The organism is Amycolatopsis sp. NPDC051128, assembly GCF_040682715.1.
Classification (GTDB): domain Bacteria; phylum Actinomycetota; class Actinomycetes; order Mycobacteriales; family Pseudonocardiaceae; genus Amycolatopsis.
The window spans coordinates 1-57,671 of the sequence record NZ_JBFBBN010000038.1 but is presented as its reverse complement, the minus strand read 5'-3'; the positions used below and the strand labels follow the sequence as shown (position 1 = coordinate 57,671).

Annotated in this window: 49 protein-coding genes and 1 riboswitch (1 of these 50 running past the window's edge); of the genes, 18 read left to right on the top strand and 31 right to left on the bottom strand. The window is 71.8% G+C overall.

Translation table 11 applies throughout. The annotated features are described in order from the left end of the window. Positions 1-927: the 5' portion of a translation elongation factor 4 gene (gene lepA, locus AB0M82_RS31500; RefSeq protein ID WP_364729641.1), read on the bottom strand. 924 nt of this gene lie to the left of the window's left edge; 927 of the gene's 1,851 nt are visible here — the first part of the coding sequence; the start codon lies at positions 925-927; the stop codon falls past the left edge of the window. Positions 928-1,041: 114 nt separating this feature from the next. Here lepA and AB0M82_RS31495 point away from each other — a divergent pair, with 114 nt between their 5' ends. Beyond that, positions 1,042-1,662: a class I SAM-dependent methyltransferase gene (locus tag AB0M82_RS31495; protein WP_364729638.1), complete on the top strand. Its 621-nt coding sequence runs from the start codon at positions 1,042-1,044 to the stop codon at positions 1,660-1,662. Here AB0M82_RS31495 and AB0M82_RS31490 read toward each other — a convergent pair. Then, a complete protein-coding gene (locus AB0M82_RS31490) occupies positions 1,659-2,033 on the bottom strand; it encodes a VOC family protein (protein ID WP_364729635.1) in 375 nt (124 codons plus the stop codon). The genes AB0M82_RS31495 and AB0M82_RS31490 overlap by 4 nt on opposite strands. A gap of 22 nt (positions 2,034-2,055) precedes the next feature. Next, positions 2,056-2,919 (bottom strand): EamA family transporter, encoded by an 864-nt coding sequence (locus tag AB0M82_RS31485; RefSeq protein ID WP_364729632.1) that lies wholly within the window; start codon positions 2,917-2,919, stop codon positions 2,056-2,058. 362 nt (positions 2,920-3,281) lie between these two features. On the opposite strand from AB0M82_RS31485, the gene rpsT reads away from it, so the two are divergent. After that, positions 3,282-3,542 carry a 30S ribosomal protein S20 gene (rpsT, locus tag AB0M82_RS31480; RefSeq protein WP_013228460.1) on the top strand — a complete coding sequence of 87 codons (261 nt, stop codon included), beginning with the start codon at positions 3,282-3,284 and terminating at the stop codon, positions 3,540-3,542. A gap of 55 nt (positions 3,543-3,597) precedes the next feature. On the opposite strand, the gene holA is transcribed toward rpsT, so the two are convergent. Then, on the bottom strand, positions 3,598-4,578 hold the full coding sequence (gene holA, locus AB0M82_RS31475; protein WP_364729629.1) for a DNA polymerase III subunit delta: 981 nt from the start codon (positions 4,576-4,578) through the stop codon (positions 3,598-3,600). Between the two features lie 146 nt (positions 4,579-4,724). Then, positions 4,725-4,858, top strand: a riboswitch (SAM riboswitch). 12 nt (positions 4,859-4,870) lie between these two features. On the opposite strand from holA, the gene thrC reads away from it, so the two are divergent. After that, a complete protein-coding gene (gene thrC / locus AB0M82_RS31470; RefSeq protein ID WP_364729626.1) occupies positions 4,871-6,136 on the top strand; it encodes a threonine synthase in 1,266 nt (421 codons plus the stop codon). A gap of 40 nt (positions 6,137-6,176) precedes the next feature. Here thrC and AB0M82_RS31465 read toward each other — a convergent pair whose 3' ends face one another. The 7 genes from AB0M82_RS31465 to nadD form a co-directional block, all read right to left on the bottom strand. Continuing rightward, positions 6,177-8,549, bottom strand: a complete 2,373-nt coding sequence (locus AB0M82_RS31465) for a ComEC/Rec2 family competence protein (RefSeq protein WP_364729623.1) — start codon at positions 8,547-8,549, stop codon at positions 6,177-6,179. After that, the gene (locus AB0M82_RS31460; RefSeq protein ID WP_364729620.1) at positions 8,546-9,259 is read right to left on the bottom strand and encodes a ComEA family DNA-binding protein; all 714 of its coding nucleotides are present in this window, start codon (positions 9,257-9,259) and stop codon (positions 8,546-8,548) included. The genes AB0M82_RS31465 and AB0M82_RS31460 overlap by 4 nt, the downstream gene beginning before the upstream one ends. Before the next feature lie 215 nt (positions 9,260-9,474). Beyond that, positions 9,475-10,332 (bottom strand): DegV family protein, encoded by an 858-nt coding sequence (locus AB0M82_RS31455; RefSeq protein WP_364729618.1) that lies wholly within the window; start codon positions 10,330-10,332, stop codon positions 9,475-9,477. A gap of 4 nt (positions 10,333-10,336) precedes the next feature. Further along, positions 10,337-11,065, bottom strand: a complete 729-nt coding sequence (gene octT / locus AB0M82_RS31450; protein ID WP_364729615.1) for a diglucosylglycerate octanoyltransferase — start codon at positions 11,063-11,065, stop codon at positions 10,337-10,339. 3 nt (positions 11,066-11,068) lie between these two features. After that, on the bottom strand, positions 11,069-11,683 hold the full coding sequence (locus AB0M82_RS31445) for a histidine phosphatase family protein (protein WP_364729612.1): 615 nt from the start codon (positions 11,681-11,683) through the stop codon (positions 11,069-11,071). Next, positions 11,680-12,075, bottom strand: coding sequence for a ribosome silencing factor (rsfS, locus tag AB0M82_RS31440; RefSeq protein WP_364729609.1), 396 nt, complete (start codon positions 12,073-12,075; stop codon positions 11,680-11,682). The genes AB0M82_RS31445 and rsfS overlap by 4 nt, the downstream gene beginning before the upstream one ends. A 59-nt stretch (positions 12,076-12,134) precedes the next feature. Next, complete coding sequence (gene nadD, locus AB0M82_RS31435) at positions 12,135-12,728, bottom strand: nicotinate-nucleotide adenylyltransferase (protein WP_364729606.1); 594 nt, start codon at positions 12,726-12,728, stop codon at positions 12,135-12,137. A gap of 173 nt (positions 12,729-12,901) precedes the next feature. On the opposite strand from nadD, the gene AB0M82_RS31430 reads away from it, so the two are divergent. The 4 genes from AB0M82_RS31430 (at position 12,902) to AB0M82_RS31415 (ending at position 18,584) form a co-directional block, all read left to right on the top strand. Beyond that, positions 12,902-15,013, top strand: coding sequence for a RecQ family ATP-dependent DNA helicase (locus AB0M82_RS31430; RefSeq protein ID WP_364729603.1), 2,112 nt, complete (start codon positions 12,902-12,904; stop codon positions 15,011-15,013). 182 nt (positions 15,014-15,195) lie between these two features. Then, on the top strand, positions 15,196-16,479 hold the full coding sequence (locus tag AB0M82_RS31425) for an MFS transporter (RefSeq protein WP_364729600.1): 1,284 nt from the start codon (positions 15,196-15,198) through the stop codon (positions 16,477-16,479). A gap of 130 nt (positions 16,480-16,609) precedes the next feature. Continuing rightward, positions 16,610-18,340, top strand: coding sequence for an arginine--tRNA ligase (gene argS / locus AB0M82_RS31420; protein ID WP_364729597.1), 1,731 nt, complete (start codon positions 16,610-16,612; stop codon positions 18,338-18,340). Between the two features lie 34 nt (positions 18,341-18,374). Then, positions 18,375-18,584, top strand: coding sequence for an antibiotic biosynthesis monooxygenase family protein (locus tag AB0M82_RS31415; protein WP_364729594.1), 210 nt, complete (start codon positions 18,375-18,377; stop codon positions 18,582-18,584). Here the strand turns inward: AB0M82_RS31415 and AB0M82_RS31410 are convergent. Then, positions 18,554-19,153, bottom strand: coding sequence for a TetR/AcrR family transcriptional regulator (locus AB0M82_RS31410; protein ID WP_364729591.1), 600 nt, complete (start codon positions 19,151-19,153; stop codon positions 18,554-18,556). The two genes, AB0M82_RS31415 and AB0M82_RS31410, sit on opposite strands and share 31 nt — an antisense overlap. A gap of 61 nt (positions 19,154-19,214) precedes the next feature. On the opposite strand from AB0M82_RS31410, the gene AB0M82_RS31405 reads away from it, so the two are divergent. Next, positions 19,215-19,928 (top strand): SDR family oxidoreductase, encoded by a 714-nt coding sequence (locus AB0M82_RS31405; RefSeq protein WP_364729588.1) that lies wholly within the window; start codon positions 19,215-19,217, stop codon positions 19,926-19,928. Between the two features lie 225 nt (positions 19,929-20,153). On the opposite strand, the gene proB is transcribed toward AB0M82_RS31405, so the two are convergent. From proB to AB0M82_RS31380, 5 genes are all read right to left on the bottom strand, one after another. Further along, positions 20,154-21,263 carry a glutamate 5-kinase gene (gene proB, locus AB0M82_RS31400; protein WP_364729585.1) on the bottom strand — a complete coding sequence of 370 codons (1,110 nt, stop codon included), beginning with the start codon at positions 21,261-21,263 and terminating at the stop codon, positions 20,154-20,156. Beyond that, entirely contained in the window at positions 21,260-22,720 is a 1,461-nt protein-coding gene (obgE, locus tag AB0M82_RS31395) for a GTPase ObgE (RefSeq protein WP_364729582.1), read from the bottom strand. The genes proB and obgE overlap by 4 nt, the downstream gene beginning before the upstream one ends. A 109-nt stretch (positions 22,721-22,829) precedes the next feature. Next, positions 22,830-23,090 (bottom strand): 50S ribosomal protein L27, encoded by a 261-nt coding sequence (gene rpmA / locus AB0M82_RS31390; protein ID WP_013228479.1) that lies wholly within the window; start codon positions 23,088-23,090, stop codon positions 22,830-22,832. Between the two features lie 41 nt (positions 23,091-23,131). Then, on the bottom strand, positions 23,132-23,446 hold the full coding sequence (gene rplU / locus AB0M82_RS31385) for a 50S ribosomal protein L21 (RefSeq protein WP_003067132.1): 315 nt from the start codon (positions 23,444-23,446) through the stop codon (positions 23,132-23,134). A 176-nt stretch (positions 23,447-23,622) separates the two neighbouring features. Next, positions 23,623-26,538 carry a translation initiation factor IF-2 N-terminal domain-containing protein gene (locus AB0M82_RS31380; RefSeq protein ID WP_364729579.1) on the bottom strand — a complete coding sequence of 972 codons (2,916 nt, stop codon included), beginning with the start codon at positions 26,536-26,538 and terminating at the stop codon, positions 23,623-23,625. Positions 26,539-27,077: 539 nt separating this feature from the next. Here AB0M82_RS31380 and AB0M82_RS31375 point away from each other — a divergent pair. Next, entirely contained in the window at positions 27,078-28,508 is a 1,431-nt protein-coding gene (locus tag AB0M82_RS31375; protein WP_364729743.1) for a S8 family serine peptidase, read from the top strand. An 8-nt stretch (positions 28,509-28,516) separates the two neighbouring features. Here AB0M82_RS31375 and AB0M82_RS31370 read toward each other — a convergent pair whose 3' ends face one another. From AB0M82_RS31370 to AB0M82_RS31340, 7 genes are all read right to left on the bottom strand, one after another. Beyond that, positions 28,517-29,347 (bottom strand): ABC transporter permease, encoded by an 831-nt coding sequence (locus AB0M82_RS31370; RefSeq protein ID WP_364729576.1) that lies wholly within the window; start codon positions 29,345-29,347, stop codon positions 28,517-28,519. Then, the gene (locus AB0M82_RS31365; RefSeq protein ID WP_364729573.1) at positions 29,347-30,153 is read right to left on the bottom strand and encodes an ABC transporter permease; all 807 of its coding nucleotides are present in this window, start codon (positions 30,151-30,153) and stop codon (positions 29,347-29,349) included. The genes AB0M82_RS31370 and AB0M82_RS31365 overlap by 1 nt, the downstream gene beginning before the upstream one ends. Positions 30,154-30,214: 61 nt before the next feature. Beyond that, positions 30,215-31,171: an ABC transporter ATP-binding protein gene (locus AB0M82_RS31360; protein WP_364729570.1), complete on the bottom strand. Its 957-nt coding sequence runs from the start codon at positions 31,169-31,171 to the stop codon at positions 30,215-30,217. Between the two features lie 30 nt (positions 31,172-31,201). Continuing rightward, complete coding sequence (locus AB0M82_RS31355; protein ID WP_364729567.1) at positions 31,202-34,525, bottom strand: phosphodiester glycosidase family protein; 3,324 nt, start codon at positions 34,523-34,525, stop codon at positions 31,202-31,204. Positions 34,526-34,699: 174 nt separating this feature from the next. Then, positions 34,700-35,431: a maleylpyruvate isomerase family mycothiol-dependent enzyme gene (locus AB0M82_RS31350; RefSeq protein WP_364729564.1), complete on the bottom strand. Its 732-nt coding sequence runs from the start codon at positions 35,429-35,431 to the stop codon at positions 34,700-34,702. A 53-nt stretch (positions 35,432-35,484) separates the two neighbouring features. Then, positions 35,485-35,895, bottom strand: coding sequence for a nucleoside-diphosphate kinase (gene ndk / locus AB0M82_RS31345; protein WP_364729561.1), 411 nt, complete (start codon positions 35,893-35,895; stop codon positions 35,485-35,487). A 58-nt stretch (positions 35,896-35,953) separates the two neighbouring features. Beyond that, a complete protein-coding gene (locus AB0M82_RS31340) occupies positions 35,954-37,510 on the bottom strand; it encodes an alkaline phosphatase D family protein (protein ID WP_364729558.1) in 1,557 nt (518 codons plus the stop codon). Between the two features lie 124 nt (positions 37,511-37,634). Between AB0M82_RS31340 and AB0M82_RS31335 the strand changes: the two genes are divergently transcribed. Continuing rightward, a complete protein-coding gene (locus AB0M82_RS31335; RefSeq protein WP_364729555.1) occupies positions 37,635-39,989 on the top strand; it encodes a penicillin acylase family protein in 2,355 nt (784 codons plus the stop codon). Between the two features lies 1 nt (position 39,990). Here AB0M82_RS31335 and AB0M82_RS31330 read toward each other — a convergent pair whose 3' ends face one another. Continuing rightward, positions 39,991-40,383, bottom strand: a complete 393-nt coding sequence (locus AB0M82_RS31330) for a DUF4233 domain-containing protein (RefSeq protein WP_364729552.1) — start codon at positions 40,381-40,383, stop codon at positions 39,991-39,993. Next, entirely contained in the window at positions 40,380-42,035 is a 1,656-nt protein-coding gene (locus tag AB0M82_RS31325) for a folylpolyglutamate synthase/dihydrofolate synthase family protein (RefSeq protein WP_364729549.1), read from the bottom strand. The genes AB0M82_RS31330 and AB0M82_RS31325 overlap by 4 nt, the downstream gene beginning before the upstream one ends. Before the next feature lie 73 nt (positions 42,036-42,108). Between AB0M82_RS31325 and AB0M82_RS31320 the strand changes: the two genes are divergently transcribed. Next, complete coding sequence (locus tag AB0M82_RS31320) at positions 42,109-42,723, top strand: class I SAM-dependent methyltransferase (protein WP_364729546.1); 615 nt, start codon at positions 42,109-42,111, stop codon at positions 42,721-42,723. 101 nt (positions 42,724-42,824) lie between these two features. After that, positions 42,825-43,700 (top strand): SGNH/GDSL hydrolase family protein, encoded by an 876-nt coding sequence (locus AB0M82_RS31315; protein WP_364729543.1) that lies wholly within the window; start codon positions 42,825-42,827, stop codon positions 43,698-43,700. Between the two features lie 31 nt (positions 43,701-43,731). On the opposite strand, the gene AB0M82_RS31310 is transcribed toward AB0M82_RS31315, so the two are convergent. Further along, a complete protein-coding gene (locus AB0M82_RS31310; protein WP_364729540.1) occupies positions 43,732-44,535 on the bottom strand; it encodes an alpha/beta hydrolase in 804 nt (267 codons plus the stop codon). A gap of 13 nt (positions 44,536-44,548) precedes the next feature. Further along, positions 44,549-45,313: an alpha/beta hydrolase gene (locus AB0M82_RS31305; RefSeq protein ID WP_364729537.1), complete on the bottom strand. Its 765-nt coding sequence runs from the start codon at positions 45,311-45,313 to the stop codon at positions 44,549-44,551. 106 nt (positions 45,314-45,419) lie between these two features. Here AB0M82_RS31305 and AB0M82_RS31300 point away from each other — a divergent pair, with 106 nt between their 5' ends. The 3 genes from AB0M82_RS31300 to AB0M82_RS31290 all read left to right on the top strand — a co-directional run bounded on the left by AB0M82_RS31300 (position 45,420) and on the right by AB0M82_RS31290 (position 48,804). Further along, on the top strand, positions 45,420-46,307 hold the full coding sequence (locus tag AB0M82_RS31300; RefSeq protein WP_364729534.1) for a LysR family transcriptional regulator: 888 nt from the start codon (positions 45,420-45,422) through the stop codon (positions 46,305-46,307). A gap of 872 nt (positions 46,308-47,179) precedes the next feature. Further along, positions 47,180-48,232 carry a hypothetical protein gene (locus tag AB0M82_RS31295; RefSeq protein WP_364729531.1) on the top strand — a complete coding sequence of 351 codons (1,053 nt, stop codon included), beginning with the start codon at positions 47,180-47,182 and terminating at the stop codon, positions 48,230-48,232. Further along, positions 48,229-48,804, top strand: coding sequence for an isochorismatase family cysteine hydrolase (locus AB0M82_RS31290; RefSeq protein WP_364729528.1), 576 nt, complete (start codon positions 48,229-48,231; stop codon positions 48,802-48,804). Before AB0M82_RS31295 ends, AB0M82_RS31290 begins: the two co-directional genes overlap by 4 nt. Before the next feature lie 59 nt (positions 48,805-48,863). On the opposite strand, the gene AB0M82_RS31285 is transcribed toward AB0M82_RS31290, so the two are convergent. Next, on the bottom strand, positions 48,864-51,485 hold the full coding sequence (locus AB0M82_RS31285) for a valine--tRNA ligase (RefSeq protein ID WP_364729525.1): 2,622 nt from the start codon (positions 51,483-51,485) through the stop codon (positions 48,864-48,866). A 56-nt stretch (positions 51,486-51,541) separates the two neighbouring features. Here AB0M82_RS31285 and AB0M82_RS31280 point away from each other — a divergent pair, with 56 nt between their 5' ends. The 3 genes from AB0M82_RS31280 to AB0M82_RS31270 are packed head-to-tail and all read left to right on the top strand — an operon-like array spanning position 51,542 to position 55,263. After that, positions 51,542-51,841 carry a hypothetical protein gene (locus tag AB0M82_RS31280; protein WP_364729522.1) on the top strand — a complete coding sequence of 100 codons (300 nt, stop codon included), beginning with the start codon at positions 51,542-51,544 and terminating at the stop codon, positions 51,839-51,841. 57 nt (positions 51,842-51,898) lie between these two features. Beyond that, positions 51,899-52,900, top strand: coding sequence for a hypothetical protein (locus AB0M82_RS31275; protein WP_364729519.1), 1,002 nt, complete (start codon positions 51,899-51,901; stop codon positions 52,898-52,900). 50 nt (positions 52,901-52,950) lie between these two features. Further along, a complete protein-coding gene (locus tag AB0M82_RS31270) occupies positions 52,951-55,263 on the top strand; it encodes an FdhF/YdeP family oxidoreductase (protein WP_364729516.1) in 2,313 nt (770 codons plus the stop codon). Here AB0M82_RS31270 and AB0M82_RS31265 read toward each other — a convergent pair. After that, positions 55,253-55,867 (bottom strand): hypothetical protein, encoded by a 615-nt coding sequence (locus tag AB0M82_RS31265; protein ID WP_364729513.1) that lies wholly within the window; start codon positions 55,865-55,867, stop codon positions 55,253-55,255. The two genes, AB0M82_RS31270 and AB0M82_RS31265, sit on opposite strands and share 11 nt — an antisense overlap. 251 nt (positions 55,868-56,118) lie before the next feature. Continuing rightward, complete coding sequence (locus tag AB0M82_RS31260; RefSeq protein ID WP_364729510.1) at positions 56,119-57,519, bottom strand: LCP family protein; 1,401 nt, start codon at positions 57,517-57,519, stop codon at positions 56,119-56,121. Between the last annotated feature and the right edge of the window lie 152 nt (positions 57,520-57,671).

Here is a 57,671-nt window from a genome sequence, read left to right as displayed (position 1 = left end):
GTAGACCATCGGCTTCGGTTCGCGGTAGCCGGCCAGCGCTTCCTTGGCGCCGTTCCGCTCCGACGTCACGGTGTCGCCCACCTTCGACTGCCGGACGTCCTTCACGCCGGTGATCAGGTAGCCGACCTCGCCGACGCCGAGCCCCTTGCTCGGCTTGGGCTCCGGCGAAATGATCCCGACCTCGAGCAGCTCGTGGGTGGCCCCGGTCGACATCATCTTGATCTTTTCGCGCGGCGTGATCTTGCCGTCGACGACCCGGATGTAGGTGACGACGCCGCGGTAGGTGTCGTAGACCGAGTCGAAGATCATCGCGCGGGCCGGCGCGTCGGCGTCGCCCACCGGCGCCGGGACCTGCTTCACGACCTCGTCGAGCAGCGCGCCGACGCCGATGCCGGTCTTGGCCGAGACCCGCAGCACGTCGTCCGGCTCGCAGCCGATGATGTGGGCCAGCTCACCCGCGTACTTGTCGGGGTCGGCCGATGGCAGGTCGATCTTGTTGAGCACCGGGATGATCTGGAGGTTGTTCTCCAGCGCCAGGTACAGGTTGGCCAGCGTCTGGGCCTCGATCCCCTGCGCGGCGTCGACCAGCAGGACCGCGCCCTCGCACGCCTCCAACGCCCGGGAGACCTCGTAGGTGAAGTCGACGTGGCCGGGGGTGTCGATCATGTGCAGGACGTGGTCCTGCCCGCCGACGTTCCAGGGCAGCCGGACGTTCTGCGCCTTGATGGTGATCCCGCGCTCGCGTTCGATGTCCATCCGGTCGAGGTACTGAGCGCGCATTGCCCGCTCTTCCACGACGCCGGTGAGCTGCAGCATGCGGTCGGCCAGGGTGGACTTGCCGTGGTCGATGTGCGCGATGATGCAGAAGTTCCGGATGAGCTCCGGAGGCGTGAAGGTGGTGTCGGCGAACTTGTTGAGCGCTGTCACTCGATTGAGTCCTCGGAAGTCGGGGATGGCCACGTCTATGGTCCCATGGCGCTCCGGGTGCGGGTGGGGGTCATCCCCGATGCGAGCCTGCGTGATCCGTGGTGCCCTCGAAGTATGAACACTTCGCACCAGCCGGCACCCCCTCCCCAGCCGGATCCAGGCGGTTTCGGCCGCGTCCTCGACCGTGCTTTCGGTCACCCTTCCGGAGCGCTCGGCCGCCTCGGCGGCTGGGTGATGGCCCGGGGCAACGCCGCCACCGAACACCGCGTCGTCGACCTGGCGAAGATCGAGCCGGACGAAACCGTCCTCGTCGTCGGGCCCGGCCCCGGCGTCGGCCTGGACGCCGCCGCCCGGCTGGCCGGACGCGCGATCGGCGTCGACCCCTCCTCCGAGATGCTCACGCTGTGTCACGAGCGGTGCGGCGACCGGGCCGAGCTGCGCGAGGGCTCGGCCGCGCGTACCGGCGAGCCCGGCGAGTCCGTCGACGTCGTGCTGACCGTGAACAACGTCATGCTCTGGGACGACCGCGCCGCCGGGTTCGCCGAACTGTTCCGGGTGCTGCGCCCCGGCGGGCGCCTGCTGCTGTCGGCGCACGAAAAGTGGCTGCCCGTGAGCAGGCACGTGCTGGCCGACGAAGCCGCCGCCGCGGGCTTCGCCGACCTGCAGACGTGGACCTGGGAGCCGCCCGGCTTCGCCGCGCTCGCCGCTCAGCTGCGCGCCGTCAAGCCCGCCTAGCGGGTGTCCGTCCGGATCGGGTGGCCTTCGGGCACCTCGACCAGCACGATGCGCGTGCCGTCCGGATCGGCGATCCAGGCCTCGTCGAGGCCCCACGGCTCGCGCTGGGCGTCCCGCACCGGCTCCAGTCCCTTGGCCTTCAGGTCGGCCATGGCGCCGGCCAGGTCCCGGACCTGCAGCCAGAGCACCAGATCGGGCGACGAGCCCGCCTGCCCCTCGCCGGAGACTTCCAGGGAGCCGTGCCCGAGGAAGAACACGGTGCCGCCGGGGAACTCACGCTCCACGGCCAGGCCGAGGGTGTCGCGGTAGAACGCGGTGGTCGCGGCGACGTCGCGCGGGCGGATCAGCAGCCTGCTCTTCAGGACTTCCATCCGACATCCCTACCGGACGTGCTCAGGCGGCCGCAATCGCGGCGATGCCGGACAGCACGATCACCGCACCGGCGAGCCGGCGCACGGCGTCACGCTCGCCCAGCACCAGCCACGCGGCGAGGCCGCCGAGCACGATGCTCAGCTCCCGGGCGGGCGCGACCAGGCTCACCGGCGCCATCGTGAGCGCGAACAGCACGAGGATGTAGGCGATCGGCGACAGCAGGGCGACGAGGAGCACTTCACGCCGCTGTTCGCGCCAGATGCGGGCCACCTCGCCGCGGCCGGCCAGCGCGCCGGGCACCAGCAGCACGCTCTGCAGGACCGAGCCGATGCCGAAGTAGACGACCGGCGGCACGCCGACGCCGGTCACCGAGTGCGCGTCCCAGAGCGTGTACCCGGCGATGACGGCCCCGGTCAGCAGGCCGTAGAGGACGCCGGCGCGGCGGCCCCGCGCCGTGCCCTCTTCGCGGCCCGTGCTGATTACCAGCACCCCGGCGATCACCAGGAAAGCGCCGAGCAGGCCGAGCGGGCCGGGGCGCTCGCCGAGCACCAGGACGGCGGCCAGCACCGACAACAGCGGCCCGGTGCCCCGCGCGACGGGATAGACGACGGAGAGGTCGCCGACGCGGTACCCGCGCTGCAGCACGACGCCGTAACCGACGTGCAGCACCGACGTGCCCGCCGCGGCCAGCAGCCAGCTCCACTGTGGACGTTCGTCTTCCACGACGAGCAGGACCACCGTGACCGGCAGCAGCATGACCGCGGAGGCGGTGTAGTAGAGCCAGACGAACTGGGTGCCGCCGGCGGAGATCCGCTTGGCGGCCAGGTTCCACCCGGCGTGTACGACGGCGGCGACCAGGACGAGGGACAGGGCGGTGGCGTTCATGGGACCCCTTACGGGTTTCCGTGCATGCGGAAACCCGGTCCTCCAGGCTTTTGCCCCGTCAGATGAACGGCAGGTCGTCCGGGCCCGCCGATGGTGCCGCTCGGACCAGGCCCACCGGTCCTGGTTGTGGTGCTCGTCCTGCGGGCCGGGCGGACCGGTGACGGAACCCTAGGCACTGCCGCCGTCCACCGTACTCCCGGTGATCGGCACCGCGCGCTGCCCGGCGGAGGCGGCGGCGAGCTGGGCTGTTAAAGTTACCGGTCGTTGCCGTGCGGCATTCCGTCATGGAGGAAACCCGCTCTTTCGAGCGGGGCCACCCGAGCGCGGCGGCGGATCTCACCGAGTGAAACAGGAGTTGCCCTATGGCCAACATCAAGTCGCAGATCAAGCGCATCACGACGAACGAGAAGGCGCGTCAGCGCAACCAGGCGATCCGGTCCTCGGTGAAGACCGCGATCCGCAAGGTCCGCGAAGCCGCCGAGGCCGGCGACAAGGCCAAGGCCGTCGAGCTGCAGCGCGACGCCGCCCAGAAGCTGGACAAGGCCGTCTCGAAGGGCGTCATCCACGCCAACCAGGCCGCCAACAAGAAGTCGGCGCTCGCGAAGCGCGTCAACGCGCTCTGAGCAGGCTGTTTCTGGAGAAGCCCCGGCCTCGGCCGGGGCTTTCTTCATGCCGGGGTCAGTGGTCACCCTTGGCGGCCGCCACCTGGAGGACCGCGCGCTCCAGCGCGTAGCCCGGGTCCGCCGCGACGCCCTTGACCTCGGCGTTCAGCCTCGCGACCACGCGCATCGCGGTGGCGAGGCCGTCGGGGTTCCACCCCCGGGACTGGCCCTGCGCCTTGCGGATCTTCCACGGTGGCATGCCCAGCTCGCCGGCCAGCTGGTTAGGGTTGCCCCGGCCCGCGCCGGAGACCCGCGCGATCGTGCGGACCGCGTCGGCCAGCGCGTCCGCGACCAGGACGTGCGGGACGCCGAGCTGCATCGCCCAGCGCAGCGACTCCAGCGCCGCCGCGCGGTCCCCGCTGACCGCCTTCTCCGCCACCGCGAACCCGGTCACGTCGGCGCGGCCGCGGTGGTAACGCCGGACCGCCTCGGCGTCGACAGTGCCGCCCGTGTCCGCGACCAGCTGCGTCGCCGCCGACGAGAGTTCCCGCAGGTCGGAGCCCACGGCGTCGATCAGCGCTGCCACCCCGGCCGGGTCGATCTTGCCCTTCACCCGGCGCACCTCGTGCCGCACGAACTGCTCGCGCTCGGCCGGCTTGGTCAGCTTCGGGCACTCCGTGATCTCGGCCCCGGCCTTCTTCAGCACGGCGGGGAGCGTCTTGCCCGCCTTGCTGCGGCCGCCGCCGGTGTGCACGACGACGAGCACGATCCCGTCCGCCGGGTCCTTGAGGTAGGCCGCTACGGCGTCGGCCAGCTCCTGCGAGATGTCCTGAGCCGACTCGAGGACGATCACGCGGCCTTCGCTGAACAGCGACGGGCTGACGAGTTCCGCCAGCTCGGGCGCTGTGAGATCGGACACCCGGGCCCGGGTCAGCTCGGCCGTCGCGTCCCTCGCGCGGGCGGCGGCCAGCGTCTCCCGGACGGCCCGCTCGATCAGCAGTTCTTCCTCGCCCAGCACCAGCTGCAGCGGGGCCGGGGCGGTGGCTTGCGCGGTCACCGGTGAATCCTCTCACTTGCTCCGTCGTGCCTCCGCTCCGGTGATGTCGAGAGGGCACCGTGGCACGGCTCGAGCGCGATGTCGTACGGTGTAGCCGAGGTAGCCAGCCCGGGGTTGATCCGGCGTGCGCACCGACAACTGAATACCGCTCATCCAGAGGGGCAGAGGGAACGGCCCGACGAAGCCCCGGCAACCGGCGTACAGCCCGTCATCCCGCGATCGCGGGGTAGCTGACGACCACGGTGCCAATTCCGGCCCGCTTCGGCGGGGCAGATGAGGAAGGAACCTCGCGATGACCGCAACCCTCGGCACGACCTCCACCACGAAGACCCCGGATCTCGGTCCCGCCGTCGAACTGGTGTCGAAGGAAGAGGGCCACCGGCAGCCGCTCGCCCCCGAATTCGTCTCCGCCGAGGACTTCTCGCCGCTCGAGGTCGCCTACGACTTCGGCCGCGTCCGCCGCGAAGACATCGAGGCCGGCCCCAAGAACATCTGGCGCTACAAGAAGCTCCTCCCGGTCCCGTCCAACGTCGAAGAGATCCCGAACACCGAGCCCGGCGCGACCCGGCTGATCCGGGCCGACCGGCTCGCCAAGGAACTCGGCCTCAAGCGCGTCTGGGTCAAGGACGACACCGGCAACCCGACGCACTCCTTCAAGGACCGCGTCGTCGCCGTCGCGCTGGCCGCGGCCCGCGAGTTCGGGTTCGAGGTGCTCGCCTGTCCGTCGACCGGCAACCTGGCCAACGCGACGGCCGCCGCGGCCGCCCGCGCCGGCTGGCGGTCGGTCGTGCTGATCCCGAAGACCCTCGAGCGCGCCAAGATCCTGACCACCGCGGTGTACGACGGCGACCTCATCGCCATCGACGGCAACTACGACGACGTCAACCGCCTCGCCACCGAACTGGCCGGCGAGAACCCGAAGTGGGCGTTCGTGAACGTGAACGTCCGGCCGTACTACTCGGAAGGCTCGAAGACACTGGCCTTCGAGGTCGCCGAGCAGCTCGGCTGGCGCATCCCGCCGCAGATCGTCGTGCCGATCGCCTCCGGTTCGCAGCTGACCAAGGTGGACAAGGGTTTCCGCGAGCTGGGCCAGCTCGGCCTCGTGGACGCCAGCCCGTACAAGGTGTTCGGCGCGCAGGCCACCGGCTGCTCGCCGGTGTCGACCGCGTTCCGCGCCGGCCACGACGTGGTCCAGCCGGTGAAGCCGGACACGATCGCCCGCTCGCTGGCGATCGGCAACCCGGCCGACGGCCCGTACGTGCTCGACATCGTCAACCGCACCGGCGGCGCGATCGAGGACGTCACCGACGAAGAGGTCGTCGAGGGCATCCGGCTGCTGGCCCGCACCGAAGGCATCTTCACCGAGACGGCGGGCGGGGTCACCGTCGCCACGGCGAAGAAGCTCGTCGAGACCGGCAAGCTGGACCCGGACGCCGAGACCGTGCTGCTGATCACCGGCGACGGCCTCAAGACCCTCGACGCGATCGAGAACCACGTCGGCCCCAAGGCGACCCTGCCGCCGTCGGCCGCGGCCGTGAACAAGGCGCTCGGCTACTGACGTCCGCCTGAGCCGGGGCGGGCCACGGGCTCGCCCCGGCTCACCGGCGCGGTGGACCGCGGGGCTCACCTCGGCGGGCGATCGCCGGGCCGGCGACCACCGCGGTGTCGCCGTCCAGGTCGGTGCGGGTGACGAGCGCGCCGAGCGCGGCCAGGCCGTCCATTGTGGACTTGTTCGGGTGCCCGTAGGTGTTGCCCGCGCCCACGCTGACCAACGCCACGCGCGGCGCCACCGCCGCGAGGAACGCCGGCAGCGAGTACCGGCTGCCGTGGTGTGGGACCTTCAGCACCTCCGCTTTCAGTTCGCCGACGTCGGCCAGCAGGTCCGCCTGCGCGGCCAGCTCGACGTCACCGGTCAGCAGCACCCGCCCGGCCGGGGTTTCCGCGCGCAGCACCACCGAGCTGTTGTTGATCGTGGTGCCGTCCTGCTGCCCGGCCGAGCGCGCCGGCACGTACCGCGGGCCGAGCACGTCGAGCGACAGACCGGGCCAGTCCAGCCGCTCCCCCGGGTTCAGCTCCACCAGCGGCACCGCCCGCCGGGCGGCCTCCGCGGCGACCTGCCGCCACGCCCACTGCGGCGCCCGCCCGGGCCCGACGGCGATCCCGCCGACCGCCCGGCCGTCGAACACCGACGCGAGCCCGCCGACGTGGTCGGCGTGCAGGTGGCTCAGGACCAGCAGCGGGATCCGGTCCACGGCCAGCCGGTGCAGGCACTCGTCGACCGGCCCCGGCTCGGGCCCGGTGTCCACGACGACGGCCCGCCCCGGCTCGGCGGTCGCCAGCACGACCGCGTCGCCCTGGCCGACGTCGCATTCGACCATCGCCCAGTTCCGCGGCGGCCACGCCGGCGCCAGTACCCGGACCGGCACGAACACCAGCAGCGCCCCGGCGACGAGCACGACCATGAGCAACCGCACGCGCCGGTGCCGGGCGGCCGGCACCAGCACCCCGAGGACGGCCACGGCGAGCAACCCACCCGCCCAGCCGCCGGGCCAGGCGACGACCGCGCCCGGGGCCCGCGCCCCGTGCCGCGCCACCGTGATCAGCCACCGGGCCTCCGGGTCGGCCAGGTGCACGAGGACCTTCCCGGCGCCCGGCCACCACGGGCCGGTGACCGTCGCCAGCACGCCCAGCACCGTCGCCGGGGCCACCACCGGAGCGGCGAGGACGTTGGTCAGCACCGAAACCAGGCTCACCGAGCCCGCCATGCCCGCGAGCACCGGCGCCGTCACCACGAAGGCGGCCAGCGGGATCGCCAGCCCTTCGGCGAAGCCGGGCGGGACACCACGGCGAACCAGCGCGCCGGCCCAGCGGGGCACGAGCAGGACCAGCCCGGCGGTGGCGAACACCGACAGCGCGAACCCGAAGTCCGTGGCCATCGCCGGATCGGCCACCACCAGCACGCACACCGCGAAGGCCAGCGCCGGCAACGCCGAGCCCCGCCGGCCCAAGGCCAGCGCCAGCAGCGCGACCGCCGCCATGACCCCGGCCCGCAGCACACTCGGCTCCGGGCCGACCAGGACGAGGAACCCGGCCAGACACGCCCCGGCGGCCATCGCCGACAGCCGGGGCCCGAGCCGGAGCAACCGCAGCAGGAGCAGCACCGCGCCACAGGCCACGGCGAGGTTGCCGCCGCTGACCGCGGTGAGATGGGCCAGCCCCGCGGTGACGAACTCCTGCTCGACGCGCGGGGACAGCCCGCTCGTGTCGCCCAGGACCAGACCCGGCAGCAGGCCTCCGGGTTCTTCCGGCAGGACCTGGCACAGGTCGTGGAGACCGGCGCGCAGCCCGGCCGCCGCCCGCTGCCACCACGGCGCCGGGCCGGGCTCCCCCGGCGGACCGCGCACGGACAGCACCGCGACGCTCAGGTCCGAGCCGCGCGGCGGCATCAGCCGGCCCGTCGCCGCCACGTCCTGGCCGGGCAGCAGCGTCGCCCACCGCGCGACCGGGGCCAGCAGCAGGACCCGTCCGGACGAAGCGACCGGCTGTCCGTCGACCGACGCCGCGCGCACGTCCGCCGCCAGCACGACCGACCGGGCACCGGCCTGCTGATCGGCGTACCCCGCGCTCCGCACGGGTTTCGGGCGTTCGGCGACGACGACCCGCAACGTCGCGGGAAGTCCCTGGGCCGCGGCGGCACGCAGGTCGTCACGCTGCGCGTCGCGGATCCGCCAGGCGACCGGACCGGCGGCGACGAGACCCAGCACCAGCAGGGCCGCCGCCGCACCGAGCGCACGGGGACGGCCGCGGGCCCGCCAGAGCACCACCCCGGCGAGCACCGCCGAGGCGAGGCCGGCGGCGACGGCCGTCCACCAGCCGAGGAGCAGGCCGGCGAGCGCGGCCAGCCAGCACGCCAGCGCCGCCGGGACCAGCCGCATGTCCTGCCGGGTGTCCGTCGTGGGAAGGGTGCTCATCCGACCGTCACCTGCTCCCGGAGCCGCTCGAACTTGCTTTCCCCGATGCCGTCGACATCGCGCAGCTGCTCGACCTTCGTGAAGCCGCCGTGGTCGGTGCGCCATTGCGCGATCCGCTTGGCCATCACCTCGCCGACGCCGGGCAGCGTGTCGAGCTGGTCGACGGACGCCGCGTTGAGGTCGACCTTCCCGCCGCCCGCCGGGGCACCGGGAGCCGCGGCGGGCGCGGGGATCCCGACCGCGAGCTGCTCCCCGTCGGTCACCTTGCGGGCGAGGTTCAGCGCGCCGAGGTCCGCGCCGGGATCGGGTCCGCCGGCCGCGCGCAGCACGTCCGCGACCCGGGCACCCGGAGGCACGGTGACCAGTCCCGGCGACCGGACGCGGCCGATCACGCTGATGACGAGACCGGTCTGCGGTGCCGCTCGCGCCTCGCCCGCGGGTTTGGCGCTGGGCAGCGCGGGCGGTGGCTCGGGCGCCGGACGGCCGCCGAGGAGCGCGACCGAGCCGAGGACGATCACCACGACCGCCGCGATGACACCGGCGAACGCCCACCGGCGGCGGCTGGCCACGGCCGATCCGCCCGGCAGCCAGCGCCGGACCAGCCGGCCGCCGGGCCCGACCGTGCTCGCGTCGGGCGAGAGCTGGTCGGCCAGCCAGGCGAGCCGGTCGTTGACGGGGAGGCCCGGATCCCGGGCGGGCTGCTCGAACACACGATCGACGTTAGGGCCCGCGGGGAGGCGTCCGACAGGGGTGCCGCCGCGACCTGTGGACAACCGGGGTGTTGTGGACGGATCCCACCGCCCCGGCCCGGGAACGGCCGTTTCCGTCGTACCCGGGTGGCATGCTGGCGGGTTCGGCCCGCCATCCGGCCTGGCCGGTCCGCACCGCCCGCCGCACAACCCGGCGAAGCCGCCCGGTCACCGCGCTAGCGGGGGAACGGGACCGTCCGCTGGACGACCACGCCCAGCACCCCGGGCCCGGTGTGCGCCCCGATCACCGCGCCCAGCTCGGAAACGACGCACCCCGCCGAACGCGGCACCGCTTCCTCCAGCCGGTTCGCCAGCTCGACCGCCCGTTCCGGCGAGGCGAGGTGGTGGACGGCGAGCTCGACGTCGTCGTCGTCCGCGGCCTGGGCGGCGAGCTCGACCAGCCGCGCGATCGCCCGGTTCATGGTCCGGACCTTCTCCAGCGGGACGATCCGGCCGTCGGACATGTGCAGCACCGGCTTCACCGCCAGTGCCGTGCCGAGCAACGCCGCCGCCGGGCCGATCCGGCCACCGCGGCGCAGGTGGTCCAGGGTCTCCACGACGAACAATGTCGACGAGCAGCCGGCCGCGGTCACCGCCGCGGCCTCGACCGCGGCCGCGTCGGCCCCGGCGCCCGCGGCGGCCGCGGCATGCAGCGCGGCGAACCCGAGCCCCATCGCCGTGGTGCGCGAGTCGACGACGCGGACCCGGTCCGGCCCGACCTCCTGCGCCGCCAGCACCGCCGCTTCCCAGGTCCCCGACAGCTCGCGCGACAGGTGCACCGACACGATCGCGTCCGCGCCCTCGGCCAGCGCCGCCCGGTACGCCTTCACGAACTCGGCGGGGGTCGGCCGCGACGTGGTGACGATCTTGCGCTGGCTCATCGCCTCGGCGACCGCCGCGGGACCGGTCTCGATGCCGTCGAGGGAAACCACGCCGTCGACCAGGACGTGCAGCGGCACCACCCGGACCGCGTGCCGTTCGGCGAAGCCCTCCGGCAGGTGGGCGGTGGAATCCGTGACTACGGCGACCGACACGCCGTCAGCCTACGTGGCCGGGGGCCAGCGCCGGCGCGATCAACACGGACATCGCCGCACCCACTGCCGCGTGTCCCGGCCAGCCCCAGTGCATTCCGTCCGGGTTGCCCGCGCCGCTCAGAACGTGCTCCCCGACGACGGCTCGGAGGTCCAGCAACGGAACCCTCGCTCGTTCGCCCCAGGCCGCCATCGCGGCCTCCGCGGCCGGGCGCGCGGTGTGCACGCCGCCGTACGCCGCCGCCCGGTGCACCGAGGGCAGCATGCCGAAGATCGGCAGTTCGGGGCGCAGGACGCGCAGCGCGCCCACCGCCGTGTCGAGGTACTGCACGGTGAGCTTGGCCGGCAGCACCGTCGGACGGCCGCGGAGCGCGACCGACAACCGCGGCTGCGCGGCGAGATAAGCCTTGCGCACTACGCGCCGCACCGGGTCGGGCCGCAGGTACTTCAGCCCCGTGCGCAGGTAGGTCGGCAACGGCGACGGCAGCGTGTCCATGCTGCCGACCGCCAGCACGACCGCGTCGACGTGGTGGAGATCAGCCCACACGCGCGGGTCGCCGGTCAACGACCACCAGGCGTCGCGCGCGGTCCAGCCGATCCCGGCGACCAGGTCGGCGGTGCCGCCCAACGCAGCAGCGGCCATGTTCGGCCACAGCCGCGGCTCGTCAGCCGCACAGGGCCCTTCAGGGCCGTGAAAGCTCAGCGAATCGCCGAACACCAGCAAGCGCGGCCCCATCGGCTAGCCGTGCATCCCCGCGTTGTAGGCGTGCAGCCGCCACTTCTCGTCACGCCAGCCCAGCTCGACCCAGTGACAGTTCGCGATCCCGCCCAGCGACGGCCAGATCGCCACCGGCAGGTTCAGCAGCCGCGCGGTGAGCGCGATGATCAGCCCGCCGTGCGCGGCCAGCAGCACGGTCTCGCCCACCGAGGAGTTGGCCTGCTGAAGGTCCGTGACCACTTCGCTCGCCCGGTCGGCGACATCGACGCGGTTCTCGCCACCCGGCGGCGCCCAGGTCGCGTCGGTGCGCCAGCGCGCGCGTTCACCGGGGTAGGCCTCGTCGACTTGGGCGCCGGTAAGCCCCTGCCACTCGCCGAGGTGCGTCTCGCGCAGCCGCTTGTCGATCCGCAACGGAACGCCGATCGCGTCGGTGAGCACAGTGGCCGTGTCGGTGGCGCGGCGCAGGTCGGAGGCGATCACGAGGTCCGGGGAGAACCGGGCCAGCGCGGGCACCGCGAACCGGGCCTGGTTCCAGCCGACCGGGGTCAGCGCCGAGTCGAGGTGGCCCTGCATCCGCCCGGCGGCGTTGTAGTCCGTCTCGCCGTGGCGCCAGAGCACCAGCCGCCGCGGGCTCACGGGACGTCCGGGTCCTCGTCGGCGGGCGGCTCCGCGAGACCCGCCACCTCGATGCGGGGGCAGTCCTTCCACAGCCGCTCGAGGCCGTAGAACGTGCGCTCTTCGACGTGCTGGACGTGCACGACGACGTCGACGTAGTCGAGCAGCACCCAGCGCCCTTCGCGGGCGCCCTCGCGGCGGACCGGCTTGTGGCCGCTCTCCCGCAGCTTTTCTTCGACGTTGTCGACGATCGCGCCGACCAGGCGCTCGTTGGAGGCGGAGGCGATGACGAAGGCGTCGGTGATGACGAGCTGCTCGGACACGTCCAGCACGACGACGTCGCTGGCCTTCTTGTCCGCCGCCGCGTGTGCGGCCGCTACGGCCAGCTCTCGTGCCTCGGACGTGGCTGCCACGGTGCTCCTTTTCAGATCGGGTTCGCCCGAGAAGGGTACCCGCCGGGACCAGGGCGGCTTCAGTCGCTCTTCCGGTAGAGGTCCTTCTTGGCGATGTAGCGGACGACGCCGTCGGGAACGAGGTACCAGAGCGGCTCCCCGCGTTCGACGCGGTCGCGGCAGCCGGTGGACGAAATGGCCATCGCGGTGACCTCCACGAGGCTCACCTTGCCGCTGGGCAGGTGGTGGGAGTTGAGCCGGTAGCCGGGCCGGGTGACGCCGATGAAGTGCGCCAAGTCGAACAGCTCGTCGGCCTTGTGCCAGGTGAGGATCTGCTCGAGCGCGTCGGCGCCGGTGATGAAGAAGAGCTGGTCGTCCGGGTACTCCGCCTGCAGGTCGCGCAGGGTGTCGACGGTGTAGGTCTGGCCGCCGCGGTCGATGTCCACGCGACTGACCGAGAACAACGGGTTGGACGCGGTGGCGATGACCGTCATCAGGTAGCGGTCCTCGGCCTTCGTCACCTGGCGGCTGGTCTTCTGCCACGGCTGCCCGGTGGGGACGAAGATCACTTCGTCGAGCCCGAACCGGGACTGGACCTCGCTGGCCGCGACGAGGTGGCCGTGGTGCACGGGGTCGAACGTGCCGCCCATGACCCCGATCCGCCGTGGTGACATGACTCCGGAGCCTATACAGCGGAGCCGGGAGGCGTCCGATGCTGTTCGCCACCCCATCCGACCGAGACAGACTTGTGATTCAGGTCACATTACGTGCCGTATACGACACGAACGGTCCGTTCGCGCCGCCGCCGATTCCCGGTTCGTCGGTGCCATGGGGTAGACGTGGTGGCGTGGACACCACCGGCACCACCCCAGCACTCCGCGACCGCGCCGAGACCCTCCTCCGGGCGCTGGCCGGCGACTCGGCGAAGCTGCGCGAAGACCAATGGACGGCCATCGAGGCCCTCGTCGCGCAGCGGCGTCGCGCGCTGGTCGTGCAGCGCACCGGCTGGGGCAAGTCGGCGGTGTACTTCCTCGCCACGGCACTGCTGCGGGAACAAGGCAGCGGGCCGACCGTCATCGTCTCCCCGCTGCTGGCGCTGATGCGCAACCAGATCTCGGCGGCGGCACGGGCCGGGATCCACGCGGCGACCATGAACTCCGCGAACCCCCAGGAGTGGGATCAGGTCCAGGCGGCCGTCGCGGCCGGCGAGGTCGACGTGCTGCTGGTCAGCCCCGAGCGGCTGAACAACCCGGACTTCCGCGACAACGTGCTCCCGAAGCTGACCGCCAGCACCGGGCTGCTGGTGGTCGACGAAGCGCACTGCATCTCCGACTGGGGGCACGACTTCCGGCCGGACTACCGGCGCCTGCGCACGCTGCTCGGGGACCTGCCCGACGGCGTGCCGGTGCTGGCGACCACGGCGACCGCGAACAACCGCGTGGTCACCGACGTGGCCGAGCAGCTGGGTCTCGGCACCGGCGGGGACACGCTGGTGCTGCGCGGCAGTCTCGACCGGGAAAGCCTGCGGCTGTCGGTGTGCCGGCTGCCGACGTCGCAAGCGCGGCTGGCCTGGCTCGCGGAGCACCTGGCCGAGCTGCCCGGGTCCGGGATCATCTACACGCTGACCGTCGCGGCGGCGCACGACGTCGCGTCGCTGCTGAAGGACCGCGGCTACCCGGTGGCGGCCTACACCGGCAAGACCGACCCGGCCGACCGGCAGGCGGCCGAGGACGACCTGCTCGGCAACCGGGTCAAGGCCCTGGTCGCGACGTCCGCGCTGGGCATGGGGTTCGACAAGCCGGACCTCGGGTTCGTCGTGCACCTCGGCGCGCCGTCGTCGCCGATCGCGTACTACCAGCAGGTCGGCCGCGCCGGGCGTGGCGTGGAGCGCGCCGAGGTCGTGCTGCTGCCCGGCGAGGAGGACCGCGCGATCTGGGCGTACTTCGGGTCGCTGGCCTTCCCCGACGAGCTGCGCGTGACCCAGGTGCTGAACACGCTCGCGTACGCCGACCGTCCACTTTCGACGGCCGCGCTCGAGCCGTCGGTGGAGCTTTCCCGCTCCCGCCTGGAAATGGTGCTGAAGGTGCTGGACGTCGACGGCGCGGTCCGGCGCGTGAAAGGCGGCTGGGAGAGCACGGGGGAAGACTGGCAGTACGACCGCGGGCGGTACCAGCGGGTCGCGGAGGCGCGCGACCGCGAACAGGAGGCGATGCTCGGCTACCTCGCGACCGGTGACTGCCGGATGGAATACCTGCGGCGTCAGCTCGACGACCCCGAAGCGACGCCGTGCGGGCGGTGCGACAACTGCACGGGCAAGCACTGGGACACGACGGTGGCCGACGAGGTCGTCGACGCGACCCGGGAACGCCTGCAGCGGCCCGGCGTCGAGGTCGCGCCGCGGAAGCAGTGGCCGACGGGAATGTCCTCTTTGGACGTCCCGGTCTCCGGCCGGATCTCGGCCGACGACCAGGCCGAGCCCGGCCAGGTGCTCGGGCGGCTCACCGACGTCGGCTGGGGCAACCGGCTGCGGGAGCTCGTCGGCCCGGGCGCCCAGGACGCCGACGTGCCCGACTCGGTGTTCAAGGCCTGCGTCCAGGTGCTGGCCGGGTGGCAGTGGGCGGAGCGGCCGGTGGCGGTGATCGCGGTTCCGTCGTCGACACGGCCCCGGCTCGTCTACAGCCTGGCGACGCGGCTGGCCGAGGTCGGCAGGCTGGACTTCCTCGGCGCGCTCGACGCGGACGGCCCGCCACCACGCCAGGCCAACAGCGCCCAGCGGCTGGCGGACCTGTGGCGGCGGCTGAGCATGCCGGCCGACCTCGCGGCCACGTTGCCGGCCGGGCCGGTCCTGCTGGTGGACGACGTCATCGACACGGGCTGGACGATGACGCTCGCGACGCGTCTGCTGCGGCGGGCCGGGGCGTCGGCGGTGCTGCCGTTCGCGCTGGCCAGCACGGCCTGAGCGGCGGAGGAAGGGAGGGAGCACAAGGACTCAGAACGAGGTCTCGCGTACCCGGACAGTCGGCTCGCGTGCCTGGAGGGTCGGCTCGCCGTGTGAACCATCTCGACGGATGGTCGGGATCTTTCGCACCGCGAACGAATGTGGCAAAGTCCGGTCCACCTTCGGGTGACGTGGAGGCCGCCATGACCGAGTCCACCGTGCAGGTACAGCGCCACCGGCTGCCGGTGCGCAAGTTGTTCGCGGCGAGCGCGGGCAATGCGCTGGAGTGGTTCGACTGGACGATTTACGCGACGTTCAGCATCTACTTCGCCGGCGCGTTCTTCCCCTCCGGGAACGACACGCTCGCGCTGATCAACACGTTCGCCACCTACGCGCTCGCGTTCTTCTTCCGGCCGCTCGGCGGTGTCCTGCTCGGACGCTTCGCCGACACCCGGGGTCGCAAGCCGGCCATGATCCTCACCATCCTGCTCATGGCGGGCGGCTCGGTCGCGATCGGCTTGTTGCCGACGTTCTCGCAGGTCGGCTGGCTCGCGCCGATCCTGCTGCTGCTCGCCCGCGTCGCCCAGGGCCTGTCGCTCGGCGGCGAGGTGTCGAACGCGTCGGCCTACCTGGGCGAGATCGCGCCGCCGGAACGACGCGGGCGGTACTCGGCGTTCTTCTACATCTCGACCGGTACGGCCGTGCTCATCGCGACCGTCCTCGGCTTCGTGCTGGCCCGGACGCTGGACAAGGCCGAACTTTCGTCCTGGGGCTGGCGGCTGCCGTTCCTGCTGGGCGGGGTCTTCGGCCTGGTCGGGCTGTGGCTGCGCCGCAGCCTCGCCGAAACCGAACTGTTCGAGCAGACCAAGACCAAGGCCCGGAAGATCGAACGGCCGCTGCTGACGACGCTGACGCACCACCCCAAGGCCGTCGGCAGGCTGGTCGGCTTCACGATGCTCTCGACCCTTTGCTACTACACGTTCTTCAGCGCGCTCACGTCCTTCGCGGTGAAAACCCGGCATGCCGACGCCGACGCCGTCTTCCTCGCCCTTTCGGTCGGCACGGCGTTGTTCATCGCGCTGCAGTACCCGCTCGGCGCGCTGTCGGACCGGTTCGGGCGCAAGCCGCAGTTGCTCATCTGGTCCGGCGCGACCGCGGTCGTCGTCGTCCCGCTGTCCACTTTGATCGGGCCCGGGATCGGCGGCCTGCTCGTGGTGTTCTGCGTCGGGCTCGGGTTGTACACCGCGATGACGTCGATCGCGCCGGCCATCATGAGCGAACTGTTCCCCACCGAACTGCGCGGGCTGGGGATCGGGGCCTGGTACAACCTGACCGTCGCGATCTTCGGCGGCACCGCCCCGCTGCTCATCACCGTGTTCGGCGCGGTCTCGCCGACGCTCTACTTCTGGTACGTCGCCGCCGGCGCCGCCATCGCGTTCGTCGTGATCCTCACGCTGCCGGAAACCAAGGGCAGCGAGCTGCGGTAAACCCTTCGTCACCGGCCGGTCACGCTCGCTACGCTGCGTGTTCCGGGGCGCCGCCCCGGGCCGGGGGCTTCGCCACCCGGACCCCCACAAGCAGTTGTGGGTTCCGCCACCGAGCCGAAGGAGGGACACCGTGCAGACCGCCGACCTTACCGAGGAGCTGGCGCGCCGCGTGGCCGCCGCCGCCGGCCGGACACTGGGCGTGGAGCTGACGCCGGACCAAGCGCTGATCCAGGCGTCGCCGCGCGAAGGCGTCGACTATCAGGGCAACCTCGCGATGAGCCTGGGCAAGCGGCTCGGCCGCCCGCCGCGTGAGGTCGCCGAAGCGATCGCCGGGGCACTGGAGCTCGGCGGCATCGCCGATCCCCCCGAAGTCGCCGGGCCGGGCTTCCTCAACTTCGTGCTGCGCAAGGAATGGCTCGAAGCACACACCGGCGCTCTGCTCGGCGATCCGCGTCTCGGCGTGCCGGAAACCCCGGCGCCCCGGCGGATCGCGCTCGACTACAGCGGCCCGAACGTGGCCAAGGAGATGCACGTCGGGCACCTGCGCTCGTCGGTGATCGGCGACGCGCTCGTCCGCCTGCTGCGCTTCGCCGGACACGAAGTGCTGCCGCACAACCACCTCGGCGACTGGGGCACGCCGTTCGGCATGCTCATCGAGCATCTCGCCGACGTCTCCGCCGTCTCCGCCGGGCAACGCGCGATCGCCGACCTCGACGCCTTCTACCGCGAAGCGCGCCGGAAGTTCGACAGCGACGAAGCGTTCGCGACGCGGGCGCGCAACCGCGTGGTCCTGCTGCAAAGCGGCGACGAAGAGACGCTCGCCGTCTGGCAGGAACTGGTCGACGAGTCGACCCGGCACTTCGACGAGGTCTACGCGCTGCTCGGGATTTCCCTGACACACAAGGACATCTACGGCGAAAGCTTCTACAACCCGTACCTCGCCGCGGTGGTCGACGACCTCGAGAAGGCCGGGCTGACCGAGGTCAGCGACGGCGCGGTCTGCGTGTTCCCCAGCGGGTTCCGCAATCGCGAAGGCGACCGGCTGCCGCTGATCGTCCGCAAGCGCGACGGCGGCTACGGGTACGCCGCCACCGACCTGGCCACCGTCCGGTACTGGACGGCCGAACGCGGCGCCACCGACCTGCTCTACGTCGTCGGGGCCCCGCAGGCGCAGCACTTCGCGATGCTCTTCGCCATCAGCCGCGAAGCGGGCTGGCTGACCGGAACCGCCGAGCACATCGGCTTCGGCACGGTGCTGGGCGCCGACGGCAAGACCATGCGGACCCGGGCCGGCGAGACGATCAAGCTGGTCGACCTGCTCACCGAAGCCGTGACGCAGGCCGCGGCCGTCGTCGCCGAACGCAGTGAGCTCGACGCGTCGGACCAGCGGAAGGTCGCCGAGGCGGTGGGCATCGGCGCGGTCAAGTACGCCGACCTGTCCGGCGACCGCGAGCGCGACTACGTCTTCGCCTGGGACCGGATGCTCGCCAAGGAGGGCAACACTTCGGTGTACCTCCAGTACGCGCACGCGCGGACGCGGTCGATCCTCCGGAAGGCGGGCGTGACACCCGAAGGCGCGCAGGTGATTCTCGAAGCGCCGGCGGAACGAGCGTTGGCACTGAAGCTGCTCAGGTTCGGCGAAGCACTGAAGGCCGCGACGAGCGGCTACGCGCCGCACAAGCTCTGTACGTACCTGTACGAGACGGCGGTGGTGTTCTCCAGGTTCTTCGAGGAATGCCCGGTACTGAAGGCGCCTTCGCCGGCGCTGCGCGCGTCTCGGCTCAGGTTGACCACGCTGACGTCGCGAACGCTCGCGCTCGGGCTCTCCCTGCTCGGCATCGAAGCGCCCGAACAGCTTTAGCGGAGACCGGATCAGGAGCACGCATGATGAAGCCGTGCGGCTGGCGCGCGAAGCACCCGGTTGCCTCGAGTACGCGCTGAGTGCCGACCTGCTCGACCCGGGCCGGGTCACGGTGTACGAGCGCTGGGAGTCCGACGAGGACCTTGAGCGCTTTCGCGGGTCCGGGCCGTCGGGCGAGCAGGCGGCGCAGATCCTCGACGCCGCGGTGGCGCGCTACCGGATCTCGGCCGTCGAGGCGCCGTGATCCGCGAGCAGCGCCACCAGTTCGCCGGCCAGGCCGCCACCGACCGGCTCGCGCGTCGCGAGGAGCCGGTACCAGAGCGTGCCGAACACGACGTCGATCACCGTGCCGGAACTGACGCCCGCGGGTAGTTCCCCGCGCTCGCGGGCGCGGTCGACGATCGTGCCGAGAGCGTCGCGACGGCGGAAGAGGAAGTCTTCGCGGAACCGCTTGCCGAACTCCGGGTCGATCTGCGCCTGCGCCATCAGCGCCCGGAGCGTGTCCGCGACCGGGGATTTCTCCCCCAGTTCGAAAGTGCTGCCAAGGAAGCCCGCGAGGTCGGCGCGGAACGTCCCCTCGTCGGGGATCGGCACCTGCAGGTCCGCCTTCGTCGCGAGCGCGTCGAGCAGGACGTCGGCCTTCGACGGCCACCAGCGGTAGACCGTCTGCTTGCCGACGCCGGAGCGCGCCGCGATGCCTTCGACGGTCAGCGCGCCGTAGCCGGCTTCCGCGACCAGGTCGAGCGTGGCGGCGAGGATCGCCAGCCGGCTCTGCTCGCTGCGCTTGCGGCCGGGGCGGGACTGGTCGGTCATGGGATCCGATGGTAGCGTCCATTTCGAAACGAGACGTACCGGTTCGAAATGGGGAACAAGCATGAGCATCGCTCTCGTGGCCGGCGGCACTTCGGGCATCGGCCTGGCGACCGCGCGGCGGCTGCAGCAGCGGGGATACGACGTCCACGTCACCGGGCGGAGCAAGGAACGCCTCGACGACGTCGCGGCGACCGACCCGCGGCTGACCGGGCACCAGGCCGACGGCGGCGACGCCGCGGCGATGACCGCGCTGGCCGGGTCACTCGGCACGGTCGACGTGCTGGTGGTGAGCCTGTCCGGCGCCGAAGGCCTGGGGCCGATCGCCGAGCTGGACCTGGGGATGCTGCGCCGGGCCTTCGACGCGAAGTTCTGGGCGCACCTGACCACGGTCCAGGCGGTGCTGCCGCACCTGGCCGCGGACGGGTCGATCACGCTGCTCAGCGCGATCACCGCCCGGGCGGCGATGGCCGGCACGGCCGGGATCGGCGCGCTCAACGCGGCGATCGAGGCGCTGGTCAAACCGCTGGCGGTGGAGCTGGCCCCGCGACGGGTCAACGCCGTCTCGCCGGGCGTCGTCGACACGGCGTGGTGGAGCGGCTTCCCGGCCGAGGTCAGGGAGGGATTCTTCGCCCAGACGGCGGCTTCGATCCCGTCCCGGCGCGTGGCAACGGCCGACGACGTGGCCGAGGTGGTCGCGCTCGCGGCAACGAACGCCAACCTGACCGGCACGGTACTGGAAGCCGACGGCGGAGCGCGGCTGGTCTCGGTGGGCTAGCCGCGCGACGGAGAGGCATCGCGTGTGATTGGCGGGGCATCATGCGTGATCAGAGGGGCATCGCGTGTGAGCAGAGGGGCATCACGCGCGATTGCGGGGCCGACACGGCGATGCCCGGCCAGTCACGCGCGATGCCCCGGCAATCACACGCGAAGCCCCGCTAGTCACGCGCGATGCCTCGCCAGTCACGTGGGTGACCGGTCAGGTGCGTGGTGGTTGGGCTGGCTAGCGGCGGAGCGGGACCAGGTCGTCCGCGTGGACTACCTCTCGGCGCTGCTCTGCCGGTAGCTCGGGGGTCGAACGGCCGATCAGGTCCGGGAGCTCCGTCGCGTCGAAGGCCACCACTCCGCGGGCCACCGCGCGGTCCTTCGCGTCCACCAGGTCGACCACGTCGCCCGCCTGGAACTCGCCCTCCACGCCCGTGATTCCCGCCGCCAGCAACGACCTGCGGCGGCGCACCACCGCTGTCACCGCGCCGTCGTCGAGACGGAGCTTGCCTGTCGTGTCGGCCGCGTAACCCAGCCAGAACCTGCGGGCCGACAGGCGGGTGTCCGCCGGGGCGAACGCCGTTCCCGGGGAAGCGGAAGTCAGCGCCGCCGAGGCTTCCGAAGCCGCCGCCAACAGCACCGGGATGCCCGCGCCCGCTGCCGTGCGGGCCGCCGCCAGCTTGGACACCATGCCGCCCGTGCCCAGGCCGGAGCTGGACATGCCGACCGCGATACCGTCCACATCGGACTCCGACAGGACCTCGGTCAGCTTGCGACCCGCGCCGCGGCGCGGGTCGCCGTCGTACAGTCCGTCCACATCGGACAGAAGGATGAGTGCGTCGGCGCCGATCAGGTGGGCCACCAGCGCCGCCAGCCGGTCGTTGTCGCCGAAGCGGATTTCTTCCGTGGCCACCGTGTCGTTCTCGTTGACCACCGGGACCGCGCCGAGCGCCAGCAGCCGCGAAAACGTCCGCTGCGCGTTGCGGTAGTGCGCCCGGCGGACGACGTCGTCGGAGGTGAGCAGCACCTGCCCGACCGTCAGCGAATACCGCCCGAACGACTCGGCGTACGCGTGCGCCAGCGCCAGCTGGCCGACGCTCGCCGCCGCCTGCTGGGTCGCGAGGTCCTTCGGGCGCTTGCCGAGCGAAAGCGGGGCCAGGCCGGCCCCGATCGCCCCCGACGACACCAGCACGATCTGCGTGTCCCGGGCGAGCCGCGAAGCGATCGCGTCGACCAGCGCGTCCAGGCGGGCCACGTCGAGCCCGCTGCCCGCGCTGGTCAGCGCCGACGACCCGACCTTGACCACCAGCCGCCGCGCGGCGGCGATGGCCTCCCGGGTGCCGCTCACGCGTCGAGGTCCAGGTCGTCGCCTTCCGGGTCGTCCGGACCGCCACGCCGGATCCGGCGGGCTTCCTTGCGCTCGGCCGCGCCGATCCGGTCGCTGCGCTCGAGCCGGACGTCGGTGCCACGCCCGGACAGGTGCATCGCGACGCTCGGCGTCGACGGCTCCCATTCGAACTGGACGTCGCCGATCGTGACCGGGCTGCCGGGCCTCGCGCCGAGCTTCGCCAGCTTGTCTTCGACGCCGAGGCGTTCGAGCCGGTCGGCCAGGTAGCCGACGGCCTCGTCGTTGCCGAAGTCGGTCTGGCGGATCCACCGCTCCGGCCGGGTGCCGCGCACGATGAAGGCGCCCTCTTCCTCGGGGTCCACCTCGACGGTGAACCCGGAGTCGTCGACGGCTAGGGGCCGCAGCACGATCTTCTCCGGCTCCAGCACCGGCTGCGCCTCGCGGTTCTCCTCGACGATCGCCGCGAGGGCGAAGGTCAGCTCCCGCAGGCCCTTGCGGGACGCGGTCGAAACCTCGAACACCTTGAGGCCGCGGGCTTCCAGCTCCGGCCGGACGAACTCGGCGAGCTCGGCGGCCTCCGGGACGTCGATCTTGTTGAGGACGACCACCCGCGGCCGCTCTTCGAGCTTGCCGCCGAGGCCCGGCGTGTACTTCGCGAGTTCCGCCTCCAGCGCGTCCACATCGGACAGTGGATCGCGGCCGGGGTCCAACGTGGCGCAGTCGACGACGTGCACCAGCACCGCGCAGCGCTCGATGTGGCGCAGGAAGTCCAGGCCGAGGCCCTTGCCCTCGGACGCGCCGGGGATCAGGCCGGGCACGTCGGCCATCGTGAACACCGTGTCGCCGCCGGTGATGACGCCGAGGTTCGGCACCAGCGTGGTGAACGGGTAGTCGGCGATCTTCGGCTTGGCCGCGGACAGCACCGAGATCAGCGACGACTTGCCGGCGGACGGGAAGCCCACCAGGCCGACGTCGGCGACCGACCGCAGCTCCAGCACCAGGTTGCGGGTCTCGCCCGGCTCTCCCAGCAGCGCGAACCCGGGCGCCTTGCGGGCCTTCGACGACAGCGCGGCATTGCCGAGGCCGCCGCGGCCGCCTTGGGCGGCGACGAACGTGGTGCCCGGGCCGATCAGGTCGGCGACCAGCTCACCGTCCTCGGTGAACACGACGGTGCCGGACGGCACCTTCATCACCAGCGTCTCCCCCGCCGCGCCGGCGCGGTTGCCGCCCTGGCCCATCTTGCCGCTGCCCGCCTTGGCGTGCGGGCGGAAGTGGAAGTCGAGCAGGGTGTGCACGTTCGGGTCGACGACCAGCAGCACGTCGCCGCCGTTGCCGCCGTTGCCGCCGTCCGGGCCGCCGAGGGGCTTGAACTTTTCGCGGTGCACCGAGGCGCAGCCGTTCCCACCGTCACCGGCGGTCAGATGGATCACCGCGCGGTCCACGAACCGGGACGCCATGACTTGCCTCTTTCACTCGCGAAAAGGGGGTTACACAAACAAACGAGGGGTGGCACCGGATATTCCGGTCCCACCCCTCGTTCGAGGTCTAGCGTCGAGAACCGAAGACTCAGGCCTCGACTGGCACGACGATGTTGACGGTCTTGCGGCCGCGCTTCTCGCCGAACTGAACGGCGCCGGTGGCCAGCGCGAACAGCGTGTCGTCGCCGCCACGGCCGACGTTCACGCCGGGGTGGAACTTGGTGCCGCGCTGGCGGATGAGGATCTCGCCGGCGTTGACCTGCTGGCCGCCGAAGCGCTTGACGCCGAGGCGCTGCGCGTTCGAGTCGCGACCGTTGCGGGAGCTGGACGCACCCTTCTTGTGAGCCATGGCTCAGCCCTCTTTCTGAAAAAGCAGATCCGGAAAAGTTCTTACAGGGAGATGGCGGTGACCTCGACGCGGGTCAGCTTCTGCCGGTGACCCTGACGCTTGTGGTAGCCCGTCTTGTTCTTGAACTTGTGGATCCGGATCTTCGGTCCCTTGGTCTGCTCGACGACCTTGCCGGTGACCGAGACCTTCGCCAGTGCGTCGGCGTCCGTGGTGACATCGCCACCGTCGACGTACAAAACGGCGGGGAGGATGTGCTCGGTGCCCGGCTCGCCCTCGAGCTTCTCGACCTCGACGACGTCGCCGACGGCCACCTTGTACTGCTTGCCGCCGGTCTTGACGATCGCGTACGCCGACACGGAAGTCTCCTGCATTACTCGACAATGGGTGGGGGCCCCGCGCGATCGGCCCACCTCCGGGAAGGTGGTCCTGCACTCGCACAGGCGGCCCGCGCTGCTGGCAGGCCGTACTACAGGTTACGTGGGGTGCCCCGGTGCGTTACCACCGGGGTCCCCCAAGTAGTTCACTCAGTCGTTCACTGACTCTGGTCGGAGGCGTGCACCGGCGGACCCGCGGGCCGCGACGCCGCCCGGCGCGACCGGCGCCGGGTGGAGCGCACGGCCGGTTCGGGCACGCTGACCTCGGGATGGGCGACCGGCTCGACGGGCTCCGGAGACGCCTCGACCGGCACTTCCGCCGGCTCCGGCGCCGCGGAACGCTCGACCGCGGGCTCTTCCTGCGGCACCGGCCGCTCGTCCGCCTCGGTGGTCACCGGGACGTCCGCGACCTCGGTGGCCGGCTCGGCGGCTTCCGCCGCTTCGGGCACATCAGTCACGTCAGTCACTTCGGAGACGTACCCGTTGCCGTTCAGCGCGCCGTGGTCGTGCTCCTTGGCGGCCTTCGAGGCGTTCGCCATCGCCGCCACCGCCGAAGCGATCGACTCGCGCTTCTCCGGCGGCGGGACGGCGTGCACCTCGGCCTTGGCCGCTTCGACGTGCTGCGGCGCGGCGTCCTCGCTCTTGCCGCCGCGCCCGCGCGACCGGCGGGAGCTCTTCTCCCCGCCGCCACCACCGCCGCCGTTGCCGTTCCCGCCCGGGGACTGGGCCGTGCCGCCCGCGATGCGCTGCGGCTCGGTCGAGACGACCACGCCCCGGCCCTTGCAGTGCTCGCACGGCGTCGAGAACGCCTCGAGCAGGCCCGTGCCGATCTTCTTGCGGGTCATCTGCACCAGGCCGAGCGACGTGACCTCGGCGACCTGGTGCCGCGTCCGGTCGCGGCCGAGGCACTCGGTGAGGCGGCGCAGCACCAGCTCGCGGTTGGACTCGAGCACCATGTCGATGAAGTCGATCACGATGATGCCGCCGATGTCCCGCAGCCGGAGCTGGCGGACGATCTCCTCCGCCGACTCCAGGTTGTTGCGGGTCACCGTCTCCTCGAGGTTGCCACCCGATCCGGTGAACTTGCCCGTGTTGACGTCGATCACCGTCATCGCCTCGGTGCGGTCGATGACCAGGTAACCGCCCGAGGGCAGCCAGACCTTCCGGTCGAGCGCCTTGGTGATCTGCTCGTCGATCCGGTGGTCGGCGAACGCGTCGCCGGTGCCGGTGTAGCGCCTGAGCCGCTCGGTCAGCTCCGGCGCGACGTGACTGACGTAGCCGTTGATGGTCTCCCAGGAGCGGTTGCCCTGGATCTCCAGCTTGGTGAAGTCCTCGGTGAAGAGGTCACGCACGACCTTGACCAGCAGGTCCGGCTCTTCGTAGAGCATGGTCGGCGCGCCGACCTTCTTGCCGGAACCGGCGGCGGCCTTCTCCTTGATGACGTCCCACTGGGCCTTCAGGCGGTCGACGTCGCGGCCCAGCTCCTCCTCGCCGATGCCCTCGGAGGCGGTGCGGATGATGACGCCCGCGTCCTCCGGGACGATCCGCTTGAGGATGTCCTTGAGCCGGCGACGCTCGTTCTCCGGCAGCTTGCGGGAGATGCCGGTGGCGCCACCCGCGGGCACGTAGACGAGGAAGCGGCCGGGCAGGGAGATCTGCGTGGTCAGCCGGGCACCCTTGTGCCCGACCGGGTCCTTGGTGACCTGCACCAGCACCGAGTCGCCGGTGGACAGCGCCTGCTCGATCTTGCGGGCCTTGCCCTCCAGGCCGGCGGCGTCCCAGTCGACCTCGCCGGCGTACAGCACGGCGTTCCGGCCGCGGCCGATGTCGATGAACGCGGCTTCCATGCTCGGCAGCACGTTCTGGACGCGGCCGAGGTAGACGTTGCCGACGATCGAGCCGGAGCCCGACTGCGTGACGAAGTGCTCGACCAGCACGCCGTCCTCGAGCACCGCGATCTGGGTGGAGTCGCCGTGCTCGACGACGACCATCGTGCGCTCGACCGACTCGCGGCGGGCGAGGAACTCGGCCTCGGACAGGATCGGGGCACGGCGGCGGCCGGCCTCGCGGCCGTCGCGGCGGCGCTGGCGCTTGGCTTCCAGCCGGGTCGAGCCGCGGACGCTGCGGACCTCGTCGCGCGCCGGGCGCTCGGCCGGCTCGGCCTTGGCCTGGCGGACGTGCGTGACCGTGTTCGGCGGGTCGTCGGTGGCCTCGGCGTCTTCGCCGTCCGAGCCCTTGCGGCGACGGCGGCGGCGACGGCGCTTGGTGCCGCCCTCACCGTCGTCGGCGTCGCTGTCGGAGTCCGAGAGCGGCGCGGCGGCTTCTTCGGCCTCCTCGCTGTCCGCTTCGGGCTTTTCGTCCCCGTTGCGGCCCTTGCGGCGCGGCTGCGGCTCCTCGACCTGGTCGTCTTCGTTCTCGCCGCTGTCGTCGCCGCCATCGGCACCCTTGCCGCGGCCACGGCCACGGCGGCCACGGCGACGGCGACGGCGACTGCCGGCGTCGTCACCGTCGTCGTCGATGCCGGCGTCGGTGCCCGAGGTGGTGTCCTCGGCCTCTTCGTCGGCCGCCTCGGGCTCCGGGCGGGATTCGGGACGCGGCTCCGGGCGGGGCTCCGGCTCCGCGAACGGGTCCGCCGGCTTGCGGGCCGGCTTGACGGCCGCGGGCTCCGGCGGCAGGAAGACCGGCGACGGCGCGGCGAACACCGGCAGGTGCGCGCGGGCCTTCTGCCGCGGCCGCGGCTTCTCGGCCTCCACGACCGGCGCCTCGGGCGCCTCGGGCTCCACCGGGAGCGCGGGCGCGGCCGGCTGGGCCGGCGCTTCTTCGACGTTTTCGACGCTGCCGGGCGCGAAGGCCTCGGCCACTCTGAGCGCCACTTCCCTGGTCACGCTCGACTGCGCGCTGCGGACGCTTTCGCCCAGCTCGGCCAGCTTCGCGAGGACGTCCCGGCTGTGCGACTCGAGCAGCTTGGCCAGCGCGTGCACCCGGATCCGGGCGGGCAGGTCGGCCAGCGGGCCGGTCGTGGGTGTGGCGGGATTCCCGCCGGTGTGCTCGGCGGGTGTTTCCGCGTTCGACATATGTCTCCTCCGCCCCCGGGCGCGTCTGCCGGTTCGCACCGGCAGGGACGCGGCCGCGCAGGGGCCCCTTTCTGTTCGTTCCGCCGTGGTGGTCACCAGCGGCGGGAATCCTTGCCCGACGACCGGGCGCCGCACCACCTACTGCGGTGACGCGACCCGGTCAAAGGTCTGCTCGGCGGCGTGCGTAAGGCACTCGCGACCCCCGGGCCGCCACGTCGTCCAGCCGCCCGGCCTGCAGGCGGCGGCGCGCGTCGTGCTGTACATGCACATCACCGGGCCACAACGCCGCGGGCAGCACCTCTCACGTGCGCCCCGCGGCCCGGTGGCCTCCCCGAGTATCCCACACCGGGTGACCGCTCCGGTGTACTCGGTACCTCCCGCACGCCGTCCGGGCGCGCCGCGGGGCCCCGGCACCCCACCGGCCGGGGTGAACTTCGCCGTAGCGCTTGTCCGCCGGGCACGGGGTGGCTACCGTGCGGCTCGGGGTGACCGGGATCGCGCGACGGCACCCGCGGTTCCTGCATCCGGTGGGAGGTCCGGTGTCCCTGCTGGCGCGGCCCCTGCGGGCGGCCGTGTGCACCGTCCTGGTGCTTTCGGGATGTGTCACCGCCGGTCCGGCGGTGGCCGGCGAGGCCGGCTGCGGCCACGGCCGGAGCCTGCGCTACGTCGTCACCTTCGACCGCGGCACCGCCGAGGCCACCGCCCGCGCGCGCGTCGAGCGGGCCTGCGGGGCCACCACCGTGTACTACCCGCAGATCGCGGTGGCGGTCGTCACCTCCGGCGACCCGGGCTTCGGCGAACGGATCGGGCTCGACCGGGCGTTCAGCGCCCAGGCCGAGCGGCTGGCCGCCCAGCGCGCCACGGATCCGGTGCGGCCCCGGCCCGCGCGGGCGACGCTGCCCCCCACCGACCCCGCGAAGGTGCCGGACGCGGACTTGACCGCGAAGCAGTGGGACATGCGGATGATCAACGCCGGCCGGGCGCGCGGCGTCTCGGACGGCAGCCGCGACGTCGTCGTCGGCGTGCTCGACTCCGGCATCGACCCGCGGCACCCGGACCTGACCGACGCCCTCGACCGCGACGACTCCGCCGGCTGCCTGACCGGCGCCCCCGACCGGTCGCCGTCGGCCTGGGCGCCGACGACCTCGGTGCACGGCACGCACGTCGCCGGGATCATCGCGGCCGCCGACGACGGGCACGGTGTGACGGGTGTGGCGCCCGGGGTGCGCGTGGCGTCGGTGAAGGTCATCGACGACCGCGGCTACGCCGACCCCGAAGCGGCGGTGTGCGGGCTGATGTGGGCGGCTTCGCGGCACATGCGGCTGACGAACAGCAGCTTCTTCGTCAATCCGTGGTCGCTGTCGTGCATCCGCGGCAACGACCGCGGGGTGGTGCACGAAGCCTTGGCGCGCGCGGTGGAGTACAGCACGTCGGCCGGCACGCTGAACGTCGCGGCGGCGACCAACGAGGCCGTCGGCCTGACGCCGTCGGCGCGGTCCGGCTCACCGGGGGCCGGCACCGGCTGCGAAGCCCTGCCCGCCGCGCTGCGGGACGTCGTCGCGGTGTCCGCCGTCGGCTCGGACCGCGTGAAGGCGGGCTACAGCTCGTACGGGCTGGGCGTGATCGACGTCACGGCTCCGGGCGGTGAGGCGGGCGAGTGCGTGTTCTCGACGGTGCCGGGCGGGTACGCGCCGCTGTGCGGGACGTCGATGGCCGCGCCGCACGTCACCGGGGTGCTGGCGCTGCTGACGTCGTCGTCGCCGGAGGCCGGGCCGCGGCAGCTGCGGCGGACGTTGGACGCGCAGGCGATGCCGATGCCGTGCCCGGCCGACTACGACCTCACCGGGGACGGGACCCAGGACGCCTACTGCGCCGGGTACGAGGGGTTCAACGGGTTCTACGGGCACGGGATGGCGGACGCGCTGGCGGCCGTCGCCCCGGCGGCCGGGCGGCCTGATCCGGCTCGATGAGCCCGGTGTCACGTCAGGAGCAGTTTGGCGATCCGCCGGGTCGCCGCCCACAGGCCGACCACTCCCAGGACCAGCAGGTAGGCGAGGTTGCCGAGCATCGAGACGGACAGGAGGCCGGTCGCCAGGCCGCGCATCAGCTCGATCGCGTGGTACAGCGGGAGGCAGCGGACCACCCACTGCAGCGGCTCCGGGTACACCGACAGCGGGAAGAACGTGGTGGCGAACAGGAACATCGGGGTCAGCCCCAGCTGGATGTAGTCGAACTGGGAAGTCGAGCGCAGGAACGTCACCAGGGCCATGCCGATCGCCGAGAAGGCCAGCCCCACCAGCAGGGCCGCCGGGACCATCAGGAGCGCCCACCAGGACGCCAGCAGCCCCATCGCCGCCGCGATGGCGAGGAACGCCACCGCGTAGACGCCGCCGCGCGTGACCGCCCAGGCGAGCTCGCCCAGCGCCACGTCCAGCGGACCGATCGGCGTCGCCAGCATCGCGTCGTACAGCTTCGCGTAGCGCAGCTTGAAGAACAGGTTGTACGTCGACTCGAACACGGCGCCGTTCATCGCCGACGTCGCGAGCAGCGCCGGCGCCACGAACGCGACGTAGCTCATCGGCCGCCCGTCCGGGCCGGCCACCTCGGTGACCAGCGTGCCGAACCCCAGCTGGAACGCCATCAGGTAGAGGAACGGCTCGGCCGCGCCGGATAGGAAGATCAGCCAGTTGCCGCGGTACACCATGACCGAACGCTCGAGGAGCATGCGGGCGCGGCCCGCGTACAGCCCGGGCGGGAGGATCCGCAGCAGCAGCCCGGCGCGGGCCGGCGGGGCTTGGACGCTCACCATCAGACCACCAGTCTCCGGTAGAAGGCCCGGTGCGCCAGCGCCCACCCGGCCGCGAACAACGCCGCCAGCACCGCGAAGTGGCCGAGCATCGCCCAGCCGCCGACCCCGCCGATGCTCACGCCGCGGGCCAGCTGCGTGCCGTGCCACAACGGCGAGAGCCAGGCCAGCCAGCGGATCGCGCCCGGCAGCTGCGCGATCGGGAAGAACGTGCCGGAGAACAAGGTCATCGGCATGACGACGAACCGGAAGATCAGCCCGAACCGCTGGCCTTCGTCGTACGTGCGCGCCGCCAGCGCGGCCATCGGCGTGGTGCAGGCGAGCCCGGTGACCGTGCCCGCCAGGACGACCAGCAGGACGCCGGGCCCGGTCCAGGCGCCGAAGAACAGCGCGACGAACGCGTAGATCGCGCCGGCCAGCGTCAGCCGCAACGCCGACCAGATCAGGTGGCCGCCGAAGACCTGGCCCGGCGACACCGGGGTGGCCGTGACCGCCAGGTAGTCCTTCTGCCACTTGAACCCGGACAGCACCGGGTAGCTCGACTCGCCGACCGCCTGCTGCGCGGCTCCGGCGGCCAGCAGCGCGGGCGCGATGTACTGCAGGTAGGACAGCCCGCCGGTGACCGCGCCGGGCCGCACCTGGGAGCCGAAGCCGAGGCCCATGGCGGCGAGGAAGAGCACCGGCTGCAGCCCGGTGGAGTACAAAGTGGACAGCCAGTGCCTGCGGTACCAGGTCCAGTGCCCCTCGACGCGCAGCCACGCGCCGTGCCACTTGCCGACCACCCGGCCGGCCGGCTCGACGGTGGTCATCGCGACCTCCCGATCGTCGCGCGGATGACCGGGTCCGGTGCCGCGCTCAGTCCGTTCCGCATCAGTCCACCAGCGTCCGGCCGGTCAACCGGAGGAAGACGTCCTCCAGCGAGCTTCGGCGCACCAGGCTCGACAGCGGCCGCGCCCCACGCGAATGGGCCCGTTCGAGCGTGTCTTCGCCGTCGTCGCTGTAGAGCAGGACCCGGTCCGGCAGCACCTCGACGCGCTCCGCGAGCCCTTCGACCAGCTGGGCCGCCGCCACCTGCCCGCCCGTCGCGAACCGCAGCTCGACGACTTCGCGCGTGGAGTACCGGCCGATCAGCTCGGCCGGCGAGCCCTCCGCGGCGATCCGGCCGTGGTCCATCACCACCAGCCGGTCGCACAGCTGCTCGGCCTCGTCCATGTAGTGCGTCGTGACGATGAGCGTCGTGCCTTGGGCCTTCAACCGGAACAGCCGGTCCCACAGCAGGTGCCGGGCCTGCGGGTCGAGGCCGGTCGTCGGCTCGTCGAGCAGCAGCAGCTCCGGGTCGTTGACCAGCGAGCGCGCGATGGTCAGCCGCCGTTTCATGCCGCCGGACAACGGGTCGACCTTGTCGTCCGCCCGGTCGCCGAGCTGCGCGAACTCCAGCAGCTCGGCCGCCTTCCGCCGGGCCGCCGCCCGGGACAGCCCGAAGTACCGGCCGTAGATCAGCAGGTTCTCCCGGACCGTCAGCTCGACGTCCAGGTTGTCCTGCTGCGGCACGACGCCGAGGCGCGCGCGGATCCGCGGCCCGGCGACGTCCGGGTCGAGGCCGAGCACGCGCAGGTCGCCGTCGGTGCGGGGCGACACGCACGCGATCATCCGCATGGTCGACGACTTCCCGGCGCCGTTCGGGCCGAGGAAGCCGAACGCCTCCCCGCGCCGCACCTCGACGTCGATCCCGCGCACGGCCTCGAATTCGCCGAACCGCTTCACCAGAGCCTTGGCCTGCACCAGTGCCGGTTCCCGATCCTCCGCTTGGTCCACGCTTCGCACCATAGGACGGGACACCGACAAAAACCGAACGGATTAGCCGCGCACGGGCACGACCAGCGTCCGGCTCACCCCGTTGACCGTCACCGACAGCCGCGCGGTGCCCGGGCGCAACGCCGTCAGCACGCCGGTCGACGGGTCGAACGACGCGACGTCCCACGGTGCCGGCGGGCGGCCGGCCGAGGCGATGTGCGTGCCCCAGCCACCCGCCCAGTCCGCGCTCACCGGGTACGACACCGGCACGTCCCGGGTCCCCTGCCGCACCGTCGCGCGGACGTCGGCGCGGGCACCGCGAGCCATCGACGCCGGTCCGGCAAGCGTCAGCGAGTCGACGTTCGGGCGGGTCTCGAAGCGCACCGGCCGATCGCGGTCGGCCGGGTCGACGCGCAGCAGCGTCCAGCCGACGAACCCGCCGTCGCCCGGCGCGGCCGCGGGCGCCTTGCCCGAGTTGCCGTTGACCAGGTACGGCACGCCGTCGACGCGGGACAGCGAGAACACGCCGGCGTGCGAAGCCACCGCGGCGGCCGGCTTGCCGGACGTCTGCTCGAACCCGGTCAGCCAGGTGGTCAGCAGCGCGGCCTCCTTGCGGTCGCCGAGCTGGGAGTTCCCGGTCGGGCTCGGGTCCTTCACCGGGTGGTGCATGGCGACGACGACCCCACGGATGGACCCGTCAAGAGCCGCGGAGTCCAGCGCCGATCGCAGCATCCGCACCTGGTCGAACCCGCCCGCCCGCAGCGAGCCGCGCGAGGAGTCCATCAGCACCAGCCGGATGCCGCGCACATCCACGACCTGGTGCGTAACACCGAACGCGGCCTGGAAGTTGGCGAGGCCGTTGCCGCCCTCGGCTTCGTGGTTGCCCGGCACGTAGTACCAGGGCACCTTGCCGTCGAGCTCCTCGGCGATCACCTGCTTGGCCAGCACGAAGTCGGGCGCCGTGCCGCGGTCGACGAAGTCGCCGTTGAGCAGCACCAGGTCCGGCTTCGCGGCGACGGCTTCGCGCAGCGCCCGCCGGGCCTGCGCGACCAGCGGGCCCGCCGGGTCGTCCGCGGTGAACTGCGCGTCACTGACGACCGCGACCCGCAGGCCGCCGGCCAGGACGCCGTCGGTCACCAGCGCCGGATCGCGCGGGGCGGGGTCGCCCGGCACGGCCGTCGTCGGCGCCACCTCGAAGGTCAGGTCGTCGAACACCAGCCGGCCCTCGTACTGCTGGTCCGGCACGTTCTCGACGGCGTAGAACCGCGCCAGCCGCTGGCCGTCGGGCAGCCCGGCCGGCACGGTGGCGGTGACGTACCGCCACCCCGTCCAGTCGACGCTCAGCGTGAGGTCCACAATGGACGCGACGTTCGCGGCGTCGCGCAGCTCCGCCCGCAGCCACGCGCCCTTCCCGTCGCCGTTCACCCACAGGCCGATCTTCTGCGTCCCCGCCGGCACCGGCAGCGGGGACGACGGCGTCACGTAGGCGGCGCGCGTCGCCGTGGTGCCGGTGAGCCGGTAGTCCAGCGCGAGACCCTGGCCGCCGTCCCGGCCTGGCGCCGCGGCCAGCGCGGCGCCGGCGACCGCGGGGAACACCGTCGCCGCCCAGCCCGCCGGGCCGTCCAACGGCGACGCGACCCGCGGCACGGTGCCCACCGACGCGGCGAGGTGGGTGCTCAGCCCCGTCGCGGCCGCGGTGATCGCGGTGGCGCCGGACGCGGTCAAGGCCGTCACCGCGTACCCGTCGCCCGACGGCTCGATCCGCACCACCGCGGGGTCGTAGTCGAGCTTGACGTCGTCCGGTTCCAGCCAGGTGCCGTACCCGTCGGCGTCGTAGCCGTAGACCTTGAACGTGCTCGTGGCGCCGGCGGCCGACAGCGCGACCTGCTCGGTGCTCGTGCCGAGCCGGACCGGCCGGCCGAGCACCGAAACCGTCGTCTTCCCGGACGCGCGTCCGGAGCGCGCGACGACGTCAGCGCCACCCATGCCGTGGCCCGTGACGACCCCGTGTGTCACCGTGGCCCGCCGGGGGTCCGACGTCGACCAGCGCGGGTCGGCGGCCACCGCCGCACCGGTTTCGTCGTGGCCGCCGGCGACCAGGTGCCGGGTCAGGCCGGACAGCACCCGGTGCGCGTCCGCCGTCGCGACCGCGGGCGCCGGAGCGAAGGCGGTCAGCTTGCCGCTGCCCGGCACCGTCGCGAAGCCGATCCCGTTGGGCACCAGGCGTTCCCCGCCGTCGGACGGCGCGTTCCGGACGCTCGGCGCGGCTTCGCCCTCGTTGCGCGCCAGGAGCGTCGACGACCCGCCGCCGTCGAGGTTGATCGCGTCGTCGGCGCCGAGGCTCTTCAGATGGCGCGCCAGTTCCAGCTCGGTCATCCCACGGCTGTCGGCCTGTCGTCCGTCCACAGTGGCCAGCCACAGCTTCGTGCCGTCGGCGGAGAACCCGACCGCGGTCCGCGGGTGCATGGCGACGTTGTCGACCGGCTGCACGACGCCGTCGCGGAGCAGGACTTCGTTGCCGCCCACGGCGACCGCGATCTTCCCGGCGTCCGTGCGCGGCGCGTACGTGACGCCGACCGCGTCGCCCGGCTCGAGCGCGGCCAGGGCGTCCGCGCCGGCTTCGCGGGCCAGCAGCACCGTCGTCCCCGCCGCGATCGGGCCGTCCGCGGGCGCGGCGCGGACCTGCGTGACGACGCCGTCGCGCAGCTCGACCTCGCGCACCCGGGCGGCGCCGGCCACCGACGTCGTCCGGCCGGAAGCGCCCCACAACGGCGTGTAGACGCCGATCGCGTCCGCACCGAGGACGGGGCTGTTGAAGTTGGTCGCCTTCACCGCGCCGCCGGGCAGTGTCACGGTGGCTTCGAGGAAGACCTCGGCCAGCCGCGCCTTGCCCTCGTCGGTGATCGACGCCGTGTAGTTGTGCCCCGCGGCGGGCGCGGTCTGCAGCCGGCCGCGGTCGACGCCGACGCCGATCGGCGCGCCGGTGGCGTTGATGTCGAAGAAGTCGCCGTTCACCCCGGCGACCGCGCCCGCCCGGGCGACCTGCTGCGAGAGCGGCGTGCGCGCGGAGACCGTGCCGGGGCTCAGGTACGTCGGGCGAAGCACCTTGCTGCCGAGGTCGACTTCGAGGGTGTCGCCGCGGATCCAGCCGGCCGGGTCGAACCGGTCGAACTGGGTGAGGTTCAGCCCGGGCGCGACCTCGGTGGTCGCGCTGCCGGTGACGAGCCCGTCGCCGGGTTCCGCGGCGGCGAAACCGTCCGGGCCTTCGTGGGCGGACGATGCGGCGGGCGCGGCCTCGACCGGCGGGGTGCCGAGCGGCGCGGCCAGTGGATCGGCGTGGGCGGGAACGACGAACACCGTCGCGAACAGCGCGGCGAGCGGCAGCACGATGCGGTGACGACCGGGGGCTCCGCCAGCTGGCCCCCCGAACGGAATGTGTGGCTTCTTCACCAGGTGCCCCAGTATCGAGTGAGAGTGAACCGGACCAGCACAGCGCAGCGGCACGGCCAGGGGAAGACTTCCCGGTGAACGCCGCCTGAATGGTCTAGAACAGCTGTCGCGTCAGGGGGTGAAGGGCGCGTCGAGGAACTTCTGGGCCACCGCGGTGTCCCCGGCGAGGCGCGGCGGGGTCCCGGTGCGCTTCCACAGGCGCAGCAGGAGGTCCTGCGCGGTCGCCTCGGCCGTCGCGGCGGGCTCGGTGGCCGGGCCGAGCGCGGGCGGCTCTCCCGGGTGCAGCGTCCAGACGTCACCGGTGTCGGTGGCGCGCAAGGCGATCGGCGCGGCCAGGGGCGGCGAAGCGTGCCAGCGCGTGACGCGCGGCAGCATGGCGGACAGCACCTCGTCCACGCCGTCCGCGGCCACCGCCGGGTCGAGCGTGCAGGCCGTTCCGGCGGCGAAGTGCGCGTCGGCGAGGTGGACCGCGGTTTCGTGGACCTGGCGGCGGAACCAGAAGGCCTTGGTCTTCGCGGTGCCCGCGAAGTGCCAGCACGGGTCTTCGGGCGCGGCGGCGGTGAGCGCGTCCAGCAGCAGCCGCGCGCTTTCGGCGTACCACGGCGCGAGGTCGGCGCTCGGCCCGTCTTCGAAGTTCTGCGGCTGCACCTCGCCCGTCGTGACGACGGTGGCCGCCCAGCGGTGCACGTTGCCCAGGTGCGTGCCGAGGTCGGCCAAGGTCCAGCCGGCGCAGTCCGGCACCGGGGCGGCCGGGTCGGCGGAGCGCAGCACCTCGGCGAACCCGCCGGTCAGCTCCCGCAGTACGGGAGCGTAGTCGCGGGCCGGGAACGGCATCGTGGTCATGGTTTCCTCCGGGCGGAACCGGGGCCACGCGCGAAGCGTAGCCCCGGCGACGATCACAGGTCGGGGAACCAGAGCTTCAGCTCGCGCTCGGCCGACTCCGGCGAGTCCGAGCCGTGGACCAGGTTGAACTGGGTCTCCAGCGCGAAGTCGCCCCGCAGGGTGCCCGGGGTGGCCTTCTCGACCGGGTCGGTGCCGCCGGCCAGCTGGCGGAACGCCGCGATCGCGCGCGGGCCCTCGACGGCGAGCGCGACCAGCGGGCCCGACGTGATGAACTCCAGCAGGTCGCCGAAGAACGAACGCTCCTTGTGCTCGGCGTAGTGCTCCTCGGCCAGCGCCCGGGGAACGGTCCGCAGCTCGAGGGCGGCGAGCTTGAGGCCCTTGCGCTCGATCCGCGAGATGACCTCGCCGACGAGGCCGCGCGCGACGCCATCGGGCTTGACCAGGACCAGCGTGCGTTCAGTCACGACGGTGTTTCTCCTTGTTGCGGGTGCGTGTCGGTGCGCGCGAGCCTAGCCGACCCCGTCAGCGGCCCTGCGGGTGCAGCTTCTTCGACCACAGCGACGCCCCGGTGGCGTCGCGCAGGTCCACCGTCAGGTCGCCGCTCGCGCCGTCGATGTTCAGCTCGCCGAAGTGCTGGAAGCCGTCGATCGGGGCCGTGTTCGCCGTCGGCGGGGCGTGCACGAACACCGCTTCCGGGCCGAACGTCGGGTCCAGCCGGTTGGGCCCGAACGCGCCCGCGTTCAGCGGCCCGGACACGAACTCCCAGAACGGGTCGAAGTCCTGGAACGCCGCGCGGTCCGGCGAATAGTGGTGCGCCGCCGTGTAGTGGACGTCCGCGGTCAGCCACACGACATCGCGGACCCGCCGGCGCTGGGTCTCCCGCAACACCCAGGCCAGCTCGGTTTCGCGGCCGCCGGGCGCGCCGGGCAGGTTGTTCGCCACGGCTTCGATCGCGGAGCCGTCCGGGACGACCAGCCCCAGCGGCATGTCCGCCTGGACGATCTTCCACGTCGCCGTGCTGCGGCCGAGCGCGTCGGCCAGCCAGCGGGCCTGCGCGTCGCCGAGGATGTGGCCCGGCTTCGTCGGGTCCGCGGTGTTGGCGTCGCGGTAGGTCCGCATGTCCAGCACGAAGATCTCGGCGCGCGAGCCGTACCGGAAGCTGCGGTGGACGCGGCCGTCGACGGCCTGCCGCGGGTCGATCGGGTGCCATTCGTGGAACGCCTGGTACGCGCGCGGCGCGAGCACGTCGACACGCTTCTCGGTGTAGGCCGGGTTGTCGAGGATCTTGCCCGGGTACCAGTTGTTCAGGACCTCGTGATCATCCCACTGGACATAGGACGGCACCTGCGCGGCGAAGCGCCGGAAGTTCTCGTCGAGCCGGTTGTACGCGTGCTGGCCGCGGAACTCGTCGAGCGTCTCGGCGACCTTCGACTTCTCCGCGGTGACGACGTTGCGCCAGGTCCGGCCGCCGGGCAGGGTGACCGTCTCCGTCAGCGGCCCGTCGGAGTACACCGTGTCGCCGCTGTGCAGGAACAGGTCCGGGCAGCGGGCGGCCATCGCGGAAAAGATCGTCATCCCGCCGAGGCCGGGGTTGATCCCCCAGTTCTGGCCGGCGACGTCCCCGGACCACAGGATCCGGGTGTCGCGGCGGCCCACCGGCGCGGTGGCGAACCGGCCGGTCAGCGGCTCGCTCGTGGCGCGCCCGTCGAGCGCCTCCGCCGTCACGCGGTAGTGGTATCCGGTGCCGGGCCGCAAACCGGCGACGCGCACCCGGCCCGTGCCACCGCTGTCCGGGCCCGCCAGCGGGCCGGGCACGCGGCGAGCGTGCCGGAACGACGCGTCGGGCGCGATTTCGACGACCAGCCGCGACGGCCGGTCGGCGCGCGACCACACGATCGCCGAATCCGGCGTGACGTCCCCGGACTGGACGCCGTGGGTGAGCACGGGCCGGTCGCGGCGGACGAGCGGAACCGCGGCGAACGCCCTGGACGGCAGCACGAGGCCGGCGGCGACCGCGGAAGCACCGGTGAGACCGGCCTTGAAGAGCGTGCGGCGGGAAGGGTGGGTCGGTTCGGTCATGCGCGGTTTCTATCCCGTCCCGGCCAACGCCGGTTTGCGCGCGGATGAACGGATACCAGGGATTTCCCCCATGCCCGGGGCTGATCGCCATCGGTAGCCTGACGATCACGACAAGGGGGTACGAATGGCATTCTTCAGGAAGGTTCTGGCCGTGCTCACGGCCGCGCTCTCGGTGACCGCCCTCGGCGCCGGGGTCGCCTCGGCCGGCGAAGACGGCGCGAAAGCCCTCCTCCGCTACACCGAACACGGCATCCCGCACATCGTCGCCCCGGACTTCGCCGGTCTCGGCTACGGATACGGCTTCGCGGCGGCGACCGACAACGTCTGCGAGCTGGCGAACATCTACCTGACGGTGAGCGCGCAGCGGTCGCGGTACTTCGGCCCGGAAGGCGGCGGCTACCCGTCGCTGTCCGAGGCCGGGAGCAACCTGCACAGCGACCTGTTCTTCCAGCAGATCAACGACTCCGGCGTGGTCGACCGGCTCGCCGCGCGACCCGCGCCGCAGGGCCCGCGGCCCGAGGTCCGGCAGCTCGTGTCCGGCTACGTCAAGGGTTTCAACGCCTACCTCGCGCGCACCGGCCGGGCCGGGATCTCCGACCCCGCCTGCCGCGGCGCCGGCTGGGTCCGGCCGATCACCGAGCAGGACTTCTACCGGCACTACTACGCCATCGCGATCACCGGCGGCCAGGGCGTCGTCACCGAAGGCCTGTTCACCGCGCCGCCGACAGGCTCGGCTCCGGCACCTGGCACGGCCGGGCAGCTCGCCGACGGCGTCCGGCAGGCGCTCGGCGGCAGCGGGCTCGGCAGCAACGGCATCGCGATCGGCGCGGACGGCACCGCGGCGGGCCGGGGCAGCGTGCTGCTCGGCAACCCGCACTACCCGTGGCACGACGGCCGCCGGTTCTGGCAGAGCCAGCTGACCATCCCCGGCCGGTTCGACGTCGCCGGCGCGAGCCTGCTCGGCATGCCGTTCATCATGATCGGGCACACGGCCGACGCGGCGTGGACGCACACCGTGTCCACACCCGTCACGTTCGGCCTGTTCGAGGTGCCCTTGAAGGCGGGCGACCCGACGACCTACCTCGTCGACGGCCGGCCCGAGAAGATGACCGCCCGCGACGTCACGGTCCAGGTCCGCCAGATCGACGGTTCGCTGCGGCCGGCCCACCAGACGTTCTGGTCGACGCGGTACGGGCCGGTGGTCGGCGACTTCCAGGGCATTCCGCTGCCGTGGACGGCGAAATCGGCGTACGCGGTACGTGACGCGAACGCCACCAACCTGCGCGGGCTGAACACCTGGCTCGAGCTCGACCGGGCGCGCAGCACGGCCGACGTCGTCCGCGCGCTGAGCACCACCCAGGGCGTGCCGTGGGTCAACACCATCGCCACCGACCGGGCGGGCAACGCGCTCTACGCCGACATCCAGGTCGTCCCGCACGTCACCGACGAGCTGGCGAAGACGTGCGGCACTCCTCTGGGGCAGCAGACGTTCCCGGAGGTCGGACTGGCCATTTTGGACGGTGCGAAGTCCTCGTGCCAGTGGGGTTCCGACCCCGGGGCGCTCGAACCGGGCATCTTCGCGCCGTCGCGGCTGCCGCAGCAGCAACGCCGTGACTACGAGCTGAACGCGAACGACAGCGCCTGGCTGGCGAACGCTCGCGCCCCGATCACCGGCTACCCGTCGATCGTCGGGGACATCGGCACCGAGCGCTCGCCCCGCACGCGGGAAGCGCTGCTCGCGGCCGAAAAGGGCGGGTTCACGACGGAGTCGATGAAGAAGCTGCTCTTCGCCGACCACAGCCTGCTCGCGGACCTGACGGCCGCGGATCTGGCGAAGCTCTGCGCGTCGTTCCCCGGCGGCCAGGCGCCGTCGTCGACCGGCCCGGTGCCGGTCGGGCCGGCGTGCGCGGCGCTGGCGAACTGGGACCACACGTACACGCTCGACACGCGCGGCTCGCTGCTGTTCCAGCGGTTCGCCGGCCGGCTCGGCGGGGTGCGGCGCTTTTCGGTGCCGTTCGACCCGAAGGCGCCGCTGACCACGCCGAACACCCTCAACACGGCCGACGCCGGAGTCCAGAAGGCGTTCGGGGACGCGCTGGTGGAGCTGCGCGCAGCGGGACTCGCGCCCGACGCTCCGCTGCGGGACGGCCAGACCGTCACACGCGACGGCGAGCGCATCCCGATCCACGGCGCGCAGGGTTTCCTCGGCGTGCTCAACGTGATGACGCCGGTGTGGGACCCGGCGCGCGGAAACACCGAGATCCGGCACGGGTCCAGCTACGTCCAGGTGGTCGGGTTCAGCGGGCACGCGTGCCCGGACTCCTCGACGGTGCTGACGTATTCGCAGTCGGCGAACCCGAATTCGCCGTACTTCAGCGACCAGACGAAGCTGTACAGCCGGGGTGAATGGGTGAAGGAACGCTTCTGCGAGCCGGACATCCTGCGCTCCCCCGCGCTGCGGGTCGTCGTGCTGCGGTGAGTCAGGGCTGGGGCTGCTGCTGGCTCGCCAGGGTGCCGGCCGCCATGCGGCGGGCGACGTCCCGGCGCAGCCACAGCAGCCACAGCCAGACCGCCAGGAACAGCACGCCCAGCACCGTGATCGCCGGCAGCCAGAACACCAGCGCGATCAGCACGACCTGCAGCCCGAGGATCAGCGGCACCGCCCACGGCCGCTTCACGAAGCCGCACGTCACGATCAGCAGGACGGCCACGCCGATCACGGTCCAGCCGGTGACCGTGCTGATCCCGCCGCCGAGCTTGTTCACCACCGGCAGCGCCAGGGCGACCGTGATCGCCTCCATGATCAGCGTCCCCGACATCACGCCGCGGAAGCCCTTCATCGGGTCCTTCGGCTTGGGGGCCTGCTCGCTCACGCCGGCTCCTTTCCGAACAACGTGCGCGCCTCGCCGGCGGTGACCACCGACCCGGTGACGAGCACACCACCGCCGGCGAGCGGCTCGTCGGGGTCGTCACTGCTCTCGACCAGCGCGATCGCCGTCTCGAGCGCCGTCTCCAGGTCCGTCTCGGCGACGACGCGGTCTTCGCCGAACACCGAGATCGCCAGCTCGTTGAGCTCTTCCAGCGGCATCGAGCGGGGCGAGGAGTTGCGCGTCACGACGATGTCCGAGACCACCGGCTCCAGTGCGTCGAGGATGCCGTGGGCGTCCTTCTCGGCCATCACGCCGACCACCGCGACCAGGCGGCGGAAGGCGAACTCCTCGGCCACGGTCGTGGCGAGCGCGCGGGCGCCGTGCGGGTTGTGCGCCGCGTCGAGCAGCACGGTGGGCGCCGCGCGGACGCGCTCGAGCCGTCCCGGGGTCTCGACCTCGGCGAACGCCTCGCGCACGGCCTCGATGACCAGCTGCCTGTCCTTGCCCGCGCCGAAGAACGCCTCGACCGCGGCCAGCGCGAGCGCGGCGTTCGCGGCCTGGTGCGCGCCGTGCAGCGGCAGGAAGATCTCGTCGTACACCCCGCCGAGGCCCTGCAGCTTCAGCATCTGCCCGCCGACGGCGATCTCACGCTCGAGGACGCCGAACTCGCTGCCCGCGCGGGCGACCGCGGCGTCGACCTCGACGGCGCGTTCCAGCAGCACCTTCTGCACTTCGGGGTCCTGCTCGGCGATGACCGCGACCGAGCCGGCCTTGATGATGCCCGCCTTTTCGCGCGCCGCGCCGAGGATGTCGGGGCCGAGGTACTCGACGTGGTCGATCCCGATCGGCGTGATGACCGCGACGTCGGCGTCCGCGACGTTCGTGGCGTCCCAGGCGCCGCCCAGGCCCGCTTCGAGCACGGCCGCCTCCACCGGCGCGTCGGCGAACGCCGCGAACGCCATCCCGGTGAGGATCTCGAACTTGCTCATCGCGACGCCGTCCGCGGCGGCACCGTCCACCATGGACACGTACGGCGCGATGTCGTGCCACAGCTCGGCGTAGCGCGCGGCGGAGATCGGGCGGCCGTCGAGCGCGATCCGCTCGGTGACCAGCTGCAGGTGCGGGCTGGTGTAGCGGCCGACGCGCAGGCCCATCCGGGTCAGCAGCGCGTCGATCATCCGGGCCGTCGAGCCCTTGCCGTTCGTGCCGGCCACGTGCAGCACCGGGTAGCCGCGGTTCGGCTCGCCGAGCAGCTGCGTCAGCGCCGAAATGCGGGTCAGCGACGGCTCGATCTTCGTCTCCGGCCAGCGCTGGTTCAGCTCGGCCTCGACGGCCATCAGCTCGCGCCGCGCCTCGGGCCCGTCCGGGCTGCCGTACGCCTCGGGTTCGCCCTGGTCGTCGAGCTCGTGCAGCTCCGCGTCCTCGGGCACGCTCAGGTCGGGCACCGGACCGGTGGCGAGGTTGTCGCCCAGCTGGCCGACGCCGCCGATCCCGCCGCGCGAGCCGCCGCCCACGTCGAACGCGGTGTCCCGCGCGTCCAGCTCCGGGTCGTGGTCGTCCGAGTCCTCGTACCCCTGGGCACCCAGCTCGTCGACACCCGCGAAACTGTCCAGATCCGACAGGTCCGGCCTGCGACCTGTCTCATCTTGCGGCACTGATTCTCCTCCGGCCTGGGGATTCGGCTTGCGTTCCGAGTCTACGTGCGTGCGGAGGTGGCACTCTCGACGCATGCCGTTCAACCACAACGACCACTACCACCCGCTGCTGCTGGACCTGCTGCCGCCGGGGCCGGGGATCGCGCTGGACGTCGGCTGCGGCACCGGCCGGTTCGCACGGCGGCTGGCCGCGACCGGCATGGCGGTGGAGGCGGTCGACGTCTCGGCGGCGATGGTCGAGGCGGCGGCGGGCCTGGGTTCGCCGGGTCCGGGCAAGATCGTCTACCGGCAGGCCGACGTCACCACCGACACCCTGCCCGAGGCGCACTACGACTACGTCTCGTGCCTCGCCTCCCTGCACCACATGCCGTTCGAGACGGTCGCCAAGCTGCGCCGCGCGCTGGTGCCGGGCGGGGTGCTCGTGGTGCTCGGCCTGGCGAGACCGAGCTCACCCGCGGACTGGGCGCGAACCCTCGCCGCGGTCCCGGTCAACGCGCTAGCGCGGCTGGTCGTCTACGCCGGCGAACGGCTGAACGGCGGGCCGGAGGACGGCCTGAAGGCCCCGGTCGTCGACGACTACCCGACGCTGGCCGAGGTGCGGCGCGCGTCGGCCCGGCTGCTGCCCGGGAGCACGGTCCGGCCGTTGCTGTTCTGGCGCACCTTGATCACTTACCGTGAGCAAGGCTGACTTCGCCGGGATTGACACCACTGGCGGGTGAAGTCCGCCCCCGAGCCGCCCGGCGCTCGCTAGATGTGGAAGGAGCGTTTCCGGCACAGAACGGGGTCTCAATGCGCATCACCCGGCTGCTCGTCGCTGTCTTCTCGGCAGCCATGCTCGTCACCACCACCACCGCGGCGGCCGCGTCGGCGGCGGACCGGTTCCACCACTACGTCGCCCTCGGCGACTCGTACACCTCCGGGCCGTTCATCCCGGCCCAGCGGTTCGACCCGCTCGGCTGCGGGCGGTCGACGGCGAACTACCCGTCGGTCGTGTCGGCCGGGCTCCACGTCGGCGAGTTCACCGACGTCAGCTGCGCCGGCGCCGACACGACCAACCTGACCCGGCCCCAGCGGGTGCCCTTCAACGGGACCAACGCGCCCCAGCTGCGCGCCCTGCGCCTGGACACCGACCTGGTCACCCTCGGCATCGGCGGCAACGACTTCGCCGTCTTCGGCCGGCTGATCTCGACGTGCCCGAGGCTGCGGGCGGGCGACCCGGCCGGAAATCCCTGCGAAAGGCACTTCACGAGCAACGGCGTCGACACGGTGAAGACGGCCATCACCACCATCGAGCCGCGGATCGAGGCCGCGCTGGCCGCGATCCACCAGCGTTCGCCCCGCGCGCGGGTGCTCGTCGTCGGCTACCCGCGGATCGCGCCGGAGAGCGGCTACTGCCCGAAAGTCCTGCCGTTCGCCAACGGCGACTACGCCTGGTTGAACCGCGTCGAGCGAGACCTGAACCAGGCCCTGGAAGACGCGGCTTCCCACAGTGCCGCCGGATTCGTGGACACCTTCGGCCCGTCCCGCGGGCACGACGCCTGCGCACGCGGCGGCTCGGCGTGGATCAACGGCAAGAACCAGAACGTGTTCGCCGCGGCCGCCTACCACCCGGTCAAGGCGGGGATGGCGGGCGTGGCCGCGGTCGTCCTCAAGTCCCTGCGCTGACCCGGCCCGGTGCGCTTTCGGAGACTTCCGGTCAGCCGCGGGCCTGTTCACTCACGAAATCCAGCACCAGCCGGGCGAACTCGTCCGGCAGCTCTCCCGGGGCGCCGTGGCCCGCGTCGATCCAGGCGGCTCGCGCGTCCGGGATCGCGGCGACCAGCTCCCGCTGCTGCGCCGGCGTGATCAACCGGTCGTGCGCGCTGCCGAGCACCAGCACCGGCGCGGTGATCGAGCCCAGCACCGGCCGCAGGTCGACACCGCGGTCGGTCTCGATCTGCCGTGCCGCGCCGGGCTCGATCACCTCGGTGAGCGTCTTGACCAGCTGTTCGTTGGCCTCGGCGGTGGCCCGGTCCCAGTAGCGCGGGCCGAAGGCCATCAGCGGGAGCATGCGGGCGAAGGTGGCTTCGCTTTGTTCCAGCAGGTCCAGCCAGTACCGGAACTCGGCGTCCTGCCGGACGTCGGTCACCGGCCAGGCCGCGTGCAGCACGGCCGAGCGAACCCGGTCCGGGTGGGTGCCGGCCAGGTGCGCCGCCACGACGCCGCCGAGCGAGTGCCCGGCGACGTGGGCTTCGGCGGCTCCGGCGTGGTCCAGCACGGCCAGTGCTTCGGCGGCCAGATCGGCGACGTCGACCGGGCCGCCGTGGTCGGTCGTGCGGCCCGAGCCGGAGAAGTCCGGGGCCAGCACGGTGAACCGCTCGCGGGCGAGCGCGGTCAAGGGCCCCCACTGCTCGCGGGAGGCGGCGGTGCCGTGCAGCAGGAGCAGCGCGGGGCCGGCGCCGGTCCGGTCGTAGTGGACGACGGCTTCGCCGCCGCCGAGGGTCACGGGGACCGTGGGCATGAATTCGTCTCCTTCAGGCGGCGATGGTCCGCAGCGCGGCGGTGAACGCGCGGGGGTCTTCCTGGTGCGGGATGTGCCCGCAGCCGGCGATGACGTGCACGCGGGCACCGGGCGTGACCGCCGCGCACGCGCGCGGGACTTCCAGGGGGATCTGGGCGTCCAGCTCGCCGTGCAGGTAGTCGATCGGCACGGTCAGCTTCCCGAGCCGCGGGCGCGGGTCGTACGTCGTCGCCTCGGTGAACAGTTCGTCGATGTAGACGCCCGAGTCGAGCAGCTGGCGGACGGTCCAGTCGACCAGCCCGGGCGCGGCGCGCGGGCCGAACCAGCCCGGCACCCAGCCGGAGATGGTGCCGACGCGGTCGTCGACGAGGCGTTCCCGCAGGCTGTGCACCGTTTCGCGCATGCCGGTGCCCGGCCAGTAGCCGGGGCTGTCCACGGCGACCACTCGCTCGACCAGATCGGGGCGGGCCAGGGCCAGCTCGGTGGCAAAGACCCCGCCGATCGAGGACCCGACGACGGTGGGGTGGATCTCCAGCGCTTCGATCACGGCGGCGACGTCGGCGGCGACGCCGTCGATGGTGTTGCCGTCGGCCGGGTGGTCCGAGCGGCCGCAACCGCGCCAGTCGAGGGTGACGACGCGGTGGTCGCGGACGAGGTCGGGCAGGCACGACCGCCAGACGCGGCCGCTGCTCCCCCAGCCGTGCAGGAACAGCAGCGCCGGGCCGGCGCCGGCGTCTTCGTAGTGGAGGCGGATACCGCGGACGTCCAGGTAGGGCATGCGTTTTCCTTTCGCTTTCCGCCCTTGAGCCAACCTTTCGGACGGCCGTGCGCCAATGAGCGGCCCGCTCCTACACTCATCACGAAAGCTGATGAATGGGGTCGCTGTGGAGCTGAGACAGCTGCGGTACTTCCTCGCGGTCGCGGAGGAGCTGCACTTCGGGCGCGCGGCCGAGCGGCTGCACATCGTCCAGCCGGCGGTGAGCCAGCAGGTGCGGCGGCTGGAGCGGGAGCTGGGCGTCTCGCTGTTCGGCCGGACCACGCGCAGTGTGTCGCTCACCGAAGCCGGGCAGCGGTTCCTGCCGCACGCGCGGGCGGTGCTCGCGGCGGCGGACCGCGCGGCGGATTCGGTGACGGAGTTCCGCGCCCCCGCGGCCTCGGTGCGGCTGGGCACGAGCGAAGGCCTCGGCGACCGGCTGGACCGCCTCCTGCGCTCGTTCACGCGGCTGCTGCCGGAGGCACAGCTGGAGCTGGTGCACGCGCCGACGGCCCAGCGCCTGCAGCGCGTGCGGGACGGCTCCCTCGACGCGACCATCGTCCGCGGCAGGTGGCCTTCTTCAGGCCTCGACTTAACTCCCTTGTGGACGGACGAGGTGCTGGTGGCGCTGCCCGCCGCCCACCCGCTGGCTTCCGCCGAGGTTGTTTCGTTCGCGGATCTGGCCACCCTCCCGGCCCGGCTGAGTTCGCCGGAGCGGAACCGGCCGTTGTACGAGCTGGTGCTCGCGTCGTGCCGGGAGGCGGGGTTCGAGCCTCTGCTGGGCAAGGAGTTCACCACCGCACAGGACACGCTGGGCACGCTCGGTTTCGGCCGTCCACACTGGACGGTGTTCTACCGGGCGCACGCCAACCTGCTGCCGGCACCGGGCGTGGTGTTCCGGCCCTTGAAGAATCCTTCACCGCGGATGCGGGCGTACCTGGCGACGCCCGCGGACCGGCGGGTGACCCCGGAACTGGTGGCCCTGATCGAAGCCGCGCGGGCGACCGAAGCCGGCTGAGCCCTGGGTGCCCGACGGCAACACTGCCCGGCAATCATCCGAGGCGACGCCGTCGCGCGACGACTCGTCCGGCGCGCTCTCGCTGTCCGATCATGTAACCGAATCGACTCTTCGCACGACCTAGAGCTGACGCGGGCTTCGGGAGGTGCGTGTGCAAGGCGACCCACAGGTTCATCAGTTCGAGCGAGCAGCTGCCACCGGGCGCATCAGCACAACCCCAGGTCGACCCGATGCCACCACAGCCGACGCCGGCCCGAGCGAGTCCCGATACATGCTGTCAGTCACCGCCTCGCCCGACCATTGGCAGGGACCACACCCCACTCGAGCGAATCAGCTCCGCACCACGGTGACAGCGAGTTCATTTCCTTCCGTTTCCTGCGTACCGCCCCGACCTGAGTACGTTTCTCGCATCCCGAACCCATTGATACAGTCGACCCGCCCAGAACGCGATCACCAGGGGCAGCAGGACAACCAGCGTGCTACTCATCGAAACCTCCCAAAGCGCGCTTCGCGCGTTACCCGCCAGCGGATCTCCACGATGCACCTTCGCCGTTCCAAGTCGCACGGCCAGTTCTGAGGAGTTTTCGTTTGCCACTCGGCGGACGCCCGAACTGCGAAAACGCCCGGCAACCCTGGATTTAGCCCCAATGCTGGGTACCGGCAGCGCACGGCCGCCGGTAGTGTCGTCAGACACCCCATGCAGGAAGGGTGATGCGTGTGCGCCCCACACCAGAGGCCCGGGCAAGGAACTCGCCGGCGCGTCGCCGAGCACCCTGAGCCGGTCACGCATGAGGGATGATCAGCACTGTACAAGATCCGCGCGCGAACAGCTACGGCGCCAGATGAGCCGGGCGGGCTCCCCCATCGAGCAGGTGGCACGCGAGTTCGCCACCCGCTGGGGTTATCGTCCGCGGCAAGCTTGGCGACACGCGCACGGCTGGACCCAAGACGAAGCAGCCGGTCACTACAACCGCGTCCTCGGCAGTCCCCGAGCACCCATGTCCGGCAAACGGATATGCGACTACGAAGCGTGGCCCAACGGCGGAGTCAAACCCACCCACAAGACTCTTTCGATTCTGGCGCAACTCTACGACACTGAGCCGTGCACGCTTCTCGACTTCACCGACTTCCAGGCGATGACGCCGGAAGAAAGAATATCACTCAGATATCTACACAGCGCACGGGACAACAACGCCGGGCTTGCGATCTCGCAGACCGAGAATGATATCGCCGACCCCGGCGGGATACTCGAGCTGATCTCCGGGGAATACCTTCGATGCGTCCAATGTCATCTTGAAACGGTCACCAGCGGGACGTTCCGCCAGCGAGAGATCGAAGATCTGCTCGTATCACTCGCCGCTCTGATCAAGAAGCTGGGTTGCACCCACCTCGGCTGGCTCGACGTGATGATCCCGGTCCAACCGGAGGAAACCAAATCTTCCCGCCGGTTGATCGACGGGGTGACCTACGATGGCGGGCTCCAGGTTCTGTTCAGCAGCACACGACGAACCGGCCCGCCGACGATCATACCGATCAAGGTGAACAACACCCCTTGGCGCGGCAGTGCGAATGCGTTCATCTCCTGCGGCCTGGACTACATATCGTCATTTCAGGGTCTCTACGAAGGTCCCGAATACAATCTCCCACCGAGAGTGCTGAAAGAAGTCGAACAGCGGTACGACTACTGGCGAGAAGAATGCTCGTTCGCCTCACTGCTGGCGATCGCCGTCCTCACCCCAGAGGAAGATCCCGCACGCGCGGTAGGCGTACTCAACCTGAACTTCGAACAGGAATGCCCGTTCGGCGACCGGAAGGAGCTCGCCCCAAAGCAATCCATCGCACTCCTCAACCTTCTGGATCCCACTCTTCAGATCCTTGCTTCAGCCATAAGAAGACACAACGACAGAAAGTGTGTTCTACGATGAAGAAGAGCGGACTGGTCGTCATCGATATGCAGAAGTTCTTCTTTGAAGAGAACCCGCAGGTGGACGAGCAGGCTTTGGCGAAACACTGCAGCGAGATCGTCGACATCGGCAGGCAGGCCGACCTGCCGGTCATTCATGTGGTGACGCGCTACCGTGAAGATCGCGTCGACTGGCCTCGAGCGTGGCAGCACGACAGCCAAAGCTGGTGTTCGAACCTGGTTCAGGACGGCGACCTGGCTCAGGTGGTCGACAACCTCGTCGTCAAACCCCACGACCTCGTGGTCGAGAAGCGGCGGTTCAGTGGCTTCTACAACACCAACCTCGACGACGTCCTCCGCGGCACCGGCTGTGAACACCTGTACATCGTCGGCTACTCGGCCGACGTGTGCCTCCGCTTCACGTCCGTCGACGCCTACAACCGAGGCTACGGCGTCACTTTGATCTACGAGGGCATCGAATCGTTCCGGGAGACCAAGGACGACTCGGTGGCGTACCTCGGCTGGCTCATCGACGCTTCCTGCATCAGCTTGGCGGAGTTCAAGGAAACACTGGCCGGTGCCGCGGCGCGCTGACGGCCGCGAAACGAAAGCCCGGCACTTTCACGGGAAAGTGCCGGGCCGTCGTCTACTTCTCAGGAAGCCGGGAGCGCCGCCAGGCGCGCGGTGATGCGGTCGATGTCCGCGACCGCCGTTTCCTTGCGGGCCTTGATCTTGGCCACGACCTGCTCCGGGGCCTTCGCGATGAATGCCTCGTTGCCGAGCTTCGCCTCCGTCTGGGTCAGCTCCTTCCGGGCCGCCGCCAGGTCCTTCTCCAGCCTCTTGCGCTCGGCCGCCACGTCGACCGTTCCCGAGAGGTCCAGTTCCACCGTCACCACGGCGTCCGCCAGAGCCACCTCCAGCGACGCGCTCGCCGCGAAGCCCTCTTCGGGCTCGGTCAGCCGGACGAGCGAACGGATCGCCGGCTCGTGGCCACCCGCGTAACCCGCTAGGCGGGCCGCCACCTTCTGGCCCGGCTTCAGGCCCTGGTCCGCGCGGAAGCGGCGGATCTCCGTCACCAGCTTCTGGACGTCCGCGATGCGGGCGTCGGCCGAAGAATCCGCGTAGCCCTCGAAAGGCACCGGCCAGGCGGCGACCACCAGCGACTCGCCGCCGGTGAGCGCCGTCCAGAGCTTCTCCGTGATGAACGGGATGAACGGGTGCAGCAACCGCAGCACCGTGTCCAGCACGTGGCCCAGCACCGCCCGCGTCGACGAAACCCGCGAGGAATCCCCTTGGTACAGCTGGACCTTCGCCAGCTCCAGGTACCAGTCGCACAGCTCGTTCCAGGTGAACTGGTAGAGCGCGCCCGCCACCTTCGCGAACTGGAAGTCCTCGAACAGGACGTCCACTTCGGACACGAGCGCGCCGAGGCGGCCGAGGATCCAGCGGTCCGCCTCCGTCAGCTCCGACGAAGAAGGCAGCGGCGAAGCCACCGAAGCCCCGTTCATCATCGCGAACTTCGTGGCGTTCCACAGCTTCGTGCAGAAGTTGCGGGAACCGGCCGCCCACTCGTCGGCCAGCGCCATGTCCGCACCCGGGTTCGCGCCGCGGGCCAGGGTGAACCGGGTGGCGTCGGCGCCGTAGGCGTCCATCCACTCGAGCGGGTCGATCACGTTGCCGCGCGACTTGGACATCTTCTTGCCCTGCGCGTCGCGGATGAGACCGTGCAGGTAGACGTGGTCGAACGGCGGCTTGCCGTCCATCTGGTGCACGCCGAACATCATCATCCGGACGACCCAGAAGAACAGGATGTCGTAACCGGTCGACAGAACACTGGTCGGATAGAACTTCGCCAGATCGTCGGACGAAGAAGGCCAGCCCAGCGTCGACATCGGCCACAGGCCGGAGGAGAACCAGGTGTCCAGCACGTCCGGGTCCTGCGTCCAGCCGTCACCCGACGGCGGCCGCTCGTCCGGGCCGACGCAGACGACCTCGCCGTCGGGGCCGTAGAAGACCGGGATCCGGTGCCCCCACCACAGCTGGCGCGAAATCGTCCAGTCGTGCATGTTGTCGACCCAGTCGAAGTACCGCTTGCCCAGCTCCGGCGGGTGGATCTTCGTCCGGCCGTCGCGGACCGCGTCGCCGGCCAGCTTGGCCAGCTCCGCGACCTTGACCCACCACTGCAGCGACAGCCGCGGCTCGACGACCGTGTCGCACCGCGAGCAGTGCCCGACGGCGTGCACGTACGGCCGCTTCTCGGCGACGATCCGGCCCAGTTCACGCAGCGCCGCGACCACCGCGGGCCGCGCCTCGAACCGGTCCAGGCCCTCGAACGGCCCCTTCACCGTGATTTCGGCGCGCTCGTTCATGATCGTCAGCATCGGCAGGTCGTGCCGCCTGCCGATCTCGAAGTCGTTGGGGTCGTGCGCCGGGGTGACCTTGACCGCACCGGTGCCGAACGCCGGGTCGACGTGCTCGTCGGCCACGATCGGGATGCGGCGGCCGGTGAGCGGCAGCTCGACCTCGGTGCCGACCAGGTGCGCGTACCGCTCGTCGTCCGGGTGGACGGCGACCGCGGTGTCGCCCAGCATCGTCTCGGCGCGGGTGGTGGCCACCACGATCGCGTTGTCGCCGTCGCCGTAGCGGATCGAGACGAGCTCGCCGTCGTCGTCGTTGTGGTCGACCTCGATGTCCGACAGCGCCGTCTGGCAGCGCGGGCACCAGTTGATGATCCGCTCGGCGCGGTAGATCAGGCCCGCGTCGTAGAAGTTCTTGAACACCGTCTGGACGGCCTTGGACAGGTTCTCGTCCATGGTGAACCGCTCGCGGGACCAGTCGACGCCGTCACCGAGGCGCTTCATCTGGCCGAGGATCTTGCCGCCGTACTCGGCCTTCCACTCCCAGACGCGCTCGACGAACTTCTCGCGGCCCAGGTCGTGGCGCGAAAGGCCCTCGCCGGCCAGCTGCCGCTCGACGACGTTCTGGGTCGCGATGCCCGCGTGGTCCATGCCCGGCAGCCACAGCACCTCGTAGCCCTGCATGCGACGGCGGCGGCTCATCGCGTCCATCAGGGTGTGGTTGAGGGCGTGCCCCATGTGCAGCGAACCGGTGACGTTCGGTGGCGGCAGTACGATCGAGAACGGCGGCTTCCCCGACGAGGCGTCGGCCGTGAAGTACCCGGCCGCTACCCAGCGGTCGTACATCGGTGCTTCCTCGGCGGCCGGGTCCCAGGCACCCGGAAGGTCGGTGGTCTGCTGCGGAGCGTTCTCGGTCACAATGGACAAGTCTACGAACCCGTCACGGCGGGTCACCCAGGGGGAAGGCACTCGGGATGGCAGAGCCTCAGCAGCCGCAGGATCCGGACGACCGGCGCCTCGAGACGCACCCGGACCTGATGAACCCGGACTGGCAGAAGCACGCCCAGCGGGACGCCTGGCTGGGCGCGAAGAAGGACCTGAAGAAGCGCCGCAAGCGTGAGCGCCGCACGGGCGGCTACCAGCAGCCGGGGCGAAGCCGCTGGCCGGGCGTGCTGGCCCTGCTGCTCGTGGCCGGCCTGGTCGCGGCGGCCGTCATCGTGCACCAGATCCAGGGCGTCGGCGTCAACGAGGACGTGCTGTTCCTGTTCGGCTAGCCGTGTAACGCTCGTCCGCCGCTGTCGATGACCAGTCGTCGACCTTGGGGGAAGCACGTGGACGAGGACAACCTGCTCGATTCGCACCCGGACCTCGCGGACCCGGAGTGGCGCAAGCACGCCCAGAAGGACGCCTGGCTCGGGTCGAAGAAGGACCGCAAGCAGTTCCGCAAGCAGCAGCGGCGCGCGGCCCGGAAGCCCCGGCGGCGCTGGTGGGTGTTCGCCGTGCTCCTGGCGATCCTCGGCGTGACGACGACGGCGATCGTCCTGGTCGGGCGCCGGTCGCCGGTCCAGGACGCCGCGCCGCCGAACCCGACCTCGGTGCCGGACGTCGCCCACGTCGACCTGGCCCGGCCGTTCGCGCACACTCCCGCCGACACCTGGCCGAAGGGCATCGACGGCATCACCTCGCCCGCCGCGGCCGCGGTCGGCGCCTTCAAGGCCGAGGCGGTCGCGGACGCCTACGCGCAGGTCAAGCAGGCCATCGTGGCCGCAGGGCTCGACCCCGCCGTGCTCTACCGGCACGATCCGCAGGCCTTCCTCCGGCTGTTCGCCGCGGACGAGCGCGAACAGCTGGCCCCGGTGCTCGCGCGGAAGCCGTCGAAGGACGACGGCGGCTTCGCCTCGTACCTGACCGAGATCGCCGACGGCTACCACCTGCTCGACGCGGGACCCCGCACGTTCGGCACGCTCACCGCGCGCGCCGGCGAGAAGCCCGGCGAGCTGGCCGTCGACGCGAAGTACGTCGTCGCCTACGCCTTCGACCAGGTCCATCCCGAGACGCTGACCAGCCCGAGCGAGATCGTCAGCTTCGTGCGCGTGGACCGGGTCTTCGTGGTCCGCGGCGGTTCCGGCTTCGCGAAGACCAGCCACGGGCTCTGGCTCGACAGCGGCAGCAGCGCGGTCTCGGCGGTCGGCTGCGCCGCCGCCAAGGAGGGCTATCTGGCGCCCGGGTACGCGAACCCGCCGTCCGGCCCGGCCACCGGCGGAGACCGGGACGCGCCGGGCTACTACGACCCGAAGTACCCGGTGCCGACCCTCGACGGCTGCCCGGACTGAGACCCACCCCCTGGTTCGCGTCGGTGGTCGTCGAGGCGCACGATGAACGCATGACCCGTGAAGCGCCGTCGCAGGACGTGGACGAGACCCGCCTCGAGGTGGGCAAGCCGAAGGGCTGGGCGGCCGGGATTCCCGGCGTGGCCGTGTCGCTGGCGCGCAGCGTCGAGCAGATGGGGACCGGCCGGACGATCAAGGCGCTGCGGCTGCTGAACCAGCGCGAGGGCTTCGACTGCCCCGGCTGCGCGTGGCCGGAGCCCCGGGAGATCGACGGCGAGCATCGCAAGCTGGCCGAGTTCTGCGAGAACGGCGCCAAGGCCGTCGCCGAGGAAGCCACGAAACGGCGTGTGGGCCGGGAGTTCTTCGCCGCGCATCCGATCGGCGACCTCAAGAAGAAGACCGACTACTGGCTGGGCCAGCAGGGCCGGATCACCGAGCCGTTCGTGCTGCGCGAAGGCGCGACGCACTACGAGCCGATCTCCTGGGACGACGCGTTCGAGCTGGTCGCGGGCGAGCTGCAGGCGCTGACCGACCCGAACGAGGCGATCTTCTACACCTCGGGCCGCACCAGCAACGAAGCCGCGTTCCTCTACCAGCTGCTGGTGCGCTCGTTCGGCACCAACAACCTGCCGGACTGCTCCAACATGTGCCACGAGTCCTCCGGGGCGGCGCTGTCGGCGACCACCGGCGTCGGCAAGGGCTCGGTGAGCCTCGCGGACATCCACAAGGCCGACCTGATCGTCGTCGTCGGGCAGAACCCGGGCACCAACCATCCCCGGATGCTTTCCGCGCTGGAAGAGGCCAAGGGCAACGGCGCGAAGATCATCGCGGTGAACCCGCTGCCCGAGGCCGGCCTGATGCGGTTCAAGAACCCGCAGAACGTCCGCGGCCTCGTCGGCAAGGGCACGCCGCTGGCCGACGAGTTCGCCCAGGTCCGCCTCGGCGGCGACCTCGCGCTGTTCCAGGCCGTCGGGCACCTGCTGCTGACGTGGGACGCCGACGCGCCCGGCGCGATCATCGACCGCGCGTTCGTCGAGCAGGCCACCGAGGGTTTCGACGACTACGCGAAGCACCTGCGGGAGATCGACTGGCCGGAGGTCGAGCGCGCGACCGGCCTGCCGCGCGAGCAGATCGAGCGCGTGGCGCGGATGATCGCGGCCTCGCGGCGCACGATCTACTGCTGGGCGATGGGCCTGACCCAGCACAAGCACGCCGTCCCGACGATCTCGGAGATCGCGAACCTGGCGCTGATGCGCGGGATGATCGGCAAGCCGGGCGCCGGCCTGTGCCCGGTCCGCGGCCACTCGAACGTCCAGGGCGACCGGACGATGGGCATCTGGGAGAAGATGCCGCAGTCGTTCCTGGACGCGCTCTCCGCCGAGTTCGGCATCGACGTCCCGCGCGAGCACGGCCTCGACACCGTCGACTCGATCCGCGCGATGCGCGACGGCCGCGGCAAGGTGTTCTTCGCCGTGGGCGGCAACTTCGCCTCGGCGACGCCGGACTCGGAGCTGACGGAGAAGGCACTCGGCTCGTGTTCGCTCACCGTGCACGTCTCGACGAAGCTGAACCGGTCGCACGTCGTGCACGGCCGCACCGCGCTGATCCTGCCGACGCTCGGCCGCACCGAGCGGGACACCCAGGCCTCGGGTGAGCAGTTCGTCACAGTCGAGGACTCGATGTCGCAGGTGCACACCTCCCGCGGCCGGCTGGCGCCGGCGAGCGAGCACCTGCTCTCCGAGGTAGCGATCGTCTGCCGGCTCGCGGAGCGGCTCTTCGGCGCCGGGCACGCCGTGCCGTGGCGGACGTTCGAGACCGACTACGACCTGGTCCGCGACCGGATCTCCCGCGTCGTGCCGGGCTGCGCCGACTACAACCGCCGGGTCCGCGAGCCGGACGGATTCGTGCTGCCGCACGCCCCGCGCGACTCCCGCGAGTTCACCGGCACCGCCAACGGCAAGGGCAACTTCACGGTCTCGGAGCTGGAGTACCCGCACGTGCCCGACGGCAGGCTGCTGCTGCAGACGATGCGCAGCCACGACCAGTACAACACCACGATCTACGGGCTGTCGGACCGCTACCGCGGGATCGAGAACGCCCGCCGCGTGGTGCTGGTCAACCCGGACGACCTGGCGGCGCTGGGTCTGGCCGACGGCGCCGTCGTGGACCTGGTCTCGGAGTGGCGCGACGACCCGGACCGTCGCGCGCCGGCGTTCCGGGTCGTCGCCTACCCGACGGCGCGCGGCTGCGCGGCGGCGTACTTCCCGGAGGCCAACGCGCTGGTGCCGCTGGACTCCGTGGCGGACAAGTCCAACACGCCGGTGTCGAAGGCCATCGTGGTGCGGCTCGAACCACTTAGCCCTTGAAGTCCCGCTGCAGGGTGCCCGCCATGTCGGTGACCGCGGCTTGGACGTTGTCGAGGGTCGCGGGCGGGATCAGCGCAGCCTCGGTGCCGCCGTCGGCGACGGCCAGGCCGAGCACGACGTTCCCGGTGCGCACGGCGGCCCACGCCTCGGAGAACCCGGCCTCGTCGCCGACACCGGTGGCGAGCCGGACGCCCGAGTGGTCGCCGAGCGCGTCGGTGAAGAGCTGGCTGGCCTTGAGGGCGGCCTGGTCGCCGTCGGACCCGGTGAACCGCACGACGGCGATCGTGACGACCCGGTAGTCCTGCAGGTTGGGCTTCCCACCGCCGAGGTCGCGGGCGAACAGGCGCTTGCAGCTGGTGAGGTCGTTGTCGTCGCTGGCGCGGTCCTGCGGCACGACCTTGGCCTCGGCGGTCTTGACGGCGTCGGCCGGGATTTCGACGGTCCCCGGCGCGAGCTGGTCCCGGGCGTTCGGGCCGGGCAGCCGGCAGGCGTCGATCGCGTTGGGGTAGTGGGCCGTAGCGGACCCCGACTGGCACCCGGCGCAGAGGACGGCCGAAGCGAGTATCGGAAGGATCCACCACCCGCGGGCGATGCTGCTGCGCATAAATTCCGGACTTTCCGTTTTTCCTGAAATTGACTTTCCGGGTCGCCACCGGTCCGGTGAACCCTTCCGGCCGGCGCGCGGTCCTGCCGCTCGCCGGTCACCGCACCCTGCCTCACCAGTGCGGCAGCGTCAAGACCACTGACCCGGGTGGTCCACCGTGGTCCGGCCGGGCGGAAATCAAGGAAATCCCGACCCACATTTCGCGGGAGCCGGGTGGAAATGACCATGATCGATCGCGGCCGCCCGCGCGATCAATTCACGCAGACGACCCCGTTCGAGGTGATCGGCTCGTCGGCGTTCCCCGCGGGAGCCCCACCACCGCCCGCGACGCCGGGGCCGGAGTACACCGTCCCGAGCACGACCTCGATGTGCCCCGCCGGCACCGCCGCCGACTCCTGCGTCGTCAGCCCGCCCAGCAGCTTCGCGACCTCGGCGCCGCGCTCCTTGAGGTCGGCGCCGAACCGGACCAGTGACGTCCGCCGTGCACCGGTGTCGCCGGGGGTACCGGGGGTGAACCCCTTGCCGCGCAGGAATTCGCCGACGCTCGCCGCGAGCCCCTCACGCGGGCCGGCGTTGACGACGTCGACGATGACCGGAGCGGCGGCCGGCGCCGCGGTCCCGATCAGGCTCGCCGCGAACGACTTCACCGCGGCCGGGTCGACCTGGACCGCCGTCGCCCGCCGGTCGTCCGGGTTGTACCGGTAGTCCGGGTTGACGACCGGGATCGTCGCGAACTGGATGCCACCGCCGCTGACCCCGCGCATCTGCGCGACGAAGTCGAGCAGATTCCACGAATCGTCCAGCACCACCGAGCGCTTCACCGCGTCGATGAGGTCCGAGAGCTTCCCGGGGTCGGCCAGCGTGCCCGCCGACAGCACCTGCCGCGCCAGCCCGGCGAGGAACACCTGCTGCCGCCGGACGCGGGCGAAGTCGGTCCCGGGGAGACCGTCGCGCTGCCGGACGAAGGCGAGCGCGTCCGCACCCGAGACGCGCTGGGGACCGGCCTGGAAGTCCGCGCCCGAGTTCTCGTCCTTCGTGGCTTTCTTCAGGCAGACGTCGACGCCGCCGATGGCCTTGCTGATCTCGTAGAAGCTGAGCAGGTTGACTTCGGCGTAGTGGTCGATCTTGACGCCGGTGAGGTCTTCGACCGCCTGCCGCGCCGCGCGCCGCCCAGCGGTGAGGGCGGCCTTGTCGATCTTCGCTTTGTCGGTCTCCCCCGCGGTGCGCAGCCGGCGCGCCTCGCCGGCCTTCGCCCGCCCGAACGCGCCGTTGATCTTCCCCTTGCCGCCGGACATCGAGACGTAGCTGTCCCGGGGGATGGAAAACGCTTTCACCTCTTTGGTGCCGTTCGGGATCCGCAGCACGATCAGGGTGTCGGTGAGGTCGTCGCCGTTGGCGCCGGCCCGCAGCTCACGCAGCATTTCCGGCGGCAGCGGCCTGCCCTGCTGATCGCTCCGGGAGTCCCGTCCGACGAGCAGGACGTCGAGCGAGCCGTCGGCGGGGTGCTCCCCCGGCTTCGCCTCGCCACCGGCGTCGATGACGTTGTCGCGCGAAACTTCGTCGAGGGCACGGAGGTTTGCGTAGCCGTAGGCGGTGCCGCCGAAGACGACCAAGGCCAGTCCGGCGACGACGATCTTCCCCAGAGGATGCACGCCCTACCGACGCGTCCCAGCCCTGACCTGCTGCACGCGTGAGTCAGGTCACACGTAGGCCCTACGCCGACAGCGTCGTGGCGGAGTACGCGGGCCTGGCCCCCGCGGCCGGTGCCGGCAAGGGCGGCAACCGTCAGTCGTTCCTGGACATG

Coding starts and splice junctions, on each gene's coding strand:
- AB0M82_RS31495 (WP_364729638.1), top strand. CDS start 1,042: ATGAACACTTCGCACCAGCCGGCACCCCCTCCCCAGCCGGATCCAGGC.
- AB0M82_RS31490 (WP_364729635.1), bottom strand. CDS start 2,033: ATGGAAGTCCTGAAGAGCAGGCTGCTGATCCGCCCGCGCGACGTCGCC.
- AB0M82_RS31485 (WP_364729632.1), bottom strand. CDS start 2,919: ATGAACGCCACCGCCCTGTCCCTCGTCCTGGTCGCCGCCGTCGTACAC.
- rpsT (WP_013228460.1), top strand. CDS start 3,282: ATGGCCAACATCAAGTCGCAGATCAAGCGCATCACGACGAACGAGAAG.
- thrC (WP_364729626.1), top strand. CDS start 4,871: ATGACCGCAACCCTCGGCACGACCTCCACCACGAAGACCCCGGATCTC.
- AB0M82_RS31465 (WP_364729623.1), bottom strand. CDS start 8,549: ATGAGCACCCTTCCCACGACGGACACCCGGCAGGACATGCGGCTGGTC.
- octT (WP_364729615.1), bottom strand. CDS start 11,065: ATGGGGCCGCGCTTGCTGGTGTTCGGCGATTCGCTGAGCTTTCACGGC.
- nadD (WP_364729606.1), bottom strand. CDS start 12,728: ATGTCACCACGGCGGATCGGGGTCATGGGCGGCACGTTCGACCCCGTG.
- AB0M82_RS31425 (WP_364729600.1), top strand. CDS start 15,196: ATGACCGAGTCCACCGTGCAGGTACAGCGCCACCGGCTGCCGGTGCGC.
- AB0M82_RS31410 (WP_364729591.1), bottom strand. CDS start 19,153: ATGACCGACCAGTCCCGCCCCGGCCGCAAGCGCAGCGAGCAGAGCCGG.
- AB0M82_RS31405 (WP_364729588.1), top strand. CDS start 19,215: ATGAGCATCGCTCTCGTGGCCGGCGGCACTTCGGGCATCGGCCTGGCG.
- obgE (WP_364729582.1), bottom strand. CDS start 22,720: ATGGCGTCCCGGTTCGTGGACCGCGCGGTGATCCATCTGACCGCCGGT.
- rpmA (WP_013228479.1), bottom strand. CDS start 23,090: ATGGCTCACAAGAAGGGTGCGTCCAGCTCCCGCAACGGTCGCGACTCG.
- AB0M82_RS31380 (WP_364729579.1), bottom strand. CDS start 26,538: ATGTCGAACGCGGAAACACCCGCCGAGCACACCGGCGGGAATCCCGCC.
- AB0M82_RS31370 (WP_364729576.1), bottom strand. CDS start 29,347: ATGGTGAGCGTCCAAGCCCCGCCGGCCCGCGCCGGGCTGCTGCTGCGG.
- AB0M82_RS31365 (WP_364729573.1), bottom strand. CDS start 30,153: ATGACCACCGTCGAGCCGGCCGGCCGGGTGGTCGGCAAGTGGCACGGC.
- AB0M82_RS31360 (WP_364729570.1), bottom strand. CDS start 31,171: ATGGTGCGAAGCGTGGACCAAGCGGAGGATCGGGAACCGGCACTGGTG.
- AB0M82_RS31350 (WP_364729564.1), bottom strand. CDS start 35,431: ATGACCACGATGCCGTTCCCGGCCCGCGACTACGCTCCCGTACTGCGG.
- AB0M82_RS31340 (WP_364729558.1), bottom strand. CDS start 37,510: ATGACCGAACCGACCCACCCTTCCCGCCGCACGCTCTTCAAGGCCGGT.
- AB0M82_RS31335 (WP_364729555.1), top strand. CDS start 37,635: ATGGCATTCTTCAGGAAGGTTCTGGCCGTGCTCACGGCCGCGCTCTCG.
- AB0M82_RS31320 (WP_364729546.1), top strand. CDS start 42,109: ATGCCGTTCAACCACAACGACCACTACCACCCGCTGCTGCTGGACCTG.
- AB0M82_RS31315 (WP_364729543.1), top strand. CDS start 42,825: ATGCGCATCACCCGGCTGCTCGTCGCTGTCTTCTCGGCAGCCATGCTC.
- AB0M82_RS31310 (WP_364729540.1), bottom strand. CDS start 44,535: ATGCCCACGGTCCCCGTGACCCTCGGCGGCGGCGAAGCCGTCGTCCAC.
- AB0M82_RS31305 (WP_364729537.1), bottom strand. CDS start 45,313: ATGCCCTACCTGGACGTCCGCGGTATCCGCCTCCACTACGAAGACGCC.
- AB0M82_RS31290 (WP_364729528.1), top strand. CDS start 48,229: ATGAAGAAGAGCGGACTGGTCGTCATCGATATGCAGAAGTTCTTCTTT.
- AB0M82_RS31280 (WP_364729522.1), top strand. CDS start 51,542: ATGGCAGAGCCTCAGCAGCCGCAGGATCCGGACGACCGGCGCCTCGAG.
- AB0M82_RS31270 (WP_364729516.1), top strand. CDS start 52,951: ATGACCCGTGAAGCGCCGTCGCAGGACGTGGACGAGACCCGCCTCGAG.
- AB0M82_RS31265 (WP_364729513.1), bottom strand. CDS start 55,867: ATGCGCAGCAGCATCGCCCGCGGGTGGTGGATCCTTCCGATACTCGCT.